We start from the raw sequence: 53,593 nt of genomic DNA on the forward strand, positions 1-53,593 counted from the left end.
CATATCGTACAAGTCGCCGCCAATCAGTCCTTTGCCGTCCAACGGTTCGCCCAACGGGTCAATAACACGCCCCAGCATCCCCTCTCCCACACGGATGGAAGCAATGCGATTGGTACGCTTCACGATAAATCCTTCCTTGATTCTGTCCGTCGGTCCCAACAATACGGCACCTACATTATCTTCTTCAAGGTTCATCACAATGGCTTTGATACCATTATCAAACTCCAGCAATTCATTTGCTTCGGCATTCCGCAACCCGTAGATACGTACCACGCCGTCGCTCACCTGGAGCACCGTCCCGATTTCGTCAAACTGCACATTGGCGTTGATACCTTCGAGCTGCTTGCGCAATATGTCGGACACTTCGCTTACTCTTATATTCTCAGACATTATACAATTCTCCTATTCTTATCAATAAATTGTTGTTTCACCCGTTTCAACTGTGTGGCGACACTCGCGTCCAGCCGGAGGTCATTGATATCGAAGATAAATCCGCCTTCGATAGACGGGTCTACCACCGTCTCCATTTCCATCCGCGTGTGCAGGATATGCGCAGCTGCCGAGCGAATCCGCTCTTCCGTCTCCTTATCCACAGGCACGGCGGTAGTCAGTTTGCCGGTTCCGATATGTTTCAGTTTCCGGTAAAGATCCATATACATCAAGCTGACAAACTGTAAATATCCCTCACGTCTGTTTCTCAGTACCAAAGTAATGAAGCGGACAAACTCCCTTGTCGGCTTACCGTCGCCGTCGGCAGCAGTGCATACCAACGCCAACTTCTCCTTTGTCGTGACAACAGGATTTTCAAGCGCTTCGCACAGACCGGGTTGAGCATAAAAACAGTAGGACAAGGTCAGAAATTCCTGATATACCCTGTCTTCCACACCTTTTTCCCGCGCATACTCAAGCATCGCTTTCGCATAACGCATCGAGAGTATTCCGACTTCCATCTTCTTCAGTTCTTTTTTGAGGTTAATACTTCATCCAGCATCCGGTCAATCATGCCCATCTGCGATTCGCGGTCCGCAAGATTCTTGCGAAGCACCTTCTCGGCAATGTCGACCGAAAGGAGAGCCACCTGGCGGCGGATGTCGCGGATAGCCTCATCCTTTTCAATCTGAATTTGTTGTTTCGCTGTATCCAGTTCTTTCCGTGCGGCTATCTCGGCCTGCTTGCGTGCCTCGTGAATAATCTTGTCACGCTCTTGCACGGCTTCCTTCAGGATGCGTCCCTGCTCCCTGTTGGCGGCAGTCACCAGCGCGTCTCCCTCTTCTTTGAGTTTGGACAACTGGGCATTGGCTTCTCTCGCCACCTCCAACGACTGGTCGATATAGGTCTTACGGCCTTCCACCATCCTGATGATGACAGGAAAACCATACTTCGCCAATATCACGAACACCACCCCGAATGAGAGCAACATCCAGAACAGCAGGCCACTGTCAGGTAATAGTAATGACATAGGCTCAGAGGAAGAATACCAACAGACAAACAACTACCGCCAGCAACGCTACCCCTTCAATCAGGGCGGCGGCGATAATCATATTCATACGAATGTTATTCGATGATTCCGGCTGGCGCGCAATGGCCTCCATAGCCGAACCGCCAATCTTTCCAATACCCACACCGGCTCCGATTACTGCAAGACCAGCGCCGATGGCTGCACCCAATTTACTTACTCCTACTGCTGCCGCAGTGGCCTGTAACAATACTGATAGAATCATAATTTTTAGTTTTAAAATGGTTTATATTCTTTGTTTTCTCTTTTTTACTTCTCTTCCGCCTTTACCTCCGCACCCTCCTGTGCCAACCCGATAAACACTGCCGAAAGCATGGTGAATACATACGCCTGTATGAAAGTAACCAACAACTCAAGCGCATTCATAAAGACATTGAATAAGACGGAAGCCACCGTGAGCGTGCCATTAAGCGCAGGTCCCATACTTGCCGAGATAAATATCAGGCAGGTGAGCACGAGCATCGCCATATGTCCCGCCAGCATATTGGCAAAAAGACGAATCATCAGAGCAAACGGCTTCGTAAAGATTCCGAAGAATTCAATAAACGGCATCATCGGCACAGGCACTTTGAGCCACCACGGCACATCGGGCCAGAAAATGTATTTCCAATAGTGCTTTGTCCCGAAGAGGTTGACCACCAAGAAGGTACATACGGCAAGCACCATTGTAACGGCAATATTCCCCGTCACGTTCGCACCACCGGGGAAAAACGGAATCACCCCCATCACGTTATTGATAAAGATAAAGAAGAACGCCGTCAGAAGATACGGGGCAAACCTACGGTAGTTCGGTCCGACACAGCTCTTGATAATGTCATCGTTCACCATCATGATGAACATTTCCATGAATCCCACAAATCCACCTGGTGCCTTCGCTCCCTGCGGACGTTTCCTGTACCAATGCGCCACACTCAGCACAATCGCCAGCAGCAAGAGACTGTTGAACAGCAAGGCGAGCGTCACTTTCGTAATCGAAATATCCCAGGGACGAACCTGCTCGCCTGCCACATCATATTCCACCAATTTGCCTGCGTACTTGCTTCCTTCGGGAGCGATGGAAAAACCCTCGTACGTGCCGCCATTCTCTTCGAGACGGGAGGAAAGGAACGTATGCCAACCTGAACTGGTACTATAAACAATGATAGGCAACGGTATAGTAATCTGCGTCTTGCCCCATGTTGTAATGTGCCATTCGTACGAATCACCAATATGTCCGAATACGATTTCCTTCACATCTACCGTCGGTGGAAGCATTTCCTCCGCCCGTTCTTGTGCAAGCACTGGTACGCCGACTGCCGTCATCAGGCAGAACAATACCAACGAAGCTATTATGTCATGCAACTGTTTCATGTTTCTTCCATACTTTCCATCAAGCGATACAAACGGAAACCGTTCCATCGCTCAGTTCGACAAAACCACCCTGAATATCCATCGTATGCTCTTCTCCTTCCGTCGTGGTGTAACCCAACATTCCCGCTTTCAATGACGAGACAATGGGCGCATGCCCCGGAAGAATGGAAAATGAACCAATCGTACCTGGCAATGTAACAATCCTCACATCTCCGTCGAAGATACTCTTCTCTGGCGATACTATACTCAAATGCAGTTCCTTCATCACTCTCTATTTTTATTTCTTTGCCTGTTCCAGCAATTTCTTACCTTTCTCTATCGCTTCTTCGATGGTGCCGACATTTAGGAAGGCCTGTTCGGACAGATAGTCCACTTCACCATCCAAAATCATCTTGAATCCCTTCACCGTATCTTCAATCGTCACCATCACACCTGGCACACCTGTAAACTGTTCGGCTACGGCAAAGGGTTGTGAAAGGAAACGCTGCACACGGCGGGCGCGGTTCACTACCGTCTTATCCTCCTCCGATAGTTCTTCCATACCGAGGATGGAGATGATATCCTGCAACTCCTTGTTACGTTGCAAAATCTGTTTCACTCGTTGCGCTACGTCGTAATGTTCCTGCCCTACAATATGTGGGTCAAGGATACGAGAAGTCGAAGCCAACGGGTCTACAGCCGGATAGATGCCGAGTTCCGTAATCTTACGGTCGAGCACGGTAGTGGCGTCCAAATGGCTGAAAGTCGTTGCGGGAGCCGGGTCTGTCAGGTCGTCGGCAGGCACATATACCGCCTGTACGGAAGTGATGGAACCTTTGCGGGTAGAGGTGATGCGTTCCTGCATCGCACCCATTTCCGTTGCCAACGTCGGTTGGTAGCCAACGGCTGAAGGCATACGTCCCAACAGGGCGGACACTTCCGAACCAGCTTGCGTGAAACGGAAAATATTATCAATAAAGAACAGGATATCGCGCTTTTCACCTTCGCTTCCGGCGTCACGGAAAGATTCGGCTACCGTCAGTCCCGACAACGCCACGGAAGCACGTGCTCCCGGAGGTTCGTTCATCTGACCGAATATTAGCGATACCTGCGATTTCTCCAGTTCGCCGTAATCTACTTTTGAAAGATCCCAGTGCCCTTTCTCCATGCTCTCCTTGAATGCTTCACCGTAGCGGATAACGCCCGATTCAATCATTTCACGCAACAGGTCGTTGCCCTCACGCGTACGCTCGCCTACTCCAGCAAACACTGAGAATCCGTTGTGCTTCTTGGCGATATTGTTGATAAGTTCCTGAATCAGTACCGTCTTTCCTACGCCTGCACCACCGAACAGACCGATTTTACCGCCTTTGGCATACGGTTCGAGCAGGTCGATAACCTTGATACCTGTAAAAAGAACCTCCTGCACGGTGGTCAAGTCTTCAAACTTAGGAGGGTCGCGATGAATGGAATATGCACCGTGGCGGTCAAGTTCCTTCATTCCGTCAATCGAATCACCGACCACGTTCATCAGCCTGCCTTTAATCTGCTCGCCGACGGGCATGGTGATGGGGCTGCCTGTAGGATACACTTCCAGGCCTCTTTGAAGTCCGTCGGTACTGTCCATAGCTACGGTACGTACCGTATTTTCACCGATGTGTTGCTGTACTTCCACTATTAGTATCTTACCATTCGGCCTTTTTATTTCCAGCGCATCGTGGATGGCCGGCAGTTTCAGTTCTGCATCCGTACCTTCAAAATATACGTCGACCACAGGGCCGATAACCTGAGATATATGTCCGATAATCTGTGACATAAGCAATCTTTTATTTATATTGTTCTTTCTCTGTTCCTATTGAAATCTTACATTGTAATAAATAAACAGACAAGCGCAGTTTTTGTTCAGCTATTTTTATCAAGAAAGTGACTTCCAAAAACAAAAGAAGTATGTTCTTCTCACCATGCTTCTTTTTCTATGTTGTCGAACGAGCTTACTTGGAAGCCTCGATGTTTACAACTTTATAATCCCAAGTCTATAAAATTGTAATACATCAACACACCCGCTCCCATCATGTAAATTCTTGATTCATCATCCGAAATTGCTATTTTTCCCACTGTTTCATTCCGCATTTTTATATTTTTCACCAACTCGCCGTCATGAGTAAAAACAAGAATATTTTGTGGAATCACCTTTTTACTATTTTCTAAACTCTTACCACTAAAGGCCGTAAACACATATTTGTCATTAACCGCAATATCATAGAAACCATCTTGATTTTTCTTTTCCCATTTCTGTCTTTGAAAATCATACAAAGGTTCCGTTAGCATACGTTCCCACTCCTTTACAACTTCTCCATTTGCATTTATATTGAAACAAACAAGATACCCTGTCAATTGAGAAGCGAAAAAAAAGTTTGTTTTTATAGGATGCAAACCATCCATACATTTGCAGATTATTCTTTTCGGGAAGACCTTCAACCGGAACTGTACCAAAAGTTTTGATTGGTTGCAGTTCTTTGTCCAACATTACAAACATATCTTTACAGCCAAATCCAATAAAACCTATCATTTCACCACTATCCATCATATGCAGATTCAACAAATTAATCGAATCTGATTGATACTTATACTCATGTAAACGATGCAACTGAACCAAGTCTTCCATTTGCAATTGATACTCAACACACTTCCGCAAATTACTATCATAGAGTTTCATTTTCCCATCTTTACATCCGGCTATTACAGCACTTGTAAAGTCGTCCGGCCCACTGCCCATACGTCCCCAAGTCTGTGTTTTTTGAGTTGTTTTATTGAAAAACAAAAGATTTTGTTCCATTCCTGGTGTGGCAAACACTATGTGTGATTTCAAATCCCTTATTTGTAGTGGAGAAAGCATTACCAAACTATCATTAAACAATACAGGGTCAATCTCCACTTCTGCCAAAAGTTTGCATGAGCTATTTCAACATGAGGTCAAAACAGATAGTAAAACAGCAATATAGATAAATCGTTTCATAGTATCTTTATTTTTAAGGTTCGCAGTAAAGATAAAAAAGATTGGATCCTCTTCTTTTCTGTCTCCTCTTCTGCTCTTATCTTATCAGGTTCATGGTTATCACGCTGTCGTTTTCCAGATAGAATACACGCTGGTTGACAATGCGGTCGGGCACGGTGAACCATAACAGCGCATTCTCAGGAATATCCGTATAGCTCTGGGTAGAATCAGCAGTGCTGTTGTATTCCAGCGGGGAGAACGAAGCCGACTCCACATCCCAGTAGTGAAGCGTGTGCGGACGTTTGAGCAGTCTTTTCCGTTTCGGAAACATAAACGCCCGTGTCCGGTCCATACGAGGAATGAACTTACGTATATGCCCGTGCGCATCCACATGGAACGGGGCAGTAAGGAAGCGGAGCTGCCCGACCGAGGGAGAATCCGCCACGATGAAGATGTTGTCGCCTCCCACCTGGCGGAACAGGCAGACCGTATCGGTGCGGCACCCCATGGCAACGGGCTCCCACCGATAATAATTGTAGACGCACAGATAGACCTGACCCGATGTATACGCAAACTCCCGGATGCGGTCGGTAGCCACGCGAACATCGACGGGACGTTCGAGGTACTCCGGGCTGACGTCCTCCAGCAAGGGACTTTTCAACCAGATGGCATAACCGTCGTCCGCACTTTCCTCTCCGCTAGGTACAGAACAGAGACCGAAATGGGAGCGGTATACCTTGCCGGGTCTTAAATATCCTCGACCGTTCAATACTGGCAGATACTCACCCGGCAACTGCTCTCTAGGAGCAAAGCAGTGGAAACGTCCGTCCTGCCACACAGCTCCCCAGTTGTGCCCCCAATCTATGCGCGTCCAAAGGGTCTTATCCATAGCCACAGGGATGCCCACAGCACGCATGACGAACAGACCCAAGTCGCACAATCCTTCGCACCGGGCACCTCCCCAGGCATACGTCTCCTCTATGGTAGGATAAAAAGGAAGAGAGTTCTTTTTATACTTCATCAAGGTTCCCAACCTCGCGTTCAGCAACGAGCACGCTTCCAGCGGAGTGGAGACTCCGGCAGAGTCGAGCAAGGGGGTGAACTTGTCCATCATCTCCTTCCTGAGACCCGAAGGGTATTCATGGCTGATGCGGTACGGCAATATGTACTGGCAGAAAACAGAGAAAGGCACCTGCTTCGCCCAAGGCTTCCGCCACGCCTCGAAGGCAAGGTCGATGTTTCGTACCAAAAAGGCGCCGTCTAGTGTCCGGATGTCCCTGTAACGATGACGTTCCGCCATACACCCCGCCCTTGCCAGCGAATCAAGGTGTGCCTTACCCGCCTCCTCCGTGGGGAAATCCGTCAGCCGTGGACGGTATCTCTCCCCACTGGGTAGCGCATAAAACTCCTCCTCATAGAAGTGGTAGGACATATTCTCTATCAGGAAACGGGCGGCAGCGAGTTTCAGGCTGTCATCCTTATAGTGCTGCAACACATATTCCAATTCCTGCCGATTGTCACCGGCAAGTGTCAAGGCGCGCTCCAACGCGACATCCCGACGACAAGACATGAAAAGCAAAAGCATCAAGCATCCGCATAACGGGAAACACCGGAATGTTTTACTTGGAGACATTTGCATGATTACTCTTTATTTATTATCTGGCATCCCCAACAATCTTCAATGTCAACGGAGAATTGTCCGTATTGCAATATACAGTGATTGTCTTATCGAAGTGTTCGGGGCGTTCGGCCTTATAAACCACCTCCAGGGTGGTTTCACCGCCCGGCTGCAAAGGCTCTTTGGAATAGGATACGGTAGTGCAACCGCAAGAGGTGGTGACGTCCTGTATCACCAAAGGCTTATCGCCCATATTCTTTAAGGTGAAAACTGCCTTTTGCTCCTCCTGCCAGTTGACACTGCCCATCGAAACAGAGTTTCGGTCTATACTCACTTTGGTCATTATATGCTTGCTTTTATCTTCTCGTCCTATCTGTTTACCTTGAATAATATTCAGGTAGAGTTCTTTCACTTTGGGATTATGGATGGGATTGCCGATGGCTACTACTTTATTATCCTTATCCAATAGAAAAGTTTGGAATTCTTGTTGTGAAGGAAAACGATTAAGAACATTCAGGCTATCCTGCAAATCAATGCAAGCTCCAAAAGATTGTTTATGCCGATATAAGTATGTTCTTATCTCAGTCGTTTGTTTTTTTGGCATGAGAAACAACATAAACACAATACTGATAGCAATATACTCCTACTAAAAACAACCATTTCTTCTTATTCCATTCCAATCTGTAATAATACTAAATTTTGATCATCACCACTATAGTTTATACGTTCCCTTATTTCTGACTGTTTATCCATATCCAAATGCTCGGTCGCATATTCCATTATCATCTGAGGATATAGAGGTATTACAACACTATTTTCTTGAACAAAGAAAGGAGTCCCATCCAAACCTATTTCATATCCAAACAAGTATGTGTCATCAATAACAACATTACTTGCCCTTTCACGATTGCCATCTGCTATCCACCAATAAGTGTGCTTATTATAGAAAAAGGATAACCAACATTGTGACTCATGCTTCAAAAAGAAATTGATTCCATAAGCATAATTTTCTTTAAACAGGTTTTGATAGAAGTCCATTATATCTCGATACTTATGTTGAAAGAAATCAATCGGGATATTCTTGTTATCCAAACATACTCTAAAAGCAGGTACAGCAACTCCAGAGTTTGGCATCGTATAAATTGTATCGTTAAATATTTGATAAAAAAACGTTTCTTCACCTTGTGAAAAATTATTTTGCGATTTCACATGCAAATAATTTGCTTTCAGTTCGTCAATGACAAGACTTCGTCCTTCTATTGTTCCCGTATTCAAATCCACTAACAATAATTGATGTGAATTATCCTTGTCCTTTTCATTACCGATATACAACAACATTTTCCCTTCGCTCAACAGACTTATTTTAGCTCCCCAAGCGTTCAGTTCTACCTTTTTCAACAAAGTTCCATCCCAAGAATAATTAAACAACGATTGGTTGTTTCTACTCAAAATCCAAATGTTTTCCATCTCATCTATTTGGATGTCGGTTATTGATAAATAATCGTCCGGAGCATCTCCCCGATGCCGCAAAGATGCCAACACATTCCCCTCCATATCAAACTTGTACACAGCAGAGTTATCCGCCACATATACATATCCCTTCTTAATCAATACTTGGATCGGCTCATCTATGATAATTGAATCATTCGTTTCCAATGGTATATATCTTATCGATGAAGATATGGACGATATATCCAAAGAGGGCTGCATTGAAGCAAAATCAATATTCAAAGATGAAACGTCTGTTTCTTTTGTACTTTGCACATTACATGAAACCAAGAAAAAAAGACATATAAATAATAAAAAACGATTCATAAAATTTCAATTATAATATAGATTAAAGAGGATTGCTAATATTTTTACAACCCTCTCATGTTTAAAATTTAACAATTAGAGCAAGCCGCAGCACCACAAGTTCTAGTACCGGGACAACAACAATAACGTGTACCTTCAGCATTACCATACAAAGTTCCTGTTTCTGAACTTTCACCACTTGCCAACGCTTCCACATTCGCCAACATCAAATCAGACATTGTATCAACTTTCTGATTCGTATATACACCATATCCCGCAACTGCTGCAACAAATGCAACAAATGCTATTTTGATAAATTTCTTCATTTTGCTATTTTATTTAGTTTATTAAATAATTCTGTTTTCTCCCGTATCTATCCTTTCAACGGAAAAGCAAACATATTGCTTGTTCAATTTAAATCGCTATCTTTACCGAAACCTCCTTTCTTGGGTGGGTTACGGAACGGGCGGTACGCAATGGACCAACAAAACGTTAGCCGCCCGCTCCTCTCCATTCCCTTTTTATATTTTCTTTTTATTCATTGCATCTGAACTCTATACATCCGCAGCAAGGAGTTTCCACGAGCCTCTGTACACAAGAAGAAAAAAACAAAATGGACAGACTAACGAGACTGAGTATAAAAATGCGCACATGTTCTACTTCTTGTTCAATAATAGGACAAACGATTGAACCACTCCCAATACACACTACACGAGCTACACTTTCATCGGCAGCCAATGCCTCTATATTTTCCAATAGTAAATCGTCCAATTTTTCCGAATGGTTCATTTGAACATAACCTAAAACAGAAAGGGCGCAAACAGCCGATAATCCTACTAATTTTAATTTAAATCGTTTCATAGTATCTTTATTTTAGTTTTGCAACAAAGATAAAAGGAAAGATTGGAAACAACGAACAAACATTAGTAAACAGGGCGTGAAAAAAAAATCACGCCCTGTTTCATTTACTTAAATCAATAATATTCAAACACTTATTTAACGCAAGTTCGATATAATCAGAACATATCCAGTTGCCCGTCATTGATGAATTTCACATCAATGGCGGGTTTCTTTTCAAAGAAACGATAGGCTGCTATAGCTGACAATGTATTTGCAATGAAGTTATTGAATGAACAATGTCTGGAAAGTCTTGTGAATCAATATTCGTTGGTTACGGCAGACACGTAAGGGTTATAAGACACACATCGGGGAAACAAGTCTCTCAAATCTTCGTGGATGCCTACGTTCACCTATCGGTTAGCGGAGAATTACCTACGATTTAATTTTCCGTTGCCTACAGACTAACGGCCGGGATGCATAAATTTATTCGTCTGACTATAGTTGAACTTGCGTCTGACTGTAGTGTTTCTTTCGTCTGACTATAGTCAGACGAAAAGACCACTATAGTCAGACGAATAAATTTTAGTAAGAAAACCAACAGACATTCGCATTACAGCCGACAGGCCATCGCAGGAAAAAGATTAGTTTTATATAAGGCTCATGCGTGTGTATGCAACGTTATAATTGAGTTCTATAAAATTAATAGTTATATTGAACTGACATTATTTACTTATAATCATTTGATACCCTTTTTTCTCTGGTACAGAACGAATTTGAACGGAATCGTCTCCTACAAATAATTTATTTAATAGACTGATTGCCTTTCGACGGCGTTCGTCCAAATTCAAATCCGTTACCCCCCAACCACAAATAACAGCAATCTCATCATTTGTCAAAAAGAGGTCAGACGTTTTGGCAAAACCCAACAATAACTTTGCAGCTTGCGGCTTACACTCCACACACTTTCCTCGATGGGTCAATGTATGGTTTACGAAATCAAATATATATTCTCCAAACCGATAAGTAGTTGCCAACACATTTGGAATCTTTTCCTTTTCATTCTTCCGAAATCTGAGATATCCCCCCAATCCTATGAATAAAAGAAGACCTGAAAGCACCAACCATAGAGTATTTGTCCAATCCACACAACACCAAAAGCCAGACATCATGTAGGCTGTCAATCTCATAGTGTACATTTCATCCAAATAGTAAGTGCCCAAATCGTAGCGCGAAGTAACAATAGCATTATCCCCCACAAAGAATTCCCGCAAACCATCGTGGCCTAATGGATGCACCGTCAGAGAAAGGGCACACATAACTCCACTATACCGAGAATCCATTTCAGATTTCCACTCCATATATATCTTCTCCAACGGGAATTTTCCATAGCAATTCAGTAAACCGGCCTTAATCCCTACAAAATCCAACGAATATAATCCTTGCGCCTCTTTCAATGAATCGACTTCTATTTCAAATACACCAGCCTCCGATACAGCTTTCCGCTTGGTATGCTTTTCACCATTATCCCCCAAAAATATCTGGCATTTCCCCAGTCCCTCAAATTCCCGACTCACCACCTGCTCCGCAACTCCGCACAACGTTCGTATAGCCACTTCTTTTGCTTCGGCACGCCCTTGACGGACACTATCATGCAATATTGCTCCCCAAAAAAGCATTACCATAATAACAGCACCTATCCATATTGCAAAAATCCTCTTACTATATTTTATCTCTTTTTTCATCTTTATGTTCCAAATGTCTTCCGCCACAAAGTTAAACATTTTTCCTACGCCCGCACCACCGAACAAACCGATTTTACCGCCTTTGGCATACGGTTCGAACAGGGCGACAACTTCGATACTGGTGAAAAGAACCTCCTATACGGTTGTCAGGTCTTCAAATTTAGAAGGGTCACGGTGGATGGAATATGCGCGCTGTGACGGTCAAGTTCCTTCATTCCGTTGGTACTTTCCATAACTACGATACATACTGCATTCTCGACAGATTGATTAAGGAAGGTTAAAGCCCTTCAAATCCATTACTTTCCACGAAGACCTACCTTTCGGCACGTATGCACTGACCGTATGGGGCGGACTGAAAGAGCAGTCGCAATTAAAGGAGCAGTCGTTGACCGGTATCCTGCATACCGGTCAGGCAGAAGCAAACGATGTCTATCTGGCACACGACACCTTAGTGTACGACGGGCAACACTTCTACCACTCATTGGCACTGCAACGTACCACCGGAAAGTTATTGATTCAAATCGTCGACCTGCCCGCCGCCGTGCGCTACGAAGCCAACAGCATCGGGCAGATATACGAACGTGTGAACCATAAGTTCAAATACGCGAATCCGGTCACCATACGTAAACAAAACACCTGGAACGCCTCTCCGGAGATTCTTCTGCACACTGTCCTGGCTCCTTCCGTCGAAGAGAACCAATCATCCGTGCATCTCGATTTATACGATAAGGCAGACCGGACCACCCCTACTCTTACTCCCAAAAATGTGAACGTCACCCTGAAACGTAACGAGCTGACTGCCTTGAGGTATGTTTACGACAACGGTAAAAAGGACTTCAACATCTACCTGCTCGTAGATGCCGCTTGGGAAATCATCTATGACCTGGATATAGAATAATCTCGTTTTTTTCACTCATTATTTAATTCTAAAACTTAGCTTAAATGAGAAATTATTTGTTTTTATCTGCTGTTGCCGCTATGATGCTGACAGCTTGTAGCAATGACGAAACTCTTCCGATGGAGAGTCCCGCAGTTACCCAACCCGGTCAGACACTCACCCTGACCCTCAACAGCAGTGGCGACGGCCTAAACACCGTCATCGGAACTACCGCCGTGGCCGCCATACGTATCACGCTCTATACCCGGCAGAACAAAAGTGTTCCCCTGCTGCAACGTAGTCAGACTCCGGTTTTCAAGGATTACATCACCAGTCCTCTTGCCGCTTCGACCAACGGGCACGTATTGGTGCAAATACCCGTACCCGCAGGCACACTGCCTGCCGCCACACTGTCCAAAAGGGCTTATGTATTGCCGGTTCCTGCCCCTACGGCAGTGAACAACGGCGACTATACGTTGAAAGTGGAAATTGCAGACGCCGCCGGAAACACATTACGCTCAACGCGCGTCACCCTCTCGGGCAGCGACGACACCAATTCTTCTACCGGCAATGGGACGGGAATCATCGACCCGCAAGGCGTGTACCGCTTTCCTCTCATTGCCAATCATTTTTATGGAATAGGCACACCGCTCGCTCCCGTCAACTTGGGGACGATGGAAACCAAAAACGACGGGATACGAGCAAAGATGATAAAGGAATGGGGAGAGTTGGATTAATATCTTCATTTGTGTCAATTACCAGACACAATGGTGCCACAATATATGGCACAACAGTTCCCAATGCTTGAAACAACAGTTTCCAATGCTTGGAACAGCAGTTATAAAGAATAAGCCGATGGATATATCTCCACCGGCTTTCTCTCTGCAATATTAGGTATACTTTTTTTTAATAGACTTCCACCCGTTCGGCAATTGCCTTCGCCTTGTCGCGCAATGTATCAAGGTCGGAACCCGTCGGAGCATAGCAAAGCACCACTCCCATGCGGCGGTTGACGCGGGTGTACGGTTTGCCGAATATACGTAGATAGGTATCTTCTTCTTTTGTCACCTCTTCCAATCCGCGGTATTGAGGACGCTCCTGGCTGGCAATGGGCGAAAGGATTACGGCACTCGCTCCTATCCGCTCCTGCTTGATGGCGGGGATAGGCAATCCAAGCACGGCACGAAGATGAAGTTCAAATTCGTTCAGGTTTTGCGTACCTGCCAAAGTAACCATACCCGTATCGTGCGGACGCGGTGAAAGTTCGGAGAAGTAGACCCCGTTCTCATGACTCAGGAAAAACTCTACACCCCACAAGCCTGCACCTGTCAGTGCACGGGTCACTTTTTCCGCCATCTCTTCGGCTTCTTTCAGATGGGCAGGGTCGATGTGAGCGGGTTGGAAGCTCTCGCGATAATCACCACCTTTCTGCACGTGTCCGATAGGCGGGCAGAACAGAGTGGGACCGTTCTTCTGGGTGACAGTAAGCAACGTAATCTCGCTGTCGAACTTGATAAACTCTTCGATGATAAGTTCGCGGATATCACCACGGCTACCGCTGCATCCGTATTCCCAGGCGTGTTCAAGCTCGTCGGCACTCTTTACGAGCGATTGGCCTTTGCCGGAGGAAGACATCAATGGTTTCACCACGCAGGGGAAGCCGATTTTCCCGGCAGCTTCCTTCAGTTCTTCGAGTGTTTTGGCGTAGAAATAGTTGGCGGTTTTCAGTCCGAGCTCCTTCGCTGCAAGGTCGCGGATGGCTTTGCGGTTCATCGTGAAGTTAACGGCACGGGCACTGGGCACTACCTGGATGCCTTCTTTCTCAAAGTCGTAGAGACGTTCGGTACGGATGGCTTCAATTTCGGGCACGATAATGTCCGGACGGTGTTTCTCGACGACACGTTCCAATGCTTCGCCGTCCAGCATATCGAACACTTCGACTTCATCCGCCACCTGCATAGCCGGAGCTCCTGCATAAGAGTCGCAGGCAATGATGTGCTGTCCTTTGCGTTGAGCCGAGATTACAAACTCTTTTCCAAGTTCTCCTGAACCGAGTAACAATATTTTCTTCATTATCTTGAGCGTTTTTAGATGTTAATGATGCAAAAGTAGTATATTTCGACGATATATGGTTTCTTTTAGGTGAAGAACTCCACGTACTGCCCGAACAACAACGGTCATAAGTCGAGAAGTTCGATGAACTTGGCAACATGATAACCGTCCATCAGCCCGTGATGGCAGGTGACGGAGATGGGCAGCAACAACCTCTCTCCTTCTCGAAAATATTTTCCGGTAGAGATTTTGGGAACACTGTCGCCCGAACGCATACAAGTAGGATGCTTCATATCCGTGAAGGCAAGCCACGGCACCGCCGAATAATGGATGGCGTTGGGATGAAAAGTTCCGCCTTTGTTCAGTCCGGTGGTAGCTTGCAGGCGTTCCATCTCGGATTTTGCGCAACGGACAAAAGTCAACTCATCCGGATGGTAGTCGAAAGCAGCAAAAGAGAACGTATGGTCGGCACGAGCCACGGTGGCTTCGGGTAGCAGACTATCATAGCACACGATTCTGTCGCCTTCAATGCGGTAGCGAAATTCCTCGACCTTAGCAGCAGCCGTTATAATGCGATGAAGAAGTAAAAGGGAGAAAGATATGCCTTTATTCTTGGCGTCCCGATGTGTGCGGGTACAGTCGACGTTGACCGTCACTCCGAAAAACGGATCATCAAAGGCACTGAAATGCTCGAAGTGCTCTTTCCGGTTCCAAGTGGCAAGGTCTATGATTTTTTCAATCTGATTCATGGAGGATATATTGTTTCACCACAGAGGACACAGAGTTCCACAGAGTTTTACATACAGAGCAACAGATGCACACAAATACAAATGAAAGAAAAAAAAACAGTGGAACCCTGTGTCCTCTGTGGTGAAAATTTAGAGTTAATTATTGGTGTTGCTCGCGCAGCAAGTCGTTCACTGTCTTCACCGGATTGAAGGTAGCAAGAGGCACTTCCACGAAAATGGTGTTCCAGTCGCTCATTGCACCGTTCCACAAGCCGGGTAGTTCAAGCGCTTTCAGTTCCTTGCCGCTCTTTGATTTGTAAGAGATAAAGCCGGTTGCCTTGTCTATGTATTTCACCAAATCGAACTTGTTGCCTTTATAATCGCGCACAGCACATACCAAGTCCACCGGATTGAAGTGTGTGCCTTTCTCGAACATTTCCTTCTTTTCGGGATCGTTCATATCGATTTGCGAACTTTCAAGGATTTGCAGGGAGATGGTTCCGTCGCTGTTGTACGCAAGAAACGGACCTCCGCCTGGTTCGCCTACGTTCTTCACCATTCCGCAAACGCGCATCGGACGGTTCAGTTTGTTCTTCAGGTAGATGGCGAGTTCGGAATCTTCGAGGTCTTTCGTTTCGGGATTCTTGCAAAAGAGTTTCTTTTGCAGGAAGTGCAGGATTTCCATCACTTGTTCGTGGGTATATTTGCCGCTATCGAGCAGTTCGAGGTATTCAAACGCCTGTTTTTGCAGGGAGACAAGTACGCCGGCAATCAGTTTCTTATAGGTAACGGTGTCCCCTTTCAACTTGTCAGGCACTACGTTGTCGATGTTCTTTATGAAGATGACATCGGCGTCGAGGTCGTTGAGGTTTTCAATCAGTGCACCGTGTCCGCCCGGACGGAAAAGTAGGTTGCCGTTGTCGCGGAAAGGCTGGTTGTCCATATCGGCGGCAATGGTGTCGGTGCTCGGTTTCTGTTCGGAGAAGGTGATGCAATAGTCCACGCCGTAACGTTTGGCAAATTCGCCTGCCTTTTCGTCTACCAACTTCTCGAAAAGCTCGCGGTGTTCGGTTGATACGGTGAAGTGCACGTTTACTTTGCCGCTCTTGCCGGCTGCGTACATGGCACCTTCGGCAAGATGTTCTTCCAACGGAGTGCGGGCACCTTCGGGGTATTTATGGAATTTGAGCAGTCCTTTGGGGAGTGCGCCGTAATTGAGTCCGACAGTCTCAAGCAAAGCGGCTACGACAACTTTATAATTGCCCGCTTCGATAAGTGCGGGGATATTCTTTCCTGCCGTGCTGAGGCAAGCCGCATTGAGGTCGTCATAGAAAGCAAAGTCGTGAAGCCCAGCGAAGAAAGTCTGCTCAAACGAAGTGGTCGGACAGTCGTAACCGGCAGAGAGGAACTCAAACAAATTTTTGAACATACGGCTCGCTGCGCCCGAAGCAGGGACAAACTTGACTATATTTTTATCTGTATCCGTATATGCATCCCACGCTGCCAAGTATGCTTTCTGCTCTTCGGCGTCGGGTGCCAAGATACCTTTTTCGATAGAAGCGGCAGCATCCAGCCTTAAGAAAGGAAACCCCGTGCGGAAACAAGTTAACTGTTCGGCTATCTGTGCTTCCGTAATGCCTTTACGGGTAAGCAACTCTTTGTCTTGTGTCGTCATCATAATATCTAATTTTATTAATTGATGCCCAAAAATACAAAATGTTATTTACTTCTTGCCGTATAACCAATAAAAAAAGTAATTTTACGTCGAATTAACAAGATTGAATATGGACGACTTTTTTACACCAGAGGAAAAAAAGGAGCTTTTTTCACTCTACCGGCATCTGGTAAGAGCTGCCGGAGACAGCATTTCCAGGCAGGACTGCCAACGACTGAAGCAACATCTCATCAAAGCTGCCCAGGGCAACGGGTTGCAACGCAATAACTTCGGAATGAATCCTGTTATCAGAGATTTACAAACGGCAGTCATCGTTGCCGGCGAAATCGGGATGAAAGGCTCCTGCCTGATTGGTATCATGCTGCACGAGATAGTGAAGGCACATATCCTGTCCATCGAAGAAGTGGGCAATGAATACGGCGAGGATGTGGCAAGCATCATCAAAGGGCTGGTAAAAACAAACGAACTGTATGCCAAGAGTCCGGCGATAGAGTCGGAAAACTTCCGCAACCTCCTACTCTCGTTTGCCGAGGATATGCGCGTAATCCTGATTATGATTGCCGACCGCGTGAACGTGATGCGCCAAATCAAAAATGCTCCCAACGAGGAGGACCGCAACAAAGTGGCAAACGAAGCCGCCTACCTGTACGCCCCGTTGGCACACAAATTGGGACTCTATAAACTGAAATCGGAACTCGAAGACCTGTCGCTGAAATATACGCAACGGGATACCTATTACTATATTAAGGAGAAACTGAACGAAACAAAAGCGTCGCGCGACAAGTATATCGCCGCTTTTATCGAGCCTATCAAGAAGAAGGTGACCGAAGCGGGACTGAAATTCGACATCAAAGGACGCACCAAGTCCATACACTCGATATGGAATAAAATTCAGAAGCAAAAGACCCAGTTTGAAGGTATCTACGACTTGTTTGCCATCCGCATCATCCTCGACTCGGAACCAGACCCGGCAAAAGAGAAACAGGAGTGCTGGCAGGTGTACTCCATCGTGACGGATATGTACCAGCCCAACCCGAAACGTCTGCGCGACTGGCTCTCCATTCCGAAGAGCAACGGCTACGAATCGTTGCACATCACCGTGATGGGGCCGGAAGGGAAATGGGTGGAAGTACAGATACGTACCCGCCGCATGGACGAAATAGCCGAACGCGGACTGGCAGCGCACTGGCGCTACAAAGGCATCAAAGGGGAAACGGGACTGGACGAATGGCTGACCTCCGTGCGCGAAGCATTAGAGAACGCCGACAACGACTCGATGAAAGTAATGGATCAGTTCAAGATGGATCTTTACGAGGACGAAGTTTTTGTGTTTACCCCCAAAGGCGACTTGTTTAAATTGGCAAAGGGCGCCACTGTGCTCGACTTTGCTTTCCACATCCACAGCAAATTGGGATGCAAGTGTATCGGCGCCAAAGTAAACGGCAAGAACGCTCAGTTGAAACAAAAACTGAACAGTGGCGACCAGGTGGAAATCATGACGTCAAACACCCAGACGCCGAAACAGGACTGGCTGAATATCGTGACCACCTCCAAAGCCCGCACAAAGATTAAGCAGGCACTCAAAGAGATGGTAGCACGCCAGCACGCTTTTGCGAAGGAGACGTTGGAACGGAAGTTCAAAAACCGCAAGTTAGAGTATGACGAAGCGACCATGATGCGCCTCATCAAGCGGTTGGGATTCAAAATCGTGACGGACTTCTATCAGAAAATAGCCGATGAAGCACTGGACATCAACGAAGTACTGGATAAATACATCGAGCAACAAAAGCGGGATAGCGACACACACGACGAAATCGTGTACCGCAGTGCCGAAGGATACAATATGCAAGTGGCGCAGGAAGAGACGGCTTCGAAAGAGGATGTGCTCGTCATCGACCAAAACCTGAAAGGGCTGGAGTTCAAACTCGCCAAGTGCTGCCACCCTATTTACGGCGACGATGTGTTCGGCTTTGTCACAATAAGCGGAGGAATCAAGATTCACAGGAAAGACTGCCCGAATGCAAACCAGATGCACGAACGGTTCGGCTATCGAATTGTAAAAGCACGCTGGGCAGGTAAGTCGGAAGGTACACAATACCCCATCACGTTGCGTGTGGTCGGACATGATGATATCGGTATCGTGACGAATATCACTTCCATCATATCGAAGGAAAACGGAATCACGCTACGCTCCATCGGCATCGATTCGCACGACGGACTGTTTTCGGGGACTCTGACAATTATGGTCGGTGATACGGGAAGGTTGGAAACGCTTATCAAGAAGCTGCGGACGGTAAAAGGAGTGAAACAGGTAAGCCGGAACTGACAACAAATTCATCGAATAATAAAAATGAGGGTGTGTCAAAACTCAATTTTTGAAGATATGAACTTATAATTTAAAATTTGAGTACCCTCAAAAGACTAAAAAAGGGGCGTATCATTACTCAATACAGAGCTTGATACGCCCCTTTTTAAATATCATAGTTACAATCTATAACTTTTCGGAGGAGACATTTTAGTTTTGACACATCCTCATTTTTCTATCAAGAGGAATTTTATACTCCTTACCTCACTTTCTTTCTTATATAATAAGGATACGTCGCAACAACGAAAAAGACCAAAGCCGCCGATGCTGCCATCTGCCCGGCATGAAGCATTTTGTCGGTATCCAAATCCAGGTAACACGTAGTGGCAACACCTAAGGAGATTCCGAGTTCGCTTGCCAATAGCTGGGTAGTATTTGCCGTTCCACGCTGACAGTGATGGGACAGTTTTACAAACATAACCAAAAACTCCGGCATGACAAGTCCCAATCCAAATCCCAAAAGTACGGAAGGGACAGCTATCGAACCGGACGTATCCAGCAAAAACATCGCCAGCATTTCCACCCCGATTCCTATAATGATCAGCCTTAATGTTTTCTCCTTCATAAAAAACAGGCGTGCCACGAACAGGGAGACGAAATACCCGAGCCCCACTCCTGCAAAGAAAGGAACAGGGATTCCCGTATTTCCGAGCACGACATCGTTGAGAAAGGGATGAACAAGCGGAATCAGCAATCCGGGCACAAACATAACCAGCATCATATTAATGGCAGGAACCCATCCGCGCAACAACAGAAAACGGTCGAACGAATAGTATTTGGTGACAATCGGTGCACGGAAAGGCACATAGACACCGGATGCTACAAAGATTCCCGCAGCTCCAAGAATAACGGAAACGGACAGCAAATTCTGAAAGGAGTAGCTTTTATAAATCCAGACTCCTAGAATCACACCTGCAACCATCCCCAAACGTGCCAACCATGCGAAACTGACATTGCCTGCACTGCGCAACGTAGAGTTGGTGATATCAATAGCCAAAGTGAGGCCTGCCGTCGTAGCTATACCGAAGGCTAATCCCTGCATGGTGCTCAGCAGGAGAAATTCCGTCATATTGGCCACAAAAGCATAACCTACCGTTGCCGCCATCACAAGGGCAGAAGAGAATACACACACCGTCTTACGCTTGTATGCATCCACAAGATAAGCATGAAAAGGACCGATAAGGAACATTCCCAACATGAAAAAAAGAAAGGCGACTCCTGTCTGTGCCACCGGCACTCCGAGACGGTCTGCCATCTCAACGGAAAGTACCGGAAACAACACATACAAGGATACAAACAACAGCAAATTAGCTATACATATCTGCATAAAATGTACTGTCCACAATTTTACTGCCATATACCATTTTAATATTGTTCCTTCTCGTTGGGGAAGTCGCAATTCTTCACGTCGGACACATAACGGCTGATGGCGTCGGTCATCACCGTGTACAAATCGGCATAACGACGCAGGAAACGGGGACGGAAACCATTGTTCATACCCAACATATCCTGAACAACCAGTACTTGGCCGTCTACCTGACCACCCGCACCGATACCGATGATAGGTATCGTCAGTTCGGAAGCTACTCGTGCGGCAAGAGAGGCCGGAATCTTTTCGAGCACAATGGCAAAACAGCCCGCCTCTTCAAGCAGATGTGCGTCGCGAATCAGTTTCTCAGCTTCGGCCTCATCTTTGGCGCGTACGGTGTAAGTACCATATTTATTAATGGACTGAGGCATCAATCCGAGATGTCCCATCACCGGAATACCTGCACTGATAATCCGTTTCACAGAGCCAATGACCTCTTCTCCACCCTCTAATTTCAACGCATCGGCATGACTTTCTTTCATGATACGGATAGCAGAAGCAAGTCCCTCCATCTCGTTTCCCTGATAAGAGCCGAAAGGCATATCGACCACCACCATCGCACGCTTCACGCCACGCACTACGGATTTAGCGTGATAAATCATCTGGTCGAGCGTAATGGGCAAAGTAGTCACGTTGCCCGCCATTACATTGGAAGCAGAGTCACCGACAAGAATCACATCGATTCCCGCACCGTCTACAATCTGTGCCATCGTATAGTCATAGGAAGTAAGCATCGAAATCTTTTCGCCTCTCTGTTTCATTTCAACCAAGCGGTGAGTAGTCACCTTTCTTGTATCATCTGATATATAACCAGCCATTTCTTTTTAAAATTTTGAATTATAAAATTAACTAATACATTTTGAACGATGTTCCTGAACATCGGCAAAAAACGGCGCAAAGTTATAACATTTTATTCATAACCGAGAAGGAAATAATAAAAAATCCTCCCAACCATCCGTCTGAGATAGCCGACAAATGGTTGAGAGGACAAACACCAAACCTTACAGAAAACGAAATTAACGGTGCAGGGCAAACAGTTTATCGCAATTCATCGCCGTAAAGTCGTCTATAATGTGGTGAGCTTTTCCGGCAATGGCTTCGGCAGTGTTGGTAGTAGCAAGCCCGATAACCGTTGCGCCTGAAGTCATACCGGCCTGCAAACCGTGGAAAGAATCTTCAAAGACATAAGTGTTTTCGGGAGTAACACCGCATATTTCCATTCCAAACAGGAAACAATCAGGGGCAGGTTTGGAACGGGCAAACATTTCACCGGTGAGAATGTGGTCTATCATTCCCTTAAACTGGGGATGGGCCTTGTAGACATTCTTCATCTTTTCCTTATTGGAACTGGTGACTACCGCCACTTTCACCCCATGACGGCGCAGGTCGGCGATAAAGGCTTCCACACCGGGGATATATTCGTAGGACATCTGTTTCTCAAAGGCATTGAGCAGCGTGGTGATTTCCTGTTGTGCTGCAAGCCGGCCGGAAAGATATTTATCGTAAATCTGTGTTAGCGTCTGCCCTTTTATGCGAAGCCCAAACTCTTTTTCGTTCAGGTATTTCAACCCTTGTTCGTTCCAAAAGAGAGTGTATTGTGTCTCTGTATCCATAATGACACCGTCGAAGTCGAACAGTGCCGCAATTTGTTTCGTTGCATTCATATAACTTCCTTTTTTACCTTAAACGTTAAACCTTGTGCATCAACCGATGCAAAGTTGTGAATAATCATTGAATCAGACAAATAATTTATACCTTTGCCCTATAAAAACGTAGCATTCGTTTTTCGTCCAAACTAAAATATCCAAACGCATGAGTAAAAACGATCCCCATACATTGGGCAATGAGAGTATCGGCAAATTGCTATTGCAATATTCCATCCCCGCCATTATCGGAATGACGGCGGTATCCATCTACAACATCATCGACAGTATTTTTATCGGGCATGGTGTCGGAGCAATGGCAATCGCGGGATTGGCAATCAGTTTTCCGCTCATGAATCTTGTAATGGCTTTCTGCACATTGGTGTCGGCAGGAGGTTCTACGCTTGCTTCCATCCGGTTGGGGCAAAAAGACATGAAAGGAGCTACGGAAATCGTATCGCATACACTGATGCTCTGCCTTACCAATTCGTTTGTTTTCGGAATATTGTCTTTTATCTTTCTGGATGATATATTGACTTTCTTCGGTGCCAGTCCGGATACCTTGCCTTACGCGCGCAACTTTATGCAAGTCATTCTGTTGGGAACTCCGATTACTTACACCATGATAGGGTTGAACAACGTGATGCGTGCCACCGGTTATCCAAAGAAAGCGATGCTTACTTCTATGGTGACAGTGGTGGCAAATATCATCCTCGCCCCTATCTTCATCTTCCACCTTGAATGGAGAATGCGCGGGGCTGCCACGGCAACGGTCATTTCACAACTAATCGGTATGATATGGGTACTGAGCCATTTTATGAAAAAAGAGAGTACGGTACACTTTGAAGGAGCGGTATGGAAGATGAAACACACCATTGTGGGAAACATATTTGCCATCGGTATGTCTCCTTTCCTGATGAATGTATGTGCTTGCGTGATAGTAATCGTCATCAACAACAGCCTGCAAAGCCACGGTGGCGATATGGCTATCGGCGCATACGGCATCATCAACCGGTTGCTGACGCTTTATGTAATGATTGTACTCGGACTGACAATGGGGATGCAGCCGATTGTCGGCTACAACTTCGGCGCGCAGAAGGCAGACCGGGTGAGACAGACTTTGCGGTTGGGGATTATCACAGGAGTGGTCATCACCAGCAGCGGCTTCCTTATCTGCGAACTTTTCCCACACGCCGTATCAGCCCTTTTCACAGACAATGCTCATCTTATCGAACTCGCCTCCGAAGGACTCCGGATAGCTGTCCTCATGTTCCCGTTCGTAGGAGCGCAGATTGTCATAAGCAACTTCTTCCAAAGCATCGGCAAGGCAAAAGTCAGCATCTTCCTGTCGTTGACACGGCAGTTGTTCTATCTTTTGCCTTGCCTGTTGCTCTTTCCTACCTGGTGGGAATTGAAAGGCGTTTGGATTAGTATGCCAATATCGGATGCATTGGCGTTTGTCACGGCAGCAGTGAGTCTGAATGTGTACATCCGAAAGGAACGATGTATTATAAAATAATGATTATCCGCTATTTTTCCCTTTCCAAATGACCGATTTACAGGAGCTATATCTCTTGCTTTCACCGCATATATGTCCTACTTGTAGCATCTATATGCGCTACGTCCAGCATCCATATGTCCTGCACACAGCGCATATATACGCTGTAACAGATTGATTATGAAGCTATAAATACGTCATTTGGACAGATAGGGGAAGATAGCGGATAATCATTTTATAAAATAATCACCACGTTACTCATCTCATATAGCCGATGCGATTCTTGTTTATGCTGTCACGCTGGCTACGATACTTCCGTCAAACAAATGCACTGTGCGGTGTGCAAAGCTGGCATCGTGTTGCGAGTGGGTCACCATGATAATGGTGGTTCCTTCGCGGTTCAGTTCCGTAAGAAGATTCATCACTTCGGCACCATTCTTCGAGTCAAGGTTACCTGTAGGTTCGTCGGCGAGGATTAACTGCGGGTGGGTAACCACTGCGCGGGCGATGGCAACACGTTGCTGCTGTCCGCCGGAAAGCTGTTGCGGGAAGTGTTTGGCACGGTGGCTGAGATTCATCCGTTTCAAAATATCATCCACCATCCGGGTTCGTTCGGAGGATTTGATTCCAAGATACGTAAGCGGAAGTTCCACATTTTCGTAAACGTTCAGTTCGTCTATCAGATTGAAGTTCTGAAAAATAAAACCCAACTTACCCTTGCGCACGTGTGTACGTTCTTTTTCTTTCAACCCGGCAACTTCCTGCCCCATCAGACAATAAGAACCTTCGGTGGGATTATCCAATAGTCCGAGGATATTCAACAAGGTGGATTTGCCACAACCCGAAGGCCCCATAATAGCAACAAACTCTCCTTCTTTTACTTCAAGTTTCACGTGGTTCAACGCTACAGTCTCCACTTCGGAGGTGCGGAACACTTTACTGATGTCGTTCATTTCAATCATACTATTTTCTATTTTAATTTTCTAAGTTATTCGTTGGCGATACTGTTTACCGGGTTTTCATTGGTTATGTGCCATGATTTGCAAATGACGCAGATAACAATGACAATCAGATTTGCCAATGCAATCAAGGCATAGACCGCCCAACTGACAGACACACGTTCGGTAAACATATCCATCCACATATCATTGACATACCAGGCAGCCGACACGCCGATAATCACCGCTACAGCCGCTATATAAAGTACATCTTTCACCAGCATTTCCAAAATACCGGATGTTTCGGCACCATTCACTTTACGGATAGCAATCTCTTTGGAACGGCGGAGAACTTCATCAGCAGTATATCCAATCAACCCCATCAGCATCACCAAAAACATACTTACCGTAGCCAACATCGTAGCATTACTGAACACGCGTACGGAATTATAACTTTCCTTTATCGTCTGCTCCATCGAGTGGAAATCTATCGTTTTCCTCGGAAAAGCATCGACTACCTCTTTGTTCAGCCTTTGAAAGTTCTCTCCAAAGGGTTCTTTCAGCCGGATATGGACACAAGGACCGAATCTTTTGGTTGTCATTGCAAGAAAAGGTTGTTGCGGATTAGTCAAATCACCTATACGAAAATCCTTGAGTACTCCCACTACCTGACAGACAGAGCCGGAATTATAAACCATACGGTTCAACACGCTATCTCCCCAATGCATCCATTTGGCAAAAGTCTCATTAACCACAACCTCTCTTCGCTCTTGCGGCATACGCCCTTCTTTCATTACCATACCCATCATTGCCGGATAATCTTCTGTCAAACTACAATAACGTGAAGAAAAAAGACTCTGACCATTTTCGTCCTGAATCATCGTTCCGCTATAGTTAGAGGCCGGATAACTATCGGCACTGGATACAGCCTCAACGTAAGGAAGTCCACGGAAAAAGGCTTGGGCATAGTCGCAATTCTCTTTATTTCCAAAGTTGGTTCTCGCCACCACTACACGTTGCGGATTATAGCCGAGGTCTTTGTTCAATACATAATAATATTGTACCATCACTACGTACATCAATCCGCAAATAAATGCCACGCCGGCAAATTGGACAAACAGTAACGGACGTTTCCAATTTTTCTTACCCTCCGTATAGCGATGAAACACCTGAGATACGGGAATCCGGGCAAACAGACGACCGGGCAATATCCCTCCTACTACAAACAACACGGTAACTACCAGCAAAGATACCCAAATACGGTCTAAAGAAAACAAAGAGATTAGTCCTACAGAAGCGGTATCTTCAAAAAACTCACGGAAATTAAGCAAAATTCCTCCCATCAACAACAACGCAAGGAGAATGATAACACCTGTTTCCAACAAAAACATTCCCAATATCTTTCCACTACCTGCCCCATTGCATTTATGTATCCCGATTGCCTTGGCACGATGAGGAAGCGAAGATACGGATATCAACACATAGTTCAATGTAACGACAAAAAGAATAATGATTCCCAAGATAGACATGATGTTGCGCATACGTTTTACATCCTTATGCTCACGATAGACATCACGAATTGGTTTCAAAAAGGCGGTATATCCTACTACACTCCGAGATTCGGCAGAACGATATTTATCAATCATTTTTTCCATTCTGGCATTCACCGCCTCCTTATCGGCTCCCGGTCGGAAACGGACAAAACCTAACCAGCTATCCCCGCCATTCCATGAATATCTGCCCCATCCACGGATCAAAATAGTGGGCATGGAAATCACCGCATCCGGTTTTACCGTAGCATTCTCAGGAATATGAGCATAGGTTCCTTTTACCGTCAGTTCTATTTCTTTATTATAAAGAATTATCTTTCCTATCGGATTTTCTTCATTGAACATCTTCCGTGCCAAACGGTCGCTCAAATAAACCACATCTTTCTGTAACAAATCCGTTGACGGAACACCACTCAAGACCTTAATACCCATTGTTTGAAAGAACAATGAATCGGCAGTTATATTATTGGTGTCAAAACGTACATTTCCATAGTAAAGAGGCTCCTTTATCCATTCACAACAACAGGTAGCCGCTTCTATTTCTTTCGGAAAATTTTCCAAAATGGCTCCTGCCACCGGCGCATAATTCGCTTTTTGAGGTTCAAAGACTTGCCCTTTCGCAGAAAAGATGGAGAAAACTTGGTACAAATTGTCGTACTCTTTAAAACACTTGTCAAAACTCTGCTCGAAAGCCACACGAGCAAACAAAAGAATACTCATTGTCAATCCCAAAGCCAAAGAGAGAATTTTAATCATGTTCGAGCCATGTCCCCGCAGCAAGGTCTGAAATACATAGTAAAGTTGTTTCATGTTGTCATATGTTTTTTCTGATTTTTCTACATTATTAAAAGCAGAATACGTGCCAAATTTGTATCTACACTAATTATCAACATCTTATCTTTTTAGTCCATTTTACTCATTGTCTAATAATTAGACGCTTCTGTCTAATTATTAGACAAAGCCTTTACTTCCCTGCAAACTCTGCCATGAAACATCCATCAATGCGACCTTAATTTTAACAACAAATTATTGAATTTATGAATTACTTTTTTGTATGTTTGCGCCTTACAAACTTACACGAAAATGAATAAATCAGGAACCATCGTCATTGTAGACGACAATCAGGGAGTGCTGACGGCTGTACAAATTCTGTTGAAAAGCTATTTCTCAAAAGTAATCACGCTCTCCTCTCCCGTCACACTGACGAGTGCCATACGCGAAGAGAAGCCGGAGGTAATATTACTGGATATGAATTTCACATCAGGCATTAATACCGGCAATGAAGGTCTGTTCTGGTTGCATGAAATAAAGAAGGTACATCCGGAAGTTCCGGTCGTACTTTTTACGGCTTACGCGGATATTGAACTGACTATCCGGGGGATTAAAGAAGGGGCTACCGACTTTATCGTAAAGCCCTGGGATAATCAAAAGTTAGTGGACACTCTACAAGCCGCAGCCGCATCTACACTCCGCAGAAAGAAAACGAGCATAAAAGAAGAACCTGTTCATCCAGCGATGTACTGGGGAGATAGCAAAGTGATGAAGCAACTCCGTATGCTCATTGAAAAGGTTGCCGTCACCGACGCCAATATCCTGATAACCGGTGAAAACGGAACGGGAAAAGAAATGCTGGCACGTGAAATTCATTCTTTGTCCAACCGTAGACATAAAGAAATGATTGCCGTCGACATGGGAACTATCACAGAGTCTTTATTCGAAAGTGAACTCTTCGGACACGTAAAAGGCTCTTTCACGGATGCACACACCGACCGCGCAGGCAAATTCGAGTCTGCTGATAAAAGCACCCTGTTTTTAGACGAAATAGGCAATTTGCCTTATCACCTGCAAGCCAAACTACTGACTGCCATCCAACGGCGAAGTATCGTACGTGTAGGAAGCAATGCTCCTATCTCTATTGATATCCGGCTGATATGCGCTACCAACCGGGACTTGCAGGAGATGGTGGACAAAGATGAATTCCGGGAAGATTTGCTCTATCGCATCAATACCATCCATGTAGAAATACCACCTTTACGGGAACGGAAAGAGGATATTATCCCACTTGCGGAAAGATTTATCGTACGTTTCTGCAAGCAATACGACAAGGCTTTGATGAAGTTTACACCCGAAGCTAAAGGAAAACTGACAGCACATCCGTGGTTTGGCAATATCCGCGAATTGGAACACGTCATTGAAAAAGCCGTCATCATCAACGACAGTCCGTTGCTTCCTGCCGAATTGTTTCAATTATCAATAACACCACGCACAGGGATGCGTGAGAAAAGCATTTCTACGCTCGAAGAGATGGAAATACAAATGATACAGAAAGCTCTGGACGCTTGTGCAGGAAACTTGTCGGCTGTTGCCAGCCAATTAGGAATAACAAGGCAGACTCTCTATAACAAGATGAAAAAGTTCGGATTATGAGAAAGTTCTTCCGGCAACTTAGTTACCGATATTGGTTCAGAGTAGCATTAACCGCCTGTGTCTGTCTGCTGACTGTCCGGTTGGGCTTCCAGAAAAATTACATAGGATTCGGCCTCAGTGCGGTTCTGCTGGTTTTAAGTATCTTATGGCAAATGCGGTTATATCGCCATCATCTCAAACAAATACTTTTTATGATTGATGCTTTGGAGAATAACGACAACGCTTTCCGCTTTCCCGAAGAAACTGGAACAACGGAAAGCAGGCAAATCAACAAAGCACTCAACCGGGTGGGACATATCTTATACAACGTAAAGGCGGAAACGGCACAACAGGAAAAATATTACGAGCTGATTCTTGATGTCGTCAGCACCGGACTGATAGTGCTCAATGACAATGGAGCCGTATATCAGAAGAATAAAGAAGCACTGCGGCTTCTCGGACTGAACATATTTACACACATCCGTCAATTAAGTAAAGTAGATGCCGGATTGATGGACAAGATAGAGAATTGCCGCCCTGGGGATAAGTTGCAGGTGACTTTCCATAACGAACGGGGAACGGTCAACTTCTCCATACGTGTTTCAGAAATCAATGTCCGCAAAGAGCATTTGCGCATCCTTGCACTCAACGACATCAATACCGAACTGGATGAAAAAGAAATCGATTCGTGGATTCGGCTGACACGCGTGCTCACCCACGAGATAATGAATTCAGTCACTCCCATCACTTCACTCTGCGACACCCTTCTTTCCTTGTCGGAAGAGCAAGACGAAGAGATTCATCACGGATTGCAAACCATCAGCAGCACCGGAAAAGGTTTACTTTCCTTCGTGGAATCCTACCGGCAGTTCACACGCATTCCAACGCCCGAACCTTCTTTATTCTACGTTCAAACGTTTATAGGAAGAATGATTGAACTTGCCCGCCACCAGCACCCATGCGACAATATCACCTTCCATACGGATATTTCACCTGCCGACTTAATTATGTATGCGGACGAAAACCTGATTTCGCAAGTAGTCATCAACCTTCTGAAAAACGCCATCCAAGCAATAGGAGAGCAACCTAACGGGAGAATCGAACTGCTCGCCTACTGTAACGACGCGGAAGAAGTGCTGATTGAAATAAAAAACAACGGCGCCACCATCCCTCCGGAGATAGCCGAACATATATTCATCCCCTTCTTCACCACCAAAGAGGGCGGAAGCGGAATCGGGCTGAGCATTTCCCGGCAGATTATGCGCCTTTCGGGCGGAAGCCTCACTCTGCTGCCAGACAAGGAAACAAAGTTTCTGCTGACATTCAACTGACAATAAACGGTACTGAAAATAACAAGTTCGGCAAATTCCCTCCCTTTACCAACAAAAATACATCCAAACAGGAGTTTCATTTGTTATGAATAATGCGTAATTTCGCACAGCGAAAAACGGTACGACAATTTTATAACTTTAAAAATATATTGCCTATGATATTTACAGCAGAAAACACCTTGCTTATCGGCTCTATCCTGCTTTTCGTCAGTATCGTTGTCGGAAAGACCGGATACCGTTTCGGAGTCCCCACCCTCTTACTATTCCTTGTTGTGGGAATGATTTTCGGAAGCGACGGACTGGGACTTCAGTTCCACAATGCCAAAGAGGCACAGTTCATCGGTATGGTTGCCTTGAGCATCATCCTGTTTTCGGGTGGTATGGACACGAAGTTCAAAGAGATAAAACCCATATTAGGTCCCGGTATCGTGCTGTCTACTGTCGGAGTTTTGCTGACGGCTCTTTTCACCGGACTATTTATATGGGGAGTATCCGGAATGAGCGGGACAAACATCTATCTGCCACTCACCACTTCCCTGCTGTTGGCTGCCACCATGTCGTCTACAGACTCGGCTTCCGTGTTTGCCATCCTCCGGTCGCAAAAGATGAACTTAAAGCATAATCTTCGGCCGATGTTAGAGTTGGAAAGCGGAAGCAACGACCCGATGGCGTATATGCTTACCATCGTACTGATACAATTCATCCAGTCGACAGGCATGGGAGTAGGATACATTGCAGCATCTTTTCTCATTCAGTTTGTTGTAGGTGCCACTGCCGGATATCTACTCGGCAAAATGGCTATCCGAATGTTGAACAGGCTCAATATCGACAACCAAGCGCTGTATCCTATTCTCTTATTGGCTTTTGTCTTCTTTACTTTCTCCATTACCGACTTACTGAAAGGCAATGGATATCTGGCCGTATATATCGCTGGCATGATGGTGGGAAACAACAAAATCATGCACCGCAAGGAAATCTACACCTTCATGGACGGGCTGACCTGGCTGTTCCAAATCATTATGTTCCTCTGCCTCGGATTGCTGGTAAATCCGCATGAAATGTTGGAGGTGGCAGCTGTGGTTTTGCTTATCGGTGTTTTTATGATTGTTGTCGGCCGTCCGCTAAGCGTGTTCCTGTGCCTGTTACCCTTCCGGAAAATTACAATGAAATCACGTTTCTTCATCTCTTGGGTAGGTTTACGTGGCGCAGTACCCATTATCTTTGCTACCTATCCGGTAGTGGCAGACGTAGAAGGCTCAAATATCATCTTCAACATCGTATTCTTTATCACCATTGTTTCGTTGGTTGTGCAAGGGACCACCATTTCTTTCGTGGCGCGCAAGCTCCGCCTCTCCGAACCTTTGGAAAAGACAGGCAATGACTTCGGCGTCGAGCTTCCAGATGAAATCGACTCCGACCTCAGCGACATGACCGTTACCCGTGCAATGTTGGAAGAGGCTGATACATTAAAGGATATGAATCTTCCCAAAGGGACACTGGTAATGATTGTGAAACGCGGCGACAAGTTCCTTGTCCCCAACGGAACATTAAAATTACAGGAAGGAGACAAACTCCTGCTCATTTCCGAGAAATCCAAGAGTGAAGAAATTGTTCAGACACCCTCCGTTAATTAACTGTAAAACTTAAATCCAAAATTCGGGTTGCAGTTATGAAATATTAAATTTGCGCAGTTTTAAACTAAATGTGCAAAAAACGGATGAAACAAGAACATCAGTTCATTGATTATATTGAGCAAAGTATCATCAAAAACTGGGACAAAGATGCCTTAACAGACTATAAAGGAATCACCCTTCAATATAAAGATGTGGCGCGTAAAATCGCCAAATTCCATATCGTTCTCGAAAGCGCAGGAATACAGCCCGGAGACAAAATAGCAGTCTGCGGGCGCAATAGCGCCCATTGGGCTGTCACCTTTTTGGCAACAGTCACTTACGGAGCCGTCATCGTGCCCATCTTGCACGAATTCAAGGCGGACAATATCCACAACATCGTCAACCATTCCGAAGCCAAACTGCTTTTTGTGGGCGACCAGGTGTGGGAAAACCTGAACGAAGACGCCATGCCTCTCTTGGAAGGTATCGCTTTATTGACAGACTTCTCCGCCTTAGTGGCACGAAACGACAAGCTCTTATATGCCTACGAACACCGGAATGCCATCTATGGCAAACGCTATCCCAAGAATTTCCGTCCGGAACATATCTGCTACCGCAAAGACCAACCGGAAGAACTTGCCGTTATCAATTACACATCGGGCACTACCGGCTATTCAAAAGGCGTCATGCTCCCCTATCGCAGCCTTTGGTCGAACGTTGCCTATTGTTCTGAAATGCTGCCCGTAAAACCGGGAGACCACATTGTCTCCATGCTTCCTATGGGACACGTATTCGGTATGGTGTACGATTTCCTCTACGGATTCTCGGCAGGGGCGCATATCTATTTCCTGACGCGTATGCCGTCGCCGAAAATCATAGCCCAATCCTTCGCAGAGATAAAACCACGGGTAATCTCCTGCGTACCCCTGATTGTAGAGAAGATTATCAAGAAAGACATCCTCCCCAAAGTAGACAGCAAGATTGGCAAGTTGTTGCTCAAAGTGCCCATCGTCAATGATAAAATCAAATCGTCGGCACGCCAGGCAGCAATGGAAATCTTCGGCGGGAACTTCGATGAAATCATCGTAGGCGGCGCTCCCTTCAATGCCGAAGTGGAAGCGTTTCTCAAAAAGATAGGATTCCCATACACGATTGCCTACGGTATGACCGAATGCGGTCCGATTATCTGTTCCAGCCGTTGGGAAACCCTGAAACTCTCCTCCTGTGGAAAAGCTGCTACACGCATGGAAGTGAAAATAGACTCACCCGACCCCGAAACTCATGCCGGTGAAATCGTCTGCAAAGGAGACAACTTGATGTTGGGATATTACAAGAACCCGGAAGCCACCGCACAAATCATCGACGTGCACGGATGGCTGCACACGGGCGACCTCGGTATCATTGACAACGAAGGATGCGTAACCGTGCGCGGACGCAGCAAGAACCTGCTGCTGACATCCACCGGGCAAAACATCTATCCCGAAGAAATAGAAAGCCAACTGAACAATATGCCGTACGTTTCGGAATCGCTTATTGTCTTGCAGCACGAGAAGTTGGTAGCACTTATCTATCCCGACTTCGATGACGCCTTCGCTCACGGACTGCAACAGGCGGATATTCTGAAAGTGATGGAGCAAAACCGGGTCGAGTTGAATCAGCAACTTCCCAATTACTCACAGATAAGTAAAGTCAAAATACACTTCGAGGAGTTTGAGAAAACAGCGAAGAAGTCAATCAAACGCTTTATGTATCAGGAAGCGAAAGGATAAAAAAAGAAGGTGTGCCGGAAACTCAATTCAGACACACCTTCTTTTTTTTGTTATATGGATATATTATCTGTGCAGCAACTTATCAGTGCCGGGAACAATCTTTCCCATCGACCATACGCAACGTACATTCAACTCTTTATCGAGAATCACGATATCGGCGTCCTTGCCTTTTGCCAACGTACCTTTCCGGTCGGCTACCCCAATCAACCGGGCAGGAGTTTCGGAAGCCATACGCACAGCATCCTCCAACGGGATATTCGCCTTCTTCACCACCGTTTGTATTAACACATCCGCCGTAGCAAGACTACCCGCCAAAGCGGAATGATCGGCCATCTTGCATACACCACCTTCGATAATATACTGCGAATCGACCGCTACATTGCTATCGGAAGCGGTATAGGCCAAAGCATCCGTAACGAGACAAGTGTTTTCTACACCTTTCAGCTTATAGACAAGTTTCAAGATGGTTGCCGGCAAGTGAATACCATCTGCAATCATCTCCACAGTCATTCCATCCGTCAGATACACACTCTCTACGGTGCCTTCATATTTGTATTCGCGGCGTTTATGGAAACCGGGCATCGCATTATAGAAATGAGCTGCATGAGTGAACCCTGCCGCATAAGCAGCCTTAATCTCGTCATACTCGGCTTCCGTATGCGTAACCGCCGTCATGATACCCTTCGAACGGGTATATCTGGCAAAATCGTGTGCGCCGGGTAACTCCGGACTGATGTCCCAACGCTTGATACAGGAAGTATGTTCCAACAGAGGGATATATTCATTCTCGTCCGGTGTCTTGAGAAAACGTTCGTATTGCGTACCTGCCATCTTCGGATTCAGGTATGGACCTTCGATGTGCAACCCTAAGATGAGCGAATCTTCCTCCTTCATCAGTCGCTCGCAGACATCGACTGCCTGATAGAGCCTTTCGAACGAAGTGGAAGACAAGGTAGGAAATATGCTGGTAGCACCATGTTTCAAGTGAGCGGTGGTAGCTGTGCGGAAAGCCTCTTCCGTTGCTTCGGTGAAATCGTGTCCGCCTCCTCCGTGTGCGTGTATGCTCACGAATCCGGGGACAATGGTCATTCCACGCGCATCAATCACCGTTGCGCCGATAACAGCCAGGTCACTGTTGGTTACTTCCAATATTTTCCCGTCACAAATCAGTACAGAGCCGTCTTTGAGCCAGCCCTGCGGAGTAAGTATCTTTCCGTTTATTATCTGAGTTAACATAGTCTTCTTTTTTAAGGTTTAAAATAATTTATTGGTTCCTTCCACCAATTGTCCCATTGCCCATACGGCCCTTACGTTCAAATCTTCGTCCAACGCAATGATATCGGCGTCCTTGCCACGTTCGAGCGTACCTTTACGGTCGAGCACTCCCATGATGCGGGCGGGGGTTTCGGAAATCATCCGTATCACGTCTGCCAAAGGAATTTCCGCCTTCTGCACCATAGTACGAATCAGGCGGTCCATCGTAGCTACGCTTCCTGCCAGAGCAGAACGGTCTGCCAGCTTACAGACTCCGTCTTCAATAATCACACGCGGGTCGAAAGCCGTCTGACTGTCGCTTGCCGCACAGGCAAGTGCATCCGTTATCAGACAAGTGCGCTCCACTCCCTTCGTTCTATAAACAAGGCGAAGAATGGTGGGAGGTACATGGATGCCGTCTGCCACTACTTCCACCGTCATGTCGTCAATGAGATAGATACTTTCGACGGTGCCTTCGTATTTGTATTCTTTCCGTTTATGGAATCCCGGCATAGCGTTGTAGAAATGAGTGGCGTGGGTATAACCTGCCTCGTACGCTGTCCGTATGTCTTCATATTCGGCTTGTGTATGTCCTACCGAGGCAAGCACACCTTTTGCCGTAATGTATTTGCCGAACTGCATTGCTCCAGGAAGTTCGGGTGCGGCATCCCAACGCTTGATGCAATGCGTCTCTTCCAACAAGGGGATATACTCTTCGGGGTCGGGATTTTTGATGTTTTCGGGTATCTGCCCGCCTGCCATCGCCATATTGAAATAATGTCCTTCGAGGTGAAGTCCCAGCACCGGACTATTGGGTTGCGCCATCATCTTCTCGGTGGTTGCCGCAGCCGCGCGAATCATCGGGATGGTAGAAGAAGAGAGAGTAGGAAAAATACTCGTAGTTCCATGCTGCATATGTGCTTTGACAGCCGCTTCAAATGCATCTTCCGATCCTTCCATGAAATCTCTTCCGCCACCGCCGTGAGCGTGAATTTCCACTCCGCCCGGAACGATATACATTCCTTTGGCGTCAATCAGTTGGGCACCAATCACTGCGAGGTCGCAATTTGTTACTTCAAGAATTTTATTGTCGCGGATAAGAACAGACCCATCCTTCAGCCAGCCTTGCGGGGTGAGGATACGTGCATTGATGATTTGTGTTATCATATCGTTTGTTATTAAATTAATTATAGGTCCGGCGAAATCAAGAGTGCTCTTTTTGGGGGAAGCACGTTGACTCAGTCCGTTGCAAAATTACATTTTCTATTTAAATTATTAGCAAAACCATTCGGCAAACTTTCAATATTATACAAAAAAGAGGTTGCCAGTCTTTTCGACTGACAACCTCCGTTTATATCGAGCGGAAAACGAGACTCGAACTCGCGACCCTAACCTTGGCAAGGTTATGCTCTACCAACTGAGCTATTTCCGCAAACTAAATTTCATCATTCAGTAACCTGAAGATTGGTGCCCAGAACAGGACTCGAACCTGCACGCCTCGCAACACACGCACCTGAAACGTGCGCGTCTACCAATTCCGCCACCTGGGCAAAACTTAGTTTCATCATTCCAAAGAAACAAGAGCGGAAAACGAGACTCGAACTCGCGACCCTAACCTTGGCAAGGTTATGCTCTACCAACTGAGCTATTTCCGCAAACAAACTTCAATAAACTGTGAAGAGAAGGAGACTCGAACTCCCACGACACAATTGTCACTACCCCCTCAAAGTAGCGCGTCTACCAATTCCGCCACCTCTCCATAATTCCAAAAGTTTCAACCTCTGTGCCCAGAACAGGACTCGAACCTGCACATCTCTCGACACACGCACCTGAAACGTGCGCGTCTACCAATTCCGCCACCTGGGCAAAGGTATTATTCCAGCATTTCAAAGAATCAAGAGCGGAAAACGAGACTCGAACTCGCGACCCTAACCTTGGCAAGGTTATGCTCTACCAACTGAGCTATTTCCGCATCTTTTCGTTTGCGGTTGCAAAGGTAGGCATTTTCTGTAAACCTGCAAACATTTTACGCACTTTTTTTTCAAGAAACCTGCACGCTTCACTCCCGCAAAGAGACAATCTTTTTGATTATCAACTCATTCGGTCGCGATAATCTTTGTAAGAAAAATGCTTGTAAACTTCCGCCTTCCCCTCTTTTGTCCACAAAGCGATGGCAGGATGATGGATTCCGTTGAACATATTTGTCTTTACCATCGTATAGTGAATCATATCTTCAAACACGATTCGCTCACCGATTTGCAACTCATGGTCGAAACTCCACAATCCCATATAGTCGCCGCTCAGGCAGGAATTCCCTCCGAGACGGTAAACATATTTTCCTTCATTCCCCATCTCTGCACCCCGAACGGCAGGCTGATAAGGCATCTCCAGACAATCGGGCATATGGCAGGTGAAACTGACATTCAGAATGGCTGTCTTGACACCACGGCTCTCTACAATATCCACCACTTCGGACGTAAGCACGCCCGTCTGCCAGGTGAAAGCCGAACCGGGTTCCAGGATTATCTGCAAATGCGGGTAACGTGCTTTCAGTCCTTGCAACAGCGTTATCAGATGTTCCGTATCATAATCCTTGCGGGTCATCAGATGTCCGCCGCCCAGATTCAACCATTTTATCTGCGGGAACCAACGGGCAAACTTCTCTTCCAGGTGCGTCAACGTACGCTCCAACTCATAGGAAGAAGATTCGCAATGACAATGGCAGTGAAAGCCTTCGATTCCTTGCGGCAGTGTCTCCGGCAACAAATCGGCTGTTATCCCGAAACGTGTGCCGGGCGCGCAGGGGTTATAGAGCTCCGTTTCCACCTCCGAATATTCGGGATTCACACGGATACCGCAGGAAATACCGCTTCCTTCGGCTATGGTCATCGGGTGGAAGCGTTCAAACTGCGCCATCGAATTGAAAGTGATGTGACTGCTGCAACGCATGATTTCCGGGAAATCCTGTTCCGTATAGGCAGGAGAATAAGTATGTGCCTCGCTGCCGAATTCTTCCAACGCCAAGCGGGCTTCGTACACCGAACTTGCCGTGGAATGGCCGATATATTCGCGGAATATCGGGAAAGAACGCCACATGGCAAAGGACTTGAAGGCAAGGATTATCTCCACTCCCGCCCTGTCGGCTACGCTCTTTATCAAACTCAGGTTTTCTCTCAACCGTTCTTCTTCCATGATGTAGCAGGGAGAAGGAAAAAGGGTAAAATCTATCATCATACAATCTTATTCTACAAATAGGAATGCAAATGTACAAATTCGGGGCACAAAGCGGAATTGTTTTATTTTTAATTAAGATATTGCTTTGGGCGAACTTTTTCCGTTTTCAAACCTTATATATAGTAAGTGTATAGTTGTTTCATTTTAAATACCAGATTGATATGAATAAAGATTTTAGAAAAGTAGTGATTTTGCTGTCTCACCCCAACCTCAAAGAGTCGCAGGCAAACAAAACATTAATAGATATGGTGAAAGATATCGACGGTGTGGCAGTGTTCGACCTTTACGCGCAACAAGGAGCACCGTTCGACGTAGACGAATGGAGCAAAATCATCTCCGATGCTTCGGCGCTCATCTTCCAGTTTCCTTTCCATTGGCTGTCGGCCCCATCGCTGCTCAAAAGATGGCTCGACGAAGTGTTTACGTTCCTCTCGCGCACTCCAGCGGTAGCCGGTAAGCCGCTGACTGTGGTTACCACTACCGGTTCGGACATCGAGGCCTACCGAAGCGGGGGGCGCAATTACTTCACGATGGACGAACTCTTGCGTCCTTATCAGGTAAGTGCCATCCATGCGGGAATGACGTGGCACTCGCCCATCATCGTGTATGGGACAAGGACTGCCAATGCTGGAAAAAACATTGCTCAGGGAGCCGACCAGTATAAGCAACGGGTGGAGAGGTTGATTGAGACAAGCAATGCCGGAGATATATGGTGATTGACAAGAATTTCACTCATACGGAAGAATGGATGAAAAGGAGCACTTCTTTCGGTGAAACAGACCGGAAGATTTGCTCGAATCAACCGCATGATTCGGTTAAATCAACCGCATGATTCAAGTAAAACATCCGCATGATTTGAGCAAAACAACCGCATGATTCGGGCAAGAGATACGGTTCTATAATACCGCCGGAGTGCGCTTCATAATCAATGCACTCTTTTCTTCAACGTCAATACCGGCAGGAAAACAAACACCCCGATTACCGACATTATCAGCCCTCCGATAGTACCTGCCGCCAACGGAAACCAAAAACCTTCTTTCTCAGCTCCCACCATGAAAGGGATAAAGCCTAAGATGGTGGAAGCCACCGTCAGGAAAATAGGAATCACTTTCGTGTTCCAGGCTTTCACGTAGGCGCGAAGCGGCGAAAGACGCGGGAAACGCTTGCGGTTGGAGTTGTATTCGTTCAGAATATAAATGCTGGCATTCACCGTGATACCACATAGCAGCACAAAGGATGCGAAACCTCCCTGGTCAAAGTTCAGTTTAAACCAGTAGAAAGTCAGGAACACACCGATATAAGATACCGGAATCACAAAGATAATAGCCAACGGCTGTTTCAGCGAGTTGAACAGGATACTCGTGATAAAGAAGATAATGGCAATCACTATCAGAAGTAGGCGATACTGCTTGTTGTCCTTTGCTCCCCACGACCAGCTCTGACGCTCCGACTCGGCGGTATATCCCATCGGAAGAAGTTCATTAAACTCTTCCAGGTCTTTCTTCAGCAGTTTATATCCCTGTTCCGACGAACCTACATATTCGTATTGCAGACACAAACGGTACTGCTGGTTCTCTTTCGCCACTTCCTGCGGCATCTGCCCTTTCGCTACGGTTGCCAGTTCCGAAAGTTTGTACTCCTTGCCATTCACCTCGAAAGGATAATATTGCATCGCCCACACATCTCTATCCACCGACTGGCGGGAAGAAAGTTTTATCCTTTCCATACCCTCTTCCGTTGTCACCGCACCGATTTCCATGTTCCGCCCATATACCGGACGGACAGCGGCAAACAGTCTTCCGGCTTCAATCCCCTCCTCTGCCATCCGTTGCTTATCGAGGTTGAAGTAAAATTCCATATAATCGTCCTTCCACCAGGAGAAATCGGAACCGATGGTCACTTCCCGGATGCGGCGATGAGACAACAGTTTCTCTTTCAACTGTTCTGCATGGGCGTACAACTCGTCGTAATTATACCCGTACATCTTCACCCGGAAGGAACCTGCATTCTCGCGTACACTATTGCTGAATCCCTGGTCTTGCAGTCCGTATATGCTCCAGTCGCCGCCGCCCAACTGGAGCGCCTTACTAATCATGTTGGCTTTCAGCGTATAAGGGAAGCCGCTTTTCTGATGTTCTTTCGTGAAGTAAATATGGATGGAGGCTCTGCGGGCACTCTCCACAGAGGTTTGAAACTGCTTGATTTCCTTAAATTCGCTCAGGTATGTCTCCATCTTCTTGACCAACGTGTTCATCTGCTCCAGCGTACTTCCGTTGGGCAGGTTGGCATTGGCATGAAGCACCACTTCTTCATTATGGGTAAAGTAGCTCCCCTCATATACCTTTTGTACAAACAGTCTCAACGTTCCGCCCAACGCCTTGTCCACTATCGGCTTCACCTTTTCTTTATAGGTAGAAGTACCCAATGTCTTATTGTAAATTTCCGCCCACTTGCCCTCTCCTTTCATCTTTTCCGGCAACAGGAACACTGGCAATCCGAAAGCCAGCAACAACAATATGCACACCGCTATCCGCCAACGGCACAGAATCCGTATCAGCCCCCCGTAAAAACGGCTGAAATAAACCGGGAGGCGACGGAGCTTCGAACGTATCCACACGAAGAGACGTACACTCGCCATCCGCCTTCTTGGTGCAGAAAGCAACGTCTGTTTCCGGCGTTTCAGCCCGATTTTATCTATCAGGGAAGGTACGAAAAGCAAAGCGACCAACAGCGATACTCCTAAATTGATAATGACCACGGCTGCAAAATCCTGCAAATTAAGCCGTATCTTCTCATCCAGGAAGAAGATAATGACGAGTGCTCCCATCGTTGTCAACGTAGCTGCCAACACCGACATGAATGCTTTGCGGTTTCCGCATCTCAGATAATGGTCGCTCATCACAATCGTATTGTCAATCACAAGATTCAACGATACCGTGATACCCGCCAAAGAATATAATTGCATCTCCAGCCCGAACGCATAATAAAAAATAACGGCTATCGCTATATTGACAGACAGACTGACTACAATCAGCAGCAGATATTTGGGACTACAGGTAATCAACAGCACAAACAGAAGCAGAATGGCTACCGTCACTCCCGTACGCAGGTAAATCTTGTTCAGCTCTTCCTGGATAAACTCCGTAGCGTCATAACTGGTGTGAATCTCGTACCCTGCCGGCAGAAGCGACCGGATATCATCCATATATGCTTTCACTTCCTTGCTCAAGGCCAACTGATTGGCCGTTTCTTCTGCCACGACCGACAGATAAATCGAGTTCAGTCCATTAATCCGGTAGTAGCTTTGGGGCTGCTCTTCCACACGGGATACTTTCACCAGTTCATGAAGGCCGATAATTCTCCCGTCTTTCATCTTCACTTGTATGCGCGCGGCATCAAAATCGCGGCTTTCGGATTCGGGAACCAACGCCAGACGTATCCATTGCCTGCCCGAAGTGCCCTGTTCCACATCATAAGTCCCCATAAACTCTTTCTGATAATGCAGGCGGACCGCCTCATAGATATCATCCGTACTTATCCCAAGCGTACGCAACTGTTCGGAGTCATACTCCAAACGCCACTCCATCGGGGTAGCACCGTTAAGGTTAATCTTATAAATTCCGGGGAGTTGTGCCAAACGTGGTTTTATATGCTCCTCCGCATACTGCTGAATCAATATGGGCGTAGCGGGCGCATTGATTGTAAACGACATGAAAGGAGACTGGCTGCTCTGTCCCGAACTCTGCATCTGAATATACGGATAGCTGACTCCGTCGGGCAACTCGGGCCACGTCTGACGGATAATGGTGGAGGCTTCGAAACGTGCCACTGCCGCATCCACGTGCTTGTCCAGATTCACATTGATACTCCCCCACCCGTTTCCCGATGTCGAGTAAATTCCCCGAATCCCTTTTACACGGGCAAGCATCGCCTCCAACTTGCTGGTAGCTGTCATCTCTACCACACGCGCCGAGGTTCCGGGCATACTGAAACGTACCGTGAAACCGGGCAACGTCCGCGACGGATTCAATTTGACGGGCAACAACGGCACAAGCGCCAGGCCCACCAAAGCGACACAGACAAAAGAGACAATCAGCGTGAAGGCGGAAGCCTTTGAGGATTTTTTTATTTCAGGAGCCATATTTTGTATCGTATTTACATTTCATTCACCACAGAGGACAAATTATTATTTAACCAACTTTCCCCCATTGAAATCGAATCTGTCCGAAAGTGACAGTTTCGCAGCGAAATCGAATAAGGTAAGCCGACGTATCTTGTAATAATTCAGCCAGTAATTCTGTAAAGCGGAAATATAATTCCGTTGTGCCTGCTGTTGCCTGTTGAGTGAAAGAGTCAGGCTGTTTATGTCGGCTTTGCCTATGATAAAGCGCTGCTTCGTCTCATTATAAGCAAGCACGGCCAAATCCAGCGCCTCTTCCGCGCTTACTATCAACTGCTGCTGGATGTTGAACTCACTTACGGTCATAATCACTTCCTCTTCGATGCCAATCTCATCCTGACGTGCCGAAATCTTCACCACATTCAGATTATTGCGTGCCATATTATACTTACCCTTACGCACTCCCCAATCCAGCAACGGAATGGAAACACTGATTGCCACCAAGTCCTGCTGCATCGGTTTGTAATAGACATCTCCGAAATTATCCGCCACCTGGTTGAAACCGACACTTGCATTCACGCTGGCATTGAAACGTGATTCTTTCTTCGTCTTGTCCACATTCCGTTCCGCCTCCAATACGTTCTGCTTCAATTCCAACAACTGGGGATTGTTGCTCCTCCCCCAACTCAAAGCCTCGTCCACCGGAATCTCTATCATACCCGGACGGGACGGGAGTTGCAATTCGATTTGCGTATTCTTATCCAGATTGAGAAAAGAGGCCAAAGAAAACATCGCCCGTTTCAAGTCACTCGCCTTGTTCTGCAAAGTATTCTGTGCGTTGACACGGTCGAGCTTCAAAGTCAGCAAATCCGCTTGTGAGATAGCTGCTATCCGATGGCGTTGCTGCCCGATGCGGTAGAGCGTATCCGTAGAAGCTAAATTGTCCTTTGCCAATTTATATTCCGCCTGCGCCATAGCAAGGGAAAAGAAGTAATTCGTGGCCGTCTCCGAAACCTTCTCCACATTATAAAGAAACTCCTTCTTCACGCGTTCATACTTCAACGGTTCTATTTTCCGCTCCCACTTGAAAGGATTGTATCCCACCAAGCTCTGCGAATATCCGAGCCTTATCGGGACACTGGTAAACTGTGTCACGCTATTACCTCCGAAACTGCGCATATAGGCAAGGTTTGACTCCAAGTAGAATGTACCTCCGGTGAGGTCGAGATTCTGTCTCACGGTCAGTCCCCCATAAGCATAATAGGATTGCTGCGTACGGTACACGTCCAAGTTCGTGTTCGAGTCATAACGTTTTGTGATGTCCCGGTTGTATTGTGCGGGAGTGAGGTCCAACGTCAGGCTGGGCAAGCGGTTTGCCTTATACGTCCGGTATTCCCAATAACCGGAAAGATACATATTTTGTGTGCGGAAGGCCTCCAACGAACTGTCATTTGCCAAAGCAATTGTCTGGTTCAGATCCAGCACCAAATGCTTCTGTGCATATAGCGAAGAGACACCTACTCCCGACATGGCAGCTATTATAAAAAGTTTAGATAATATCTTCATAATTCAACTTGTTTTGTTCTATTTTTCCCGGTAAATAAACCAATAAAGCAATGGTATGACAAACAGACTCACCATCGTACCTATCAACATGGTCCCTATCATGGCAATGGATAAGGGCTTTTGCAGTTCCGAACCCATATCCGACGAGAACAATAACGGGACCATCGCAAAAATCGTAGTCAGCGAAGTCATGATAATGGGGCGCAAACGCCTGCGTCCGGCTTCGTGGATGGCTTCCAGCAAGGGAACGCCGGCTTTACGCAACTCATTGATTGCATCCAGTTTCAAGATAGAGTCATTGATGACGATACCACAGGTGACAATAAGTCCGATAGCCGACATCAGATTCAGCGTATGCCCGCAAAGCCAAAGCAACAAGAGAGCAAAGGCCACGTCGATAGGTATTTCCGCCAGGACAAGCAAAGGCTGTAGAAAACTCTCAAACTGCGCCGCAAGGATGAAATACATCAGCAACAGGGAAATCAGAAGTATCACCACCAATTCGTCCAGCATCTCCTTGTTGGAGAAAAAACTGCCGGAAAAGCCGACATCCCAGTCACCCGTATGTCCGGCTACCTGCTTCACCTCCTTTATCAGTTTGTCCGCATCGTGCACTTCATAAAAATCGAAAGGCACAAACTCGCCGTTGCGTCCGGCAGTAATGCTTTTCAGGTCTTCTGCAGGAGCCACCTTTACCAGTTCCCGGAGCGGGAGATATTCCACATTGCCCTTGTTATCCGGCTGTGTCTGTATCAAGGTCTCTTGCAATACCCTGTTCACGGTCTTTTCATTTCCGGCAATATTAATCGGAAGATACTGCTGGTAAGAGTGCAGCATGGTCACACTGTTCTCACGGAAAGCCGTTTTCAGTATCCGGTAAAGCTCATTATAGGAAACACGGTAAAGCAGCAGTTTCTCCTTGTCGATACTCAGGTTCAACTGGTTTTCAAACGCGATACCCGTAGGATTTATTCCGGTTTCCGCTGCCAACTCCCGTTCCATTTTACGAATCGTTTCCGCTTCGGGCGCCTGTGTCCTGTTGCGGGCATAGAATTCGGCTACGATATCCGGCTCACCCGTCACAAACAGTTTCTCGAATACCGTCTCCGGCGGAGAGAAAGAGATGACAGAAAGCGGATAGTGTTCTTTCAATCTCCGATATATCTCCTGCTGCAAAGGGACAATCTCGCCGGGGGTCTCCGTCCGAAAATAGAGTTCGGCTTCGGAAGACGAAAGTTCCCTCTCCCGGTTCAGGATAAAGTCCTGCCTGCCGACAGAAGCCGTCTGTTCAAGCGACCGTCCGTCAAGTTCTTTAAAAAGTGTGTCCACACGTTTTCTGTTTTCATCTACATGGATATTTTCATTCCATTCTACACGTACTATCAGTTCGTTTTCTTCGATATCGGGCATCCGCTCTTTGCCAATAAAGAAAAAGAAGAATACGCAAAGCGGAATGGAAATGGCACAAAAAAGCACACTGAACGTTTTATGACAGAACACCCAGTCGACACCAGCGTCATAGAAACGATCGAGCATATGGTCTTTTATCGGATTATTGAATTTAAAGGAGAGCCACTTCCATTTCCGGACACGGAGACCTGCCCGATAGACTAATAGATAGAGCACAGGAAGAAGCATGATACCTGTAAAATAAGAGACCATCAGCCCTACTGTAACGGAGAAGGCCTGGTCATAGAAAATAGCTCCGGCAATACCGCTCATAAAAATCAGGGGACCGAAAACGGAGATGGTAGTCAGCGAAGAGCTCAACATGGGCGTCACCACTTCACTCGTGCCCGTGATACAAGCACGTCGCAGGGAATATCCGCGTTCGCAGTACTGCGAAATGTTCTCGGTGACAATAATCGAACTGTCAATCATCATTCCCAAAGCAAGAATCAATCCTGCAAGAGAGATGATATTCAATGACATATTGCATAGGTAAAAGAATACGAAACTGATTACAATGGAAACCACCATGCTGAGTCCGATGACCAACGGAGATTTCACATCACCCAAAAACAGGACTGCCACCAGGCAGATAAAAAGAAAGCCCAAAGAAAGATTCTGCCTGAGATTGGAGATTGTGTAGTCCAGCAGTTCCGTCTGATTACGGCTGATACTGAAATCAATGTCCGGATACATCTGCCGGAAATACTCCATCGTCCCTACCAAAGAACGTTTCATCTTGTCCATGTTCTCGTCCGCCTGCTTAATGACAGCAAGTGTCACCGCACGCTTTCCGTCCGAAAGGGATACCCCTTTTTCCTTCACCGGTACGACACCCACCTTGCAGAAATCCTTCAACTGTACAATGCGGTCGTTCTTACGCAGATAAATATTTTCCACATCTTCCGCCGTGCGCAACAATGTCGAAAATTTGATATTGTATTCGTAGTATCCGTCGCGCACCGTCATACTGCCCGGCTCCACATTATTGGACGACAAGGCCGATTCGATATCCGCAATGGTAAGCCCCATCATGGCAAGTTTGTCCTCATCGGGTACAATCTGCACCTGGCGTTCCACCAGTCCGGTCACGTCTACCATAGCCACCTCTTCGAGTTGCTCTATCCTGCGCTTGATGACCGATTCGGCAAACTCGCACAATTCAAGGAAAGCGTGTTCTCCCGTTGCACAATAAGCACTGTCATTCTTCAAGGTCAGATTGAGGTAGAACACGGGAATGTCCGTTGCACTCGCCTTGACGACTTTCGGGCGTTCCGTCTCTTTGGGAAGATAGTTCATTGCAGCATCTATCTTCTCATTGACTTCAATAAAAGCAAGATCCGTATTCGTGCCATAATCGAAAGACAAACGGATAATACCTGCCCCGTCTCTCGATTCGCTATGGATATCCTTCAAGGTAGAGACCTGAATCAGTTGGCTGCGCAAAGGTTTTACAATCGTGTTTTCCAATTCGCGTGCAGATGTATTGGCGGCAGATACCTGTACGGTAATCTCCGGGATGGCAATATCCGGAAGCAACGATACCGGCAATGTGGAACAGGTCACCAGGCCGATTATAAAACAAGCGGTGAACGCCATCAATACGGCAATAGGACGTTGGATTAAAAATTTTATCATGCTGACTTTAGTTTTCCGTACCTTTTGATTATCTTATATCTACTTCCGCCTCGTGTGCCAGATTCAAATTTCCGGTCACAATAATCGTATCTCCTTCCAACAGACCATCTTCCACACCCTTCTGAGACTTATCGGAAACAATATATTCCGTTGCATTCTCCAATCCCGTGTACACATAATTCCATACAGCCCTGCCTTCTTTCAGTGTAAACACTACCTGCTTGCCCGAACGCAGCACCACAGCCGTTTTGGGAATTACCAACTGCTCGCCCAAGTTCCGCCGGACATTGACCCTTACATTCATACCACTGAACAACTTGCCTTCACCATTTACATCCGCCTTCACCTTCACCATTCCGTTGGCATCCACCAACGGATTGATTTCGGATACACTGCCGGCAAATGAACTTCCTCCGGCATAAGGAGTGACCGTCACTCTATCCCCCTTTTTAATAAAGGCGAGTTCGTTCTCCAACACGGTAAATTCAGCTTCCAGCCCTTTGCTGTCAAGAACCGTACAGAATACTTCCGAGGTATTGGCAGGATTATACGATTTCGAGAAAAGATTAGCCACCACCCCATCAAAAGGCGCAGTAAGTGTAGCGTGTTCCATCTCCCTTTTAGTCAGTTCGTACTGAGATTTCGACTGCTCGTAACCGCTCTTCACCTTCGCAATCTTCAGGGTCTCCGCAGGAACCTTGCTGAAATCGTCCGGCGTATATCCCTGTCCGATAAGCACGTCTTTCAGTTCGAGCTCGGCTTTCAACAAAGCATCTTCCGCCTGAGACAAATTCTGCTCCAAGCGAAACTTGTCGAGTTCTGCCAACTTCTGCCCTTTGCGGACACGGTCGCCATTCTTCACATAAATATGTGCAATGACTTCGCTCGTTTCAAAGCGCAAATCGGCTTTTCTACGGGCATTCACCTTGCCGTTGCTTACCAGTTCATGGTCAAAGTTACGCTTCTTCAATATCTGGATGGAAACCTCATTCTTCATTTGTGGAAGGACGGTGGAAACTCCTTTGTCCGATTCATCCGCTTCTTTGCTACCGGAGCAGGAAATCATTCCGATAGAGGCAAGACAACAGCCTAATAAGATACAAGATAAGTTGTGTTGTTTCATGGTTATTATTTTTTAATTGCCAAATATAAATCTTTTATTTTTCATTTTCGTCATTTAATTCCCTTTTTAATATCATTTTTTCTATTTCTTCCCTCATTTCTCTTACAGCCGTCGATTGCACCTTCGATTCTTTCGTCAATACAACCTCCGCCGTACGTCTCATTTTTTCGGGTTGCAAATAACCTGGTTCGGCATAAAGTTTCGTCAAAAGATAATACGAGTAAATGCGTCCCGGAAGGCGGTGGATGGAGCGCAGCAAGTATCTTTCGGCTTTTTCATATTCGCCCAACGACTGGTAATTCTTACCGATAACGTTCAGAATCATGGGGTCGCAACTAATCTGTTCCGCTTCTTTCAGTACGCCGTTGGATAGCTCATATTCCTTCAGTTGATGCGGCATCGCCCATATTCAAACAAAAAACGGGGACGGTCTTTTAAAAGCGGATATAGTTTTTCGTACTCTTCTTTTGCATTGCCATAGGCTCCGATACCATACAGCATTTTGCATTGTGTCCATTTCCGGCAAGCCTCATATGCATTGTGCCGTACCAGCCACACGCCCGACACACCAACCACAAGCCCCAACAACAGCAACCATCTACGCGAACACTCTAAAAAGCAGGCTGCCAAAAGGAGAACACAAGCAGCGAAAGCACTCCTCCACAGAGCCCGATACGCTTCCGCCTGACTCCCCGATGCAAACATACACCAATCGCCGCCAGCATAAGCAATAAGGCGGGCACCCCGTACTCTACTGCCACCCGCAAGTATTCATTGAATGCATACTCCGGACTGCCTGCCACCCGCTCTTCATCTTCCGTATATGTTCCTCGGGCAAAAATAATCCTCCTGCGACTGTCCGTAGGCGGATACAAAGTTGCCGGCACCATGCCCGACAAGCGGTTCGCGAGCAACGGCAAGGCTGCTTATCTTCCACATAAACCACCGTCCTTTGGCAGAATCTTCTTTCATATAATAAATAGCGGAACTGCCTGCCGCCAAAACTGCAGCAATCAACAATCCGGCAAACACCACTTTTGTCCGATGAGCCTGCCAAGCGTTCCGCAACCGTGCACCCCACGAATAATGCATTCCACCTACAAAGCCCCCCGAACATAGAGCGGCCAACCACGCCGAACGGCTCATACCTGCCGGAAGTACGCAGAGAAAAAGACACAACACTTCGGCAGAAAGATAATATCCTATCCGTCGCTTCCAAGTGTTCCGACTCGTCGCACCAATCCACAACCATTCGTACAAAGCCATCGGAAACGCCAACGCCAGATAACCGGAATAGGGACCGGGGTTGTAAAAAGACCCTGTCGCCGCATACAGCGAATGATTGGAAGAGCCCAAACCGTAAATCTGGCACAATCCCAAGACGGCTTCAACTCCTCCCATCAGGATAATTCCCCAGATTACTGCATCATGAAAAACGCCCGTTCTTTTGACAGACAGCAGAGCCGACAGCCATATACATATGGCAAACAACACCGCTCCCCATCCACACCACAGCCATTGATAGGATACATCGCCGGCAGGAATGGCAGAAGAATAAGCACAAACAGTACTCAACAACCCTATTGTCCCTACAAACATCAACATAGCAGATGCATCGTTTCGCAGTTGCCTACTTTCTATCTTCATATCTTTTTAAACATTCGTGACCACCTAACTTTACCACTCTCCTTATCCCGAGAAAACCAAATAAATCGCCCTACGCCCAAAATAAAGTCTTCCGGCAACATTCCCCAAAAGCGGGAATCGTAAGAATCAAAGTAATTGTCGCCACACATAAAATAATAGTTATTCCGGAACCGATAAGAATGAATCACGGAATCACCTAACAGCACCATACGTCCCGAACGGACAAGTCGCGTCCCCGTTTCGTATTCTATGCACTTGCGGTAATTTTCATAATTCGTCGAATCAATCGGCAGCTCTTCTCCCGCACAAGGAAGATAGATGCGGGATTTACCGGCGTCCCATTCCCATGTATATGTCTCTCCCGGAACACCCACACAACGTTTGCAATAAAACACTTTCGATTCGAGTTTCATCCGATCAACATCAGAAGAGTAAGGAAAATTGAAAACAACTACATCTCCTTTTCGTACCTTGTGGATGCCCTCTTCGCGACGAATGGAAAAATGACCGCAACTATCTTCTTCCCATATCCTACGCCCCGGTATCTGCAAGGAGGTAATGATATAATCACCTCCAAGCAAAGTGGGAGACATCGAACAGGTTGGTATCACGCACGAAGCGAATAAATACAAACGTGCCAATACATAGCATTGGAATAGCACGAATAGTACTAATAGCGATTGGGTGATTTTTTAAAAAAAAATAATGTTAATCATCTATCCTCTCTACAACATCTGCTTTTATCTTCAACCTGATAGGAATATTCGATTGATTGTGGGAAACAACAATTGTTTTTGAAGTATATCCCAAATTATCAGGATTAAACTCTACCATCAAACTTGACATTTTCCCAGAATGCAAAGGCTCTTTTCTCCACTTAGACACCAAACACCCACATGAAGTTTTAACATCATTAATGACCAGCAAATCATTGGTGGTATTAGTATATATAAATTCAATTTCATATCTCTGTCCTTTTACTACCGTACCCAAATCCTTGTTCTTCTCATCAAAGATATCAGTATCCCTCTTTTCTTCCAACATGACAAAAGCCTGTTCCAAATATTCTTTAAAAATTTCCGGATATTGTAGCGAAGAAGAAAAGAAATATCTACCCTTCAAATCCCTATCCATTAGAAACAAATAAGGATTACCCTATTTCTCATATTGTGACGATAACATATCCGAATCATTCATCGGAACAAAATATATAGGAAAAGAAATACCGTATTTCTTTGGGGCAAGATGTAACATACGCATATTGTTATAACTTGCCAAACCTATGATATGATTTCCGACTTTTGACTCACGAATCAAGTCTATAGAAGACTTGATACAATTCTCGCAGTTAAGTTCGCTAAATCTAAACACTAAACAAGGTTTTGCAAAAATGCTATCCATTCGATACGACTTCCCCGATATATCTTTCACCATATAATAGGATGGGAAGGCAATTTCCTTTGTCTGAAAAAGACTCGACACCATATAGCCGACTGCATCGTGAGAAAGTCCACTACACTCTTTGTTACCAATACATCCCCCTATACAAACAAGGAAAGGAATATATACTAATATCTGTTTTATTACAACTTTCATTTCAACTTTGCTCTAATAATAACCGGATTGTCAAATTCTTGCATATTTTCGCACAGCTCACTCAAACAGGAAGAGAGTTGCTTTCGTCTTTGCTTTTCCTTCAATAGCCCCGGCTCTTCCAACAGATACACATACTTTTCGTCGACAGAAGCAAGGGTAACGGACAATGTATTCTGATTGAAATCATCCAACAGGAAATAACCGGGATTATGAATAGAATCATCTTTCTTATCCACATAAGCCAATGCTATCAAACCTCTGGAATAATTGAAAAACAGATAATTCTCATTCTCATAAAAAGCACCGAATAAACTGGTATATTCTCCTTCCTTCTCGGCTTCTTTCATTCTTCTCAAATCGATGCTTTCATTAAACGAAGGAACATAAGTATTGGTAGTAAATTCGATGCGGTAACGGGGAATCAAATTGCCGAGACTGTCAATCTCATAAACCGCAGGGCACAAAAATTCAGTCAAAAGAATCTTGTCTTTATAATAGGTGAAATTGTTGGAAGATAACGGAACATTCAGAAAATCTTTATTATACTCGTATTTGAAATGTTGATTGCACACATTCCCGTCATTCAGCGTCACATACCGATACGACTCAGGAAAGATATCTTCATATAACTGTCTATTGGGAAGTCTGCCCAAGTAACAGTATTTCCAGTCCCCTTTGGCTGCAAAAGACGACATCAGGAAAGGGATTTCGGATTTCTTTACCAATTCCCCACCGGTTGTATATTCATAAAGAGTCTGTGCCCTGTCAGAGTAAATCATCAAATTCCCGTTTTCTCTATTCAAAGTAAAGTCACTTATGTTCAAATATTCACTTGGTCCTTCTCCCTGCCTGTTGACTCTATATTGGAAACTGCCGTCTTGAGCAAAACAGAAGATTGTCTCTGAAAGTTTATCCCAAATATAATACAAATCGTTCCAAACAATCAGACGGGTTATTTCACCAATCAGGATGCTATCCGCCGTCTGCAAAGGAATGTATTCCACTCCGTCTGCAAATGCAGAGATTTTCCCCGGCTCCTTTCTGTTGATATTATCAGGATTCATGGTAATGACTTGACACAAAGAGTCATTAACTATCGTGCTTTGTAATGCCGCATTCTTTTTGCAAGATATCATGGGCACAACAAACATAAAAACACATACTAATGTTTTCGTTATTTTATACATACAGTTCTATTATTTAAATTTACACCTTACCTACTTATTGTAAAAATCGACAAGATTAACATCAAAATTAATTCTGCCAACCACTTCTGTATCTATCCTTTCAACAGAACAAGGCAATCATTTGCCAATTTCATTCTTAATGTCTACTTTTGTATTCAAATACCTCCTTTCTTTTTTAAGGCAGTATTCGGAATGGACGATTAGAACTTTGGGAGAAGCGATATCGTCCATTCTTGTTTATGCCCACCTGACTTTAACTTTCTCAAATCGTACTGCAATTGTTTTTTCCACGCTGCATATGCCATCTTCATCGGTTATACTTCCTTCTTTTTTTATCTGCAATTGCATCTTATCCGACACCCGGGTGTCAGCCATACCCAGACCCGGGTCTTAACCAGTCTGACATCCGGGTCCCAGTGGTGATGACACCCGGGTGTCGGACAAACCTTGAATGTAATGAAGAAAAATTTTTCTTGCATAAGAACAAAAACATGGATATATGCAGATATTTCACGATTCGATATTCATTTTTACTTCTCTGATATTCAACCGATAGCCACCACAAGATGCCCTGTCGACAGACAAAGTTGAAGTCTGCTTCAAGCTGTTCCGCAACCGATTGATAACTTGATATACCTTATTTTCATAATTACTTTCCTCATTCCATAGTGCCTCCCCTATTGCGTTAACAGACAAAACACTATTCTCCTCCCGCAGAAAAAGTTCTAATTTCTCGAGTTCTGCCCGATTGTCGCCGGCAACCCGCAAAGCGACTTCCAAAGAAGAATCTTTTTGGGAGAGATAGTGTATGCTCACAGTTTTGAAAACCATCACTATCAAAAAACTGAAAACAGCTAAGAGACATAATTTCTTCATATTCATCTTTATTTCGGTATTGTCAATGAAGGAAATTATATACAAATTACCGCCATCTACTTATAAAGATGGTTTTTTGAGAGAAAATACGTAGTAGCCACTCTTTTTTTTAAGATTCATTAATACACAACGCGGAAAAGCTCAATAAAAGGACATAAAAATGTATTTTTTATTCATAGCTATAATATTACATTAAGGACTACTCGTTGGTTGAATTAAGAATCTAAATATTTACAAATGAAAAAGTTGCACACA

General features: G+C 45.7%; 46 protein-coding genes, 6 tRNA genes and 3 pseudogenes. 9 read left to right on the plus strand and 46 right to left on the minus strand.

Annotated elements, in window-relative coordinates:
• The 17 genes and pseudogenes from QZ331_RS08435 to QZ331_RS08515 form a co-directional block, all read right to left on the minus strand.
• A pseudogene (locus QZ331_RS08435) lies at positions 1-390 on the minus strand (F0F1 ATP synthase subunit alpha); the annotation flags it as partial.
• Complete coding sequence (locus QZ331_RS08440) at positions 390-950, minus strand: F0F1 ATP synthase subunit delta (RefSeq protein ID WP_294629491.1); 561 nt, start codon at positions 948-950, stop codon at positions 390-392. The gene QZ331_RS08440 and the pseudogene QZ331_RS08435, both read right to left, overlap by 1 nt.
• A gap of 5 nt (positions 951-955) precedes the next feature.
• The gene (gene atpF, locus QZ331_RS08445) at positions 956-1,459 is read right to left on the minus strand and encodes a F0F1 ATP synthase subunit B (RefSeq protein WP_294629492.1); all 504 of its coding nucleotides are present in this window, start codon (positions 1,457-1,459) and stop codon (positions 956-958) included.
• A gap of 4 nt (positions 1,460-1,463) precedes the next feature.
• Complete coding sequence (gene atpE / locus QZ331_RS08450) at positions 1,464-1,721, minus strand: ATP synthase F0 subunit C (RefSeq protein WP_294629493.1); 258 nt, start codon at positions 1,719-1,721, stop codon at positions 1,464-1,466.
• Between the two features lie 44 nt (positions 1,722-1,765).
• On the minus strand, positions 1,766-2,866 hold the full coding sequence (atpB, locus tag QZ331_RS08455; protein ID WP_294629494.1) for a F0F1 ATP synthase subunit A: 1,101 nt from the start codon (positions 2,864-2,866) through the stop codon (positions 1,766-1,768).
• A gap of 19 nt (positions 2,867-2,885) precedes the next feature.
• Positions 2,886-3,131: an ATP synthase F1 subunit epsilon gene (atpC, locus tag QZ331_RS08460; protein ID WP_294629532.1), complete on the minus strand. Its 246-nt coding sequence runs from the start codon at positions 3,129-3,131 to the stop codon at positions 2,886-2,888.
• 12 nt (positions 3,132-3,143) lie between these two features.
• Entirely contained in the window at positions 3,144-4,661 is a 1,518-nt protein-coding gene (gene atpD / locus QZ331_RS08465; protein WP_294629495.1) for a F0F1 ATP synthase subunit beta, read from the minus strand.
• Between the two features lie 203 nt (positions 4,662-4,864).
• Entirely contained in the window at positions 4,865-5,173 is a 309-nt protein-coding gene (locus QZ331_RS08470) for a hypothetical protein (protein ID WP_294629496.1), read from the minus strand.
• Positions 5,151-5,789, minus strand: a complete 639-nt coding sequence (locus QZ331_RS08475) for a hypothetical protein (RefSeq protein ID WP_294629497.1) — start codon at positions 5,787-5,789, stop codon at positions 5,151-5,153. Before QZ331_RS08475 ends, QZ331_RS08470 begins: the two co-directional genes overlap by 23 nt.
• 148 nt (positions 5,790-5,937) lie before the next feature.
• Complete coding sequence (locus QZ331_RS08480) at positions 5,938-7,473, minus strand: transglutaminase domain-containing protein (RefSeq protein WP_294629498.1); 1,536 nt, start codon at positions 7,471-7,473, stop codon at positions 5,938-5,940.
• 22 nt (positions 7,474-7,495) lie between these two features.
• Complete coding sequence (locus tag QZ331_RS08485; protein ID WP_294629499.1) at positions 7,496-7,924, minus strand: DUF1573 domain-containing protein; 429 nt, start codon at positions 7,922-7,924, stop codon at positions 7,496-7,498.
• A gap of 200 nt (positions 7,925-8,124) precedes the next feature.
• Positions 8,125-9,273, minus strand: coding sequence for a 6-bladed beta-propeller (locus tag QZ331_RS08490; RefSeq protein WP_294629500.1), 1,149 nt, complete (start codon positions 9,271-9,273; stop codon positions 8,125-8,127).
• A 68-nt stretch (positions 9,274-9,341) separates the two neighbouring features.
• A complete protein-coding gene (locus QZ331_RS08495) occupies positions 9,342-9,578 on the minus strand; it encodes an NVEALA domain-containing protein (protein WP_294629501.1) in 237 nt (78 codons plus the stop codon).
• A gap of 208 nt (positions 9,579-9,786) precedes the next feature.
• Positions 9,787-10,113: an NVEALA domain-containing protein gene (locus tag QZ331_RS08500; protein WP_294629502.1), complete on the minus strand. Its 327-nt coding sequence runs from the start codon at positions 10,111-10,113 to the stop codon at positions 9,787-9,789.
• 155 nt (positions 10,114-10,268) lie between these two features.
• Positions 10,269-10,397, minus strand: a pseudogene (locus QZ331_RS08505) (IS982 family transposase); the annotation flags it as partial.
• 417 nt (positions 10,398-10,814) lie between these two features.
• Positions 10,815-11,834: an LPXTG cell wall anchor domain-containing protein gene (locus QZ331_RS08510; RefSeq protein ID WP_294629533.1), complete on the minus strand. Its 1,020-nt coding sequence runs from the start codon at positions 11,832-11,834 to the stop codon at positions 10,815-10,817.
• Between the two features lie 39 nt (positions 11,835-11,873).
• Positions 11,874-12,073: pseudogene (locus tag QZ331_RS08515) on the minus strand (F0F1 ATP synthase subunit beta); the annotation flags it as partial.
• Between the two features lie 146 nt (positions 12,074-12,219).
• Here QZ331_RS08515 and QZ331_RS08520 point away from each other — a divergent pair.
• Positions 12,220-12,732, plus strand: coding sequence for a hypothetical protein (locus tag QZ331_RS08520; protein ID WP_294629503.1), 513 nt, complete (start codon positions 12,220-12,222; stop codon positions 12,730-12,732).
• Between the two features lie 44 nt (positions 12,733-12,776).
• The gene (locus tag QZ331_RS08525; RefSeq protein ID WP_294629504.1) at positions 12,777-13,448 is read left to right on the plus strand and encodes a hypothetical protein; all 672 of its coding nucleotides are present in this window, start codon (positions 12,777-12,779) and stop codon (positions 13,446-13,448) included.
• Between the two features lie 169 nt (positions 13,449-13,617).
• On the opposite strand, the gene purT is transcribed toward QZ331_RS08525, so the two are convergent.
• From purT to QZ331_RS08540, 3 genes are all read right to left on the minus strand, one after another.
• Positions 13,618-14,784 carry a formate-dependent phosphoribosylglycinamide formyltransferase gene (purT, locus tag QZ331_RS08530; RefSeq protein ID WP_294629505.1) on the minus strand — a complete coding sequence of 389 codons (1,167 nt, stop codon included), beginning with the start codon at positions 14,782-14,784 and terminating at the stop codon, positions 13,618-13,620.
• A 104-nt stretch (positions 14,785-14,888) separates the two neighbouring features.
• Positions 14,889-15,512 carry a chloramphenicol acetyltransferase gene (locus QZ331_RS08535; RefSeq protein WP_294629506.1) on the minus strand — a complete coding sequence of 208 codons (624 nt, stop codon included), beginning with the start codon at positions 15,510-15,512 and terminating at the stop codon, positions 14,889-14,891.
• Positions 15,513-15,651: 139 nt separating this feature from the next.
• Positions 15,652-17,169, minus strand: coding sequence for a DUF4301 family protein (locus tag QZ331_RS08540; protein ID WP_294629507.1), 1,518 nt, complete (start codon positions 17,167-17,169; stop codon positions 15,652-15,654).
• Between the two features lie 106 nt (positions 17,170-17,275).
• Here QZ331_RS08540 and QZ331_RS08545 point away from each other — a divergent pair, with 106 nt between their 5' ends.
• The gene (locus QZ331_RS08545) at positions 17,276-19,492 is read left to right on the plus strand and encodes a RelA/SpoT family protein (RefSeq protein ID WP_294629508.1); all 2,217 of its coding nucleotides are present in this window, start codon (positions 17,276-17,278) and stop codon (positions 19,490-19,492) included.
• Between the two features lie 238 nt (positions 19,493-19,730).
• Here the strand turns inward: QZ331_RS08545 and QZ331_RS08550 are convergent, their stop codons facing one another.
• The 3 genes from QZ331_RS08550 to QZ331_RS08560 all read right to left on the minus strand — a co-directional run bounded on the left by QZ331_RS08550 (position 19,731) and on the right by QZ331_RS08560 (position 22,564).
• Positions 19,731-20,888 (minus strand): MFS transporter, encoded by a 1,158-nt coding sequence (locus QZ331_RS08550; protein WP_294629509.1) that lies wholly within the window; start codon positions 20,886-20,888, stop codon positions 19,731-19,733.
• A gap of 8 nt (positions 20,889-20,896) precedes the next feature.
• Positions 20,897-21,718, minus strand: a complete 822-nt coding sequence (gene panB, locus QZ331_RS08555; protein ID WP_294629510.1) for a 3-methyl-2-oxobutanoate hydroxymethyltransferase — start codon at positions 21,716-21,718, stop codon at positions 20,897-20,899.
• 198 nt (positions 21,719-21,916) lie between these two features.
• Entirely contained in the window at positions 21,917-22,564 is a 648-nt protein-coding gene (locus tag QZ331_RS08560; RefSeq protein WP_294629511.1) for an HAD family hydrolase, read from the minus strand.
• 148 nt (positions 22,565-22,712) lie between these two features.
• On the opposite strand from QZ331_RS08560, the gene QZ331_RS08565 reads away from it, so the two are divergent.
• Positions 22,713-24,062, plus strand: a complete 1,350-nt coding sequence (locus QZ331_RS08565) for an MATE family efflux transporter (RefSeq protein ID WP_294629512.1) — start codon at positions 22,713-22,715, stop codon at positions 24,060-24,062.
• 266 nt (positions 24,063-24,328) lie between these two features.
• Here QZ331_RS08565 and QZ331_RS08570 read toward each other — a convergent pair whose 3' ends face one another.
• Together QZ331_RS08570 and QZ331_RS08575 are read right to left on the minus strand one after the other, a co-directional pair.
• Entirely contained in the window at positions 24,329-25,003 is a 675-nt protein-coding gene (locus QZ331_RS08570; RefSeq protein WP_294629513.1) for an ABC transporter ATP-binding protein, read from the minus strand.
• A 26-nt stretch (positions 25,004-25,029) separates the two neighbouring features.
• Positions 25,030-27,339, minus strand: a complete 2,310-nt coding sequence (locus QZ331_RS08575; RefSeq protein ID WP_294629514.1) for an ABC transporter permease — start codon at positions 27,337-27,339, stop codon at positions 25,030-25,032.
• Positions 27,340-27,612: 273 nt separating this feature from the next.
• Here QZ331_RS08575 and QZ331_RS08580 point away from each other — a divergent pair, with 273 nt between their 5' ends.
• The 4 genes from QZ331_RS08580 (at position 27,613) to QZ331_RS08595 (ending at position 33,648) form a co-directional block, all read left to right on the plus strand.
• On the plus strand, positions 27,613-28,956 hold the full coding sequence (locus tag QZ331_RS08580) for a sigma-54 dependent transcriptional regulator (RefSeq protein ID WP_294629515.1): 1,344 nt from the start codon (positions 27,613-27,615) through the stop codon (positions 28,954-28,956).
• Positions 28,953-30,266 carry an ATP-binding protein gene (locus tag QZ331_RS08585; RefSeq protein WP_294629516.1) on the plus strand — a complete coding sequence of 438 codons (1,314 nt, stop codon included), beginning with the start codon at positions 28,953-28,955 and terminating at the stop codon, positions 30,264-30,266. The genes QZ331_RS08580 and QZ331_RS08585 overlap by 4 nt, the downstream gene beginning before the upstream one ends.
• A 155-nt stretch (positions 30,267-30,421) precedes the next feature.
• A complete protein-coding gene (locus tag QZ331_RS08590) occupies positions 30,422-31,900 on the plus strand; it encodes a potassium/proton antiporter (protein ID WP_294629517.1) in 1,479 nt (492 codons plus the stop codon).
• A gap of 83 nt (positions 31,901-31,983) precedes the next feature.
• Complete coding sequence (locus tag QZ331_RS08595; RefSeq protein ID WP_294629518.1) at positions 31,984-33,648, plus strand: long-chain fatty acid--CoA ligase; 1,665 nt, start codon at positions 31,984-31,986, stop codon at positions 33,646-33,648.
• Between the two features lie 63 nt (positions 33,649-33,711).
• On the opposite strand, the gene nagA (QZ331_RS08600) is transcribed toward QZ331_RS08595, so the two are convergent.
• The 9 genes from nagA (QZ331_RS08600) to nspC all read right to left on the minus strand — a co-directional run bounded on the left by nagA (QZ331_RS08600) (position 33,712) and on the right by nspC (position 38,133).
• Positions 33,712-34,884, minus strand: a complete 1,173-nt coding sequence (nagA, locus tag QZ331_RS08600) for an N-acetylglucosamine-6-phosphate deacetylase (RefSeq protein ID WP_294629519.1) — start codon at positions 34,882-34,884, stop codon at positions 33,712-33,714.
• 18 nt (positions 34,885-34,902) lie between these two features.
• Complete coding sequence (gene nagA, locus QZ331_RS08605) at positions 34,903-36,069, minus strand: N-acetylglucosamine-6-phosphate deacetylase (protein WP_294629520.1); 1,167 nt, start codon at positions 36,067-36,069, stop codon at positions 34,903-34,905.
• 192 nt (positions 36,070-36,261) lie between these two features.
• Positions 36,262-36,334 (minus strand) — tRNA-Gly (locus QZ331_RS08610).
• A 33-nt stretch (positions 36,335-36,367) separates the two neighbouring features.
• Positions 36,368-36,452, minus strand: a tRNA-Leu gene (locus tag QZ331_RS08615).
• A gap of 32 nt (positions 36,453-36,484) precedes the next feature.
• Positions 36,485-36,557 (minus strand) — tRNA-Gly (locus QZ331_RS08620).
• Positions 36,558-36,577: 20 nt separating this feature from the next.
• Positions 36,578-36,661 (minus strand) — tRNA-Leu (locus QZ331_RS08625).
• Positions 36,662-36,686: 25 nt separating this feature from the next.
• Positions 36,687-36,768: transfer RNA gene (locus tag QZ331_RS08630), tRNA-Leu, on the minus strand.
• 33 nt (positions 36,769-36,801) lie between these two features.
• Positions 36,802-36,874 (minus strand) — tRNA-Gly (locus QZ331_RS08635).
• Positions 36,875-36,993: 119 nt separating this feature from the next.
• The gene (gene nspC / locus QZ331_RS08640; protein ID WP_294629534.1) at positions 36,994-38,133 is read right to left on the minus strand and encodes a carboxynorspermidine decarboxylase; all 1,140 of its coding nucleotides are present in this window, start codon (positions 38,131-38,133) and stop codon (positions 36,994-36,996) included.
• A 164-nt stretch (positions 38,134-38,297) separates the two neighbouring features.
• Here nspC and QZ331_RS08645 point away from each other — a divergent pair, with 164 nt between their 5' ends.
• Positions 38,298-38,852, plus strand: a complete 555-nt coding sequence (locus tag QZ331_RS08645) for an NAD(P)H-dependent oxidoreductase (RefSeq protein WP_294629521.1) — start codon at positions 38,298-38,300, stop codon at positions 38,850-38,852.
• 209 nt (positions 38,853-39,061) lie between these two features.
• Here the strand turns inward: QZ331_RS08645 and QZ331_RS08650 are convergent, their stop codons facing one another.
• From QZ331_RS08650 to QZ331_RS08705, 12 genes are all read right to left on the minus strand, one after another.
• On the minus strand, positions 39,062-42,277 hold the full coding sequence (locus QZ331_RS08650) for an efflux RND transporter permease subunit (RefSeq protein WP_294629522.1): 3,216 nt from the start codon (positions 42,275-42,277) through the stop codon (positions 39,062-39,064).
• A gap of 45 nt (positions 42,278-42,322) precedes the next feature.
• The gene (locus QZ331_RS08655) at positions 42,323-43,786 is read right to left on the minus strand and encodes a TolC family protein (RefSeq protein ID WP_294629535.1); all 1,464 of its coding nucleotides are present in this window, start codon (positions 43,784-43,786) and stop codon (positions 42,323-42,325) included.
• Between the two features lie 54 nt (positions 43,787-43,840).
• Positions 43,841-46,909 (minus strand): efflux RND transporter permease subunit, encoded by a 3,069-nt coding sequence (locus QZ331_RS08660; RefSeq protein WP_294629523.1) that lies wholly within the window; start codon positions 46,907-46,909, stop codon positions 43,841-43,843.
• Between the two features lie 28 nt (positions 46,910-46,937).
• Positions 46,938-48,032, minus strand: coding sequence for an efflux RND transporter periplasmic adaptor subunit (locus tag QZ331_RS08665; protein ID WP_294629524.1), 1,095 nt, complete (start codon positions 48,030-48,032; stop codon positions 46,938-46,940).
• Positions 48,033-48,066: 34 nt separating this feature from the next.
• A complete protein-coding gene (locus tag QZ331_RS08670) occupies positions 48,067-48,432 on the minus strand; it encodes a hypothetical protein (protein WP_294629525.1) in 366 nt (121 codons plus the stop codon).
• Positions 48,417-48,662, minus strand: a complete 246-nt coding sequence (locus QZ331_RS08675; RefSeq protein ID WP_294629526.1) for a hypothetical protein — start codon at positions 48,660-48,662, stop codon at positions 48,417-48,419. The genes QZ331_RS08670 and QZ331_RS08675 overlap by 16 nt, the downstream gene beginning before the upstream one ends.
• Positions 48,644-48,835 (minus strand): hypothetical protein, encoded by a 192-nt coding sequence (locus tag QZ331_RS08680; RefSeq protein ID WP_294629527.1) that lies wholly within the window; start codon positions 48,833-48,835, stop codon positions 48,644-48,646. Before QZ331_RS08680 ends, QZ331_RS08675 begins: the two co-directional genes overlap by 19 nt.
• Positions 48,836-48,842: 7 nt before the next feature.
• Entirely contained in the window at positions 48,843-49,679 is an 837-nt protein-coding gene (locus tag QZ331_RS08685) for an O-antigen ligase family protein (protein WP_294629528.1), read from the minus strand.
• Positions 49,676-50,368 (minus strand): signal peptidase I, encoded by a 693-nt coding sequence (gene lepB / locus QZ331_RS08690; RefSeq protein WP_294629536.1) that lies wholly within the window; start codon positions 50,366-50,368, stop codon positions 49,676-49,678. The genes QZ331_RS08685 and lepB overlap by 4 nt, the downstream gene beginning before the upstream one ends.
• Positions 50,369-50,387: 19 nt before the next feature.
• Entirely contained in the window at positions 50,388-50,801 is a 414-nt protein-coding gene (locus QZ331_RS08695; RefSeq protein ID WP_294629529.1) for a DUF1573 domain-containing protein, read from the minus strand.
• 470 nt (positions 50,802-51,271) lie between these two features.
• Positions 51,272-52,339 (minus strand): 6-bladed beta-propeller, encoded by a 1,068-nt coding sequence (locus QZ331_RS08700; RefSeq protein WP_294629530.1) that lies wholly within the window; start codon positions 52,337-52,339, stop codon positions 51,272-51,274.
• A 633-nt stretch (positions 52,340-52,972) separates the two neighbouring features.
• A complete protein-coding gene (locus tag QZ331_RS08705) occupies positions 52,973-53,338 on the minus strand; it encodes a helix-turn-helix domain-containing protein (RefSeq protein ID WP_294629531.1) in 366 nt (121 codons plus the stop codon).
• Between the last annotated feature and the right edge of the window lie 255 nt (positions 53,339-53,593).

The organism is uncultured Bacteroides sp. (assembly GCF_910586915.1).
Taxonomy (GTDB): Bacteria; Bacteroidota; Bacteroidia; order Bacteroidales; family Bacteroidaceae; genus Bacteroides.

Coding starts and splice junctions, on each gene's coding strand:
- QZ331_RS08440 (WP_294629491.1), bottom strand. CDS start 950: ATGGAAGTCGGAATACTCTCGATGCGTTATGCGAAAGCGATGCTTGAG.
- atpF (WP_294629492.1), bottom strand. CDS start 1,459: ATGTCATTACTATTACCTGACAGTGGCCTGCTGTTCTGGATGTTGCTC.
- atpE (WP_294629493.1), bottom strand. CDS start 1,721: ATGATTCTATCAGTATTGTTACAGGCCACTGCGGCAGCAGTAGGAGTA.
- atpB (WP_294629494.1), bottom strand. CDS start 2,866: ATGAAACAGTTGCATGACATAATAGCTTCGTTGGTATTGTTCTGCCTG.
- atpC (WP_294629532.1), bottom strand. CDS start 3,131: ATGAAGGAACTGCATTTGAGTATAGTATCGCCAGAGAAGAGTATCTTC.
- atpD (WP_294629495.1), bottom strand. CDS start 4,661: ATGTCACAGATTATCGGACATATATCTCAGGTTATCGGCCCTGTGGTC.
- QZ331_RS08470 (WP_294629496.1), bottom strand. CDS start 5,173: ATGCTAACGGAACCTTTGTATGATTTTCAAAGACAGAAATGGGAAAAG.
- QZ331_RS08480 (WP_294629498.1), bottom strand. CDS start 7,473: ATGTCTCCAAGTAAAACATTCCGGTGTTTCCCGTTATGCGGATGCTTG.
- QZ331_RS08490 (WP_294629500.1), bottom strand. CDS start 9,273: ATGAATCGTTTTTTATTATTTATATGTCTTTTTTTCTTGGTTTCATGT.
- QZ331_RS08495 (WP_294629501.1), bottom strand. CDS start 9,578: ATGAAGAAATTTATCAAAATAGCATTTGTTGCATTTGTTGCAGCAGTT.
- QZ331_RS08500 (WP_294629502.1), bottom strand. CDS start 10,113: ATGAAACGATTTAAATTAAAATTAGTAGGATTATCGGCTGTTTGCGCC.
- QZ331_RS08510 (WP_294629533.1), bottom strand. CDS start 11,834: ATGAAAAAAGAGATAAAATATAGTAAGAGGATTTTTGCAATATGGATA.
- QZ331_RS08525 (WP_294629504.1), top strand. CDS start 12,777: ATGAGAAATTATTTGTTTTTATCTGCTGTTGCCGCTATGATGCTGACA.
- purT (WP_294629505.1), bottom strand. CDS start 14,784: ATGAAGAAAATATTGTTACTCGGTTCAGGAGAACTTGGAAAAGAGTTT.
- QZ331_RS08535 (WP_294629506.1), bottom strand. CDS start 15,512: ATGAATCAGATTGAAAAAATCATAGACCTTGCCACTTGGAACCGGAAA.
- QZ331_RS08540 (WP_294629507.1), bottom strand. CDS start 17,169: ATGATGACGACACAAGACAAAGAGTTGCTTACCCGTAAAGGCATTACG.
- QZ331_RS08545 (WP_294629508.1), top strand. CDS start 17,276: ATGGACGACTTTTTTACACCAGAGGAAAAAAAGGAGCTTTTTTCACTC.
- QZ331_RS08550 (WP_294629509.1), bottom strand. CDS start 20,888: ATGGCAGTAAAATTGTGGACAGTACATTTTATGCAGATATGTATAGCT.
- panB (WP_294629510.1), bottom strand. CDS start 21,718: ATGGCTGGTTATATATCAGATGATACAAGAAAGGTGACTACTCACCGC.
- QZ331_RS08560 (WP_294629511.1), bottom strand. CDS start 22,564: ATGAATGCAACGAAACAAATTGCGGCACTGTTCGACTTCGACGGTGTC.
- QZ331_RS08565 (WP_294629512.1), top strand. CDS start 22,713: ATGAGTAAAAACGATCCCCATACATTGGGCAATGAGAGTATCGGCAAA.
- QZ331_RS08570 (WP_294629513.1), bottom strand. CDS start 25,003: ATGATTGAAATGAACGACATCAGTAAAGTGTTCCGCACCTCCGAAGTG.
- QZ331_RS08575 (WP_294629514.1), bottom strand. CDS start 27,339: ATGAAACAACTTTACTATGTATTTCAGACCTTGCTGCGGGGACATGGC.
- QZ331_RS08580 (WP_294629515.1), top strand. CDS start 27,613: ATGAATAAATCAGGAACCATCGTCATTGTAGACGACAATCAGGGAGTG.
- QZ331_RS08585 (WP_294629516.1), top strand. CDS start 28,953: ATGAGAAAGTTCTTCCGGCAACTTAGTTACCGATATTGGTTCAGAGTA.
- QZ331_RS08590 (WP_294629517.1), top strand. CDS start 30,422: ATGATATTTACAGCAGAAAACACCTTGCTTATCGGCTCTATCCTGCTT.
- QZ331_RS08595 (WP_294629518.1), top strand. CDS start 31,984: ATGAAACAAGAACATCAGTTCATTGATTATATTGAGCAAAGTATCATC.
- nagA (WP_294629519.1), bottom strand. CDS start 34,884: ATGTTAACTCAGATAATAAACGGAAAGATACTTACTCCGCAGGGCTGG.
- nagA (WP_294629520.1), bottom strand. CDS start 36,069: ATGATAACACAAATCATCAATGCACGTATCCTCACCCCGCAAGGCTGG.
- nspC (WP_294629534.1), bottom strand. CDS start 38,133: ATGATAGATTTTACCCTTTTTCCTTCTCCCTGCTACATCATGGAAGAA.
- QZ331_RS08645 (WP_294629521.1), top strand. CDS start 38,298: ATGAATAAAGATTTTAGAAAAGTAGTGATTTTGCTGTCTCACCCCAAC.
- QZ331_RS08650 (WP_294629522.1), bottom strand. CDS start 42,277: ATGGCTCCTGAAATAAAAAAATCCTCAAAGGCTTCCGCCTTCACGCTG.
- QZ331_RS08655 (WP_294629535.1), bottom strand. CDS start 43,786: ATGTCGGGAGTAGGTGTCTCTTCGCTATATGCACAGAAGCATTTGGTG.
- QZ331_RS08660 (WP_294629523.1), bottom strand. CDS start 46,909: ATGATAAAATTTTTAATCCAACGTCCTATTGCCGTATTGATGGCGTTC.
- QZ331_RS08665 (WP_294629524.1), bottom strand. CDS start 48,032: ATGAAACAACACAACTTATCTTGTATCTTATTAGGCTGTTGTCTTGCC.
- QZ331_RS08670 (WP_294629525.1), bottom strand. CDS start 48,432: ATGCCGCATCAACTGAAGGAATATGAGCTATCCAACGGCGTACTGAAA.
- QZ331_RS08685 (WP_294629528.1), bottom strand. CDS start 49,679: ATGAAGATAGAAAGTAGGCAACTGCGAAACGATGCATCTGCTATGTTG.
- QZ331_RS08700 (WP_294629530.1), bottom strand. CDS start 52,339: ATGAATCCTGATAATATCAACAGAAAGGAGCCGGGGAAAATCTCTGCA.
- QZ331_RS08705 (WP_294629531.1), bottom strand. CDS start 53,338: ATGAAGAAATTATGTCTCTTAGCTGTTTTCAGTTTTTTGATAGTGATG.